Raw genomic sequence first — 56794 nt, forward strand, 5'->3', positions numbered from 1 at the left:
AAGAAAAGCGGGTGACCCGCAGGCCACCCGCTTCCCGTTTCTTTGGCGTGCACGCTAAAGAAGCTTCAGGGCCGTCGGTAACTCTCGTCACCGGCCACCGGCCTGGGTTCGGCTCGGGGGCGCCGGCCTCGACCTCGCGACTCGACGCCGCGAGGTGGAGTCTTCAGCTCTGGATCGGCCCAGCCTCGCAGGTAGCTGCATCAGCCTTGGCGCAGCCGACGGCACGGGCTTCGACCTTTTCCGCGTAGATCACGCGCGGCTTTTCGTAAGCCTTCTTCATCGAGCTTTCCTCCTCGTCGAGGTTTCTGTTACCGGGAGTCACCCCGGCGGGTAAAACGTTGCTGGTTGCCGGGCCTGTCCGGAGCAGACCCGGTGCGGGTTGAGGTCAGGTCCCCCGTCATTTACGCCTTGTCAGGGCTTTGTGCAAGGGGATCTTCGTCATCCTTTTCCGCTTCCGCGGCATCCTCACCGCGCTGGCAGGCTTCGAAGGCCTCCAGCTTGGTCAGCCCGGAGACCCGGGAGGCCTCGTAGAAGGCGTAGGGGTCGCCGGTTTCTTTCTCCGCCGCGGCAGGGCAAAACGAGGCGAAAGCTCCTTCCGGATGATGGATCAGGGTCTTCCTGGGGACCTCCTCGGCCACCTTGCGCACGTAGTCGAGCGTCTCGTTGGGTCCCGCTTGACCTTGCCAAAGGGCATTGAGGTCTTCGACTTCCAGGATATTGGCAATGGGGCGGCGCCAGGCCACGCAGGGGAACATGTCGCCGTAGGGGTCGATGGTGATGGCGGTGCGTCCCACGCCGCAGTTTTGCTTCATTTTCTCCACGGGCCGGGGCCTGAGGCCCCGACGGCCCCGCTGCACCTGGTCGACGAAAAAGCGCACCAGGAAGGTCCTGTCCGGGGCCATGCCCAGGGGGCCGAGATCGCCGTCATCGGCGGGAACGATGTTCGTATCGAAGGTGACGTGGTAGCCGAAACTCTCGCCGAGTTTCTCGATGGCGTGAAGCTGACCCTGGTTCAGACGCGTGATCGGAGTCTTGAGGGTGACCTTCACCCCCAGCGACGACAGCACCCCCAACGCTTCGAGCAGCTTGTCGAAGGAGCCCCTGATTCCCGTGAGGCGATCGTGGGTCGCGGCATCGGCCCCGTGGATGCTGATCTCGGTGTCGAAGGGGCCCAGTTCGGCGTAGCGGACCGCCCGCCGACGATCGGTGAGAAGCACTCCGTTGGTGTAGGTCTTGAGGACCATGCCCCGCTCACGAATGCCCTCGCAGATCTGGAAGAAATCGCGGTGCACGAAAGGCTCCCCACCGGTCAACGTGACGGTGAAGGTGCCCGCCGCCTTGAGCTTGTCCACGGCGGCGATCCACTGCCGGCCGTCGAGTTCCCGTTTTTCCTTGGGATTGTTGTAGCAAAAGGAGCAGAGCAGATTGCACTTGTAGGTCAGTTCGAGCTGGGCGTTGATCGGGCGCGCCTGGTCGAAGGCGCTTTCGATCATGCGCGTCAGGGGGCTCGTCAAGGGGGCCTCCGGTGGGTGCGGGCCGCTGCCGGATCAGTCGGCCGGAAGATCGACGGTTTCCACGGCCTGCTCCCGGAGCAGGTCGGTGAGCACTTCCATCACGTCCCGCTCGACGTCCTCGAGGCTGGCTCCGTCGTATTCGTCCGCCAGGCGGCGGGCCAGTTGGCGAATCGTCGCGGGGCCCTCGCCGAGGACCTCCACCAGGCGCGCCCCCGTGTCGTTGAGCACGATCTGCATCGCGCTTTCGGGCACGACCAGCAAGCCATCGTCGCCGAAGCGTGTGAACGCGGCGTTGCGCCGCCTCCGGAACGCAGTTTCGGGGGTCCATGCAGGGGATGTGGAAGTCGGATCTGGATTCATGGGTTCACCATTCGACGCAGAGTATACGGCGGCCCCCCGGGGGGGACAATTGATACTGGAAACAAAATTCCACTATGGGCGAGCCTGAAGGCGGCCCGGGAGCCGGGCTTTTTCCCCGGTTCACCTTACTGGACATAGCCCAGGCTGCGCAGGCGCTCGAGGAGTCGGGCCTCGGCATGGACATCCCCCTCCCCTGTCCGCCGCACCTCGGCCCGGGTCAGTTCTTTCCGCAGGCGTTGGCCCTCGACCCCGGCAAGATCGGCCCGGGCCCGCCCGCTCATGCGGCTGTCCACCGGATAGCCGGCGGCCGCCAGCCAGGTCGGGGCGATGTCCTCGGCGACCGCCGCCGGGCTCCGGCCGGGCTTCCCGCGGGCCAGCAGGAACCAGCCCGGCCCGGCTGCCGGATTCCGGCCCGGGGCTCCCGCCACGGCCAGCAGGTTCTCCGTCGAGGGGAGTCCGACGACCTGGGCGAGACGGGCGTCGATGCGCTCCACGTGAGACGCGACGGCTTCCAGCCGGCGGAAGGGGTCCACACCCTCCCGTCGAAGCCCCTCGCGCAGAATGTCCAGGCCCGGCAGGTAGATCGTGGCTACCGAGACCTCCGGGTCGCCGAGGGCTTCGGCCAGGGCCTCGAGCCGGAAGAGATCGACCCGCAACGCCAGGCGGGCGATTTCCCCGGGCAGGTCCGAACTGCCGCTGCGGGCGCGCTCGAGCCACCGGGCGGCCCGCGGGGCCCACCCCTCGGGGTAGATGGCCTGCTCGAGGCCCTCGCCCCCCTCGGCGGCCGGCAGGGCGCCGTCGGAGACCAGGTACCCCCCGGCGGGCCCGGGTCGGCCCGCCGGCCAGCTTCCCCACCAGCCGACGATCGCCGTTTTCTCCGCCTGGGCCGTGATTTCCCAGAAGGTCGGCAGGAGCCTGACCCCGGCCCGCACGGCCCGTGGACGGGTCGGCAGCAGTTTGACCAGCACTTCCAGGGGACCCGCCGCCAGCCCGCGGGCCACGGCGGGGGCTCGGGTTCCCCTGAGCCCCGGCACGGAGGCGCCCCGCACGCCGTGCCGGGCCGGCGGGCTGCCGGTGGCGATGGTGGTCCAGGTGGCAGCGGGATCCCCCGGCTGTTCGTCGGTGATCGGCGCCAGTCGCCCCGCGGCCCGGCAGGCGGCGAGCCAGGGGCTGCGGCCGGAGCGGGTCAGGCCGTCGAGCAGCGGCAGATCCAGGCCGTCCCAGCCGATCAGCAGCGCCCGGGCCGGTGCGTGGGGACTGCGCACCACCGGGGCGCCGGCGGTCGCGGCGGATCCTCCCGGCAGGGTCGCCGCCACGGCCGCCACGGCCACCGAGGCCAGCGCCGCGGGCAGCAGCCAGCGCCCCCCCCGGGAACGGGCCTGCCGGGGAGCGCGCCCGGCGCCCAGCGCCGCCTGCACGAGGACCGCCGCCGAAAGAACCCGCCCCGAAAGTCCGGCTCCCAGTGCCAGGGCCGCCAGGGCCGCGAGATCGGCCGCCCCCAGCCGCCGCTCGCTGCCCGCCCACCACAGGCCCAGGTAGAGCGCCACCATGACCGCCGCCCCCAGGCCCGTGACTTGGGACGCCCGCCACGGAGACAGTCCGCGCCGCCGGCGGGCCAGCAAGCGGACGACCAGGGCGACGACCACTTCGGCCGAGGCCGCCAGCAGGGTGGCGAAGGGGGCGAAGAGCGCCGCGTAGAGCACGCCGTCGGGCCAGAGGGGAACCAGGCCCCGGGATTCCACCACCAGCGCCCCGGCCAGCAGGACCCCCACGGGGACTCCGGCGAACAGGCCCGACAGGCCGGCGATGCGCAGGACGGCCCCGAAACGGTCCCGGCCGCCCCCCCCCGCATCGAGGAAGATCCTTTCGAGGGGTGTCTTCAGATAGCCACGTTCTTCGAGGGCGCGCCGCACCTGCGCGTAGTCCTCGCCGGGCCGGCCGGGGGAGGTCACTGGTCCCGCCGCCCGACGAAACGCGCGATGGCGACCAGGGGTTCGGCACGCTGCCCGAGGGCCGAGAGGCTCTCCACGGCGGTTTCCACCAGTTCCGCGGCCAGCCGCCGCGCGCCCTCGACGCCGGCGAAGGCGACGAAACTCGTGCCCGCGTGATCGTGGCCGACATCCTTGCCCGTCACCTGGGGGTCGCCGACCACGTCCAGCAGGTCGTCGGTGATCTGGAAGGCCAGACCGAGATTCTTGGCCCACGCCTCGAGGGCTGCCAGTTCCGCCGCGCCCGCACCCGATACGCGGCCCGCTTCGACCGCGCAGGCGATGAACAGGCTGCCCGTTTTCAGCGCGTGAATCCGCTCGAGTTCCGCCAGTTCCGGCGACTGGTCCCCGGCCGCCAGGTCCAGGGCCTCGCCCGCGATCATGCCGTCTTCGCCGACGGCGCCCGCCAGTGCCCGCACGGCCATCGAGCCGTCGTCGGGACCGATCCAGCGGGTGCGGGCGGCGCCGCCCAGGTGGCGATAGGCCGCGTTGAGCAGCCCCACGGCGGCGAGGATCGCCGTCGATTCTCCGAAGGCGAGATGGGCGGCCATCGCGCCTCGACGGCGTCGGGCATCGTCGAAGGAAGGCAGGTCGTCGAGAATCAGGGACGAGGCGTGAATCATCTCGGCGGCGACGGCCAGGGGCATCACGTGGCGCTGCCGGCCGCCGAGAACCTCCGAAACCGCCAGGCAGATGATGCCCCGCAGGCGCTTGGCCGGCAGCAGGAGGGTGTAGCGCATGGCCTCGACCAGTCGTCCGGGGTCGGGATGGCGCGGTGGCAGGGCTTTTTCGATGGCCTGTTCGACCCGTTGCCTGCGCTGCTCGAGATAGCTGCCGAGGTCCACGCCCATCCTCTCCCACGGGAGGTCTGCTTCCCGGGGATCTTGTACTCCGCCCGGCTTCGGCGCCACCATCGACGTGCATCGAGGCCGGCCGAAACCTACATTGGCGGATGTGAAAGGCTGGACCGTGCGGCGGAGACAAACCGCGCTGGCGGTAATCATCACGATCGTGACCGTCGGTGCCGGGGTGGTTCTCTTCGGGCCTCGCCTCTACCAGGCGATGGCCAGGCAGTCTTCGAAATCGACCGAGCAGAATCGGCCCCTGCCGGTCTCACGCGACGCCTTCCGGCGCGGCCCGGGCGCGGACATTCTCGCCACCATGGAAAAAATCGACCGCACCAGCGTGCGGATCCGCGCCGACCGGGGCGGCGCCCTGGTTTCACCGGACGGGGCGGTGCGGCTCGAACTCCCTCCCCATGCCCTGGCTCACGACATGGATGTGGAGATCATCCGTTACGCGGTGACGGGCGACGACGTGATCGATGCGTTCGCCTACGATCTTCAGCCCGATGGATTGCAGCTCAAGCGCCCGGCGCAGTTCAGCGTGGCCCTGCCGCCGGGCTTCCAGCCCGAGGAGGTCGAGGTCAGCGTCTACGACCTGGCCCGCGCCGCGTGGGTCCGCGAGCCGGACCAGGAAGTGGCCGCGGGCGGCGATCGCCTGCTGGCCCGCCTGGCGCACTTCTCCCTGCGTCGCCTGCGGATCCGCCCCGGCCTGCGCTTTCCCTTCGAACCCCATCACGGACGGGCCACCTTCTACCTCGAGTCCGATGCCGGAAACAACTTCGAACGCTATCTCGAAGGGCGCTGGGCGGCCGTGCGGCGGCGCACCGGCACCTACCGCGAACTGATGCGCATGGGGCGTCTGAGCCGGATGAGCCTGATCACCAGCGGACGACTGCGGGCCATCACCGCGGCGCGCCCGACCCCCACCGTCTTCCTAGACGAGCGGCGCACCGCCGCGATGCCCGCCGGCGCGCCGGAGGCGATCACCGGTTGGGTGCGCGTGCGTCGCCTCGATGCGCGAGGCCGGCCCACCGGCCAGGAGGTCGTCGTACGGGTCAACGACTACGGCCCCGGCCCCGCCCCCCGGCGGGCGGGGGTCATCATCGACCTCTCCCGCTCGGCCATGGAAGCCCTGGGCCTCGAGTGGGGCCGCGATTTCGGCCTGGCCGAAGACAACCCCGACCTGGCCTGGATCCGGATCGATCCGGGTTCCGGGGAGGACCCGGTGCTGCACTATCTTCCGGTGGCGGTCGAGGCCTACCAGCCTCAGCCCCGTCGGGCTCCTTCCTGCCGCCTGTGGTAGGATCCCTGCCCCTCAACCACGGGTGGCCGGATGAGCGAAATCGACCCGCGCAGATTCACCACTTCACACGGCAGCGACGAACAGGTTCCGCCGGGGAAGGTGGACGTCGACCTCCAACTCGGTCCGCTGCGGGTGCGCTTGCTGGGCCTGCCCACCAGCTACGAGCCCTTCGTCGCCGAACACTACGACCCTTTCTGCGAGCCGGCGGACCCCACCCGGGAAGCCGACCTGGAAGTGGCTTGCCGGGAAGTGCCCGAAAAGATCGTCATCCCCCTGCCGCCCCCCGGCGGCGGGACGGTGCTCGAACTGCACGACGAGGGGGACGGCCGCTACCGCATCTGTTCCCATTGGCAGGATGGTGAGGTTCGGCCCGGGGAGGGGCGTGGCGAGGTGGTGCTCTCCAGCCGGGCCTACATCCCCTTCCGCATGTCCCTCGAGAACTACCTGCGGATCGCCTCCCAGTTGATGCTGATCGACCGGGGCGGTTTCCTGATGCACACGGCGGGGATCCTCGATGCCGGCCGGTGCTATCTCTTCTTCGGGCCCTCCGGCGCGGGCAAATCCACCGCCACGGCCAATTCGGCGCCTCGTGCCGCCCTTTCGGACGACATGGTTCTGATCGACGTCTCGGGAGAGGTGCCCAAGGCCCACGCGGTGCCGTTCTTCGGCGCCTTCCCGCCCCGAAAGCGGGTGCGGGGCGCGTTTCCGATCGCGGTGGCCTGCCGCCTGCGCCAGTCCCCCGACACGCGTATCGAGCGTCTGCCGGCGGCCCGTGCGGTGGCGACCATCTCCGCCAGCGTGCCCTTCGTCCATGAACTGGGGTTGCCCCACGAGGGCCTGACCGAGCGTGTCACGCGCCTGTGCGCGGCGGTACCCGTCTGCGATCTTCATCTCACCCGCAGCCCCGACTTCTGGAACCTCCTCGGGGACTTCTAACCTTTCGAGGGTCGCCGGCGACCGGATCCCGCGTCGCCGGCGTCGAGGGCTTCCCGCAGCCGCCGGGCCCGGACCGGTCCGATGGCCCCGCTCAAGGCCTCGAGGGAAGCTTCCCGTACGGCACGGACCGAGCCGAACTGCTCGAGCAGTCGCCGCGCGGTGACCGGCCCGACTCCCGGCACTTCGGTCAGCTCACTCTTCAGGCGGCTCCGGCGGCGGGCCTTGCGGTGGTGGTGGAGGGCGAAACGGTGGGCCTCGTCGCGCACCTGCTGGAGCAGGCGCAGCGCCGGTTCCGCCCGATCGAGCAGCAGGGGGGCCGCCTGGTCGGGGAGGAAGATCTCTTCCTCCCGCTTGGCCAGTCCCGCTGCGGCCAGGGAATCGAGCCCCAGTTCGCTCAGCGCCTGGCGAGCCGCCGCGAGCTGACCGCGCCCGCCGTCGATCAGCACCAGGTCGGGCAGCCGGCGGCCTTCCCGCAGCAGCCGCCCGTAACGCCGCCGAACCACTTCCCGCAGGGCCTGGTAGTCGTCGCCTCCGACCGCGGTCCGGATTGCGTAGATGCGGTAGTCCGCCTTTTTCGGCCGGCCGCCCTCGAAGACGACCATCGAGGCCCGGGGCGCTTCTCCCTGGAAATGGCTGATGTCGAAGCCCTCGATGCGGAAGGGCGCGGCATCCAGGCCGAGCAGGTCCCGCAGGCCCTCGATCGCCTGCACGCCGTGGGCGTGGGGCGAACGGAAGCGCGCTTCGAAGAGCATCTTGGCGTTGGCCGAGACCAGGTCGAGAAAACGTCGACGCTCTCCGCTGCGCACGGCGGCCAGGCGCACCCGGTGACCGGCGCGGTGGTCCAGGAAACGCTCGATCAGCTGCCGGTCCGCCGGAAAGCGCGGCAGGACGATCTCCCGGGGCACCTCCTGGTCGGCGTAGAAGCGGGCCAGCAGCAGGTCGTAGAAGCTCTCGGGCGGAGGCGCCGGATCGAAGGTGAACTCCCGGCGTCCGATCACCCTCCCGCCCCGCATGCGGAACAGCTCCACCGCGGCCTGGTCGCGGACCCGATACTCCGACCAGAAATCGATGTCTTCGAGTCCCACCGAGGTCATCTGCGGGCGGGAAGCGAGACTCTCGATGGAGGCGATCATGTCCCGCAGTCGCGCCGCCCGTTCGAAGGCCAGCTCGGCGCTGGCCGCCTCCATCTGGCGCCGCAGAACCGCCACAAGCTCTTCGTTGCGTCCTTCGAGAAAGAGCTTGGCCTCCTCGACCCGCGCCGCGTACTCGGCCGGATCGGCCTTGCCCGCGCAGGGCGCCAGGCACTGGTCCAGGTGGTAGTAGAGGCACGGTCGCTGGCGTCCGTCGAAGGGCAGGTGGCAATTGGCGACCTGGAAGAAGCGGGGAATCAGGCGCAGGGTGCGTCGCGCGTGGGACGCGGGCAGGAAGGGCCCGTAGGTCGGATCCTTGCCGGCCCGCGGTCGTCGTACCAACTGGACCCGGGGAAAGGCTTCGCTGGTGGTCAGGCGCAGGTAGGGGAAGCTCTTGTCATCCCTCAGCAGCACGTTGTAACGCGGGCGGTGCTCCTTGATCAGGTTGTTTTCCAGGATCAGCGCCTCGACCTCGCTGGAAGTGAGGATCAGGTCCAGGTCCCTGATCTCGGCCACCAGCGCCAGGGTGCGGGGCGGATGCTGAGCGGAGGGCTGGAAGTAGGAGCGCACCCGGGCACGGAGGGACTTGGCCTTGCCGACGTAGAGCACCCTGCCCTTCCCGTCCAGAAAGCGGTAGCAGCCCGGACTGTCCGGCAGCCGTGCCAGCTTCTGCTCCAACTCGGGGGACAAGGGTTTCATCGTTTCCTGCTCGCGATTCCTCAGCGCGGCGCCAGGGCTTCTTTCTCGCGCAGTGCCCGGATCCGGTCACGCAACTCCGCGGCCTTCTCGAACTCCATCTTGGAGGCCGCCTCGAACATGTCCCGCTCCAGTTCCCCGATGGTGCGTACGATCTCCTCGAAGGTCATCGGAGCCCCGTCTTCGGTGGTGGAGGGAACCGTCAGGTAGTCCTTCTCGTAGACCGACCCCAGGACTTCATCGATGCGCTTGACGATCGAAGCCGGGGTGATGCCCATCTTCTCGTTCCAGGCCTTCTGGCGCCGGCGTCGGCGTTCGGTCTCGTCGATCGCCTGGCGCAGGGCGGGGGTGATCCGGTCGGCGTAGAGGATCACCTTGCCCTCGACGTTGCGGGCCGCGCGGCCGATGGTCTGGATCAGCGCGGTCGCCGAGCGCAGGTAGCCCTGCTTGTCCGCGTCGAGTACCGCCACCAGGGAGACCTCCGGCAGGTCCAGGCCCTCGCGCAGCAGGTTGACCCCCACCAGCACGTCGAACTCCCCCGCCCGCAGGTCCCGCAAGATCCGGATCCGGTCGAGGGTCTGCACGTCCGAGTGCAGGTACTCCACCCGAACCCTGTTGTCGCGGAAATGCTCGGTGAGTTCTTCGGCCATGCGCTTGGTCAGCGTGGTGACCAGTACCCTCTCGTTGCGTTCCGCGCGGGCGCGCGCCTCGCCCAGCAGATCGTCCACCTGCCCTTCGACCGGGCGTAGGATCAACTCCGGGTCGAGCAGGCCCGTGGGCCGCACCACCTGTTCGGCGATTTCCCCACCGGTGAGGTTCAGCTCGTACTCCGCGGGGGTGGCTGAGACGAAGATCGTCCGCGGGCGGATCGCTTCCCACTCCTCGAAGGTCAGCGGCCGGTTGTCCATCGCCGAGGGCAGGCGGAACCCCCATTCCACCAGGGTCTGCTTGCGCGAGCGATCGCCGCGGTACATGGCCCGCACCTGGGGCACCGTCTGGTGGGATTCGTCCACCACCAGCAGGGCGTCGGGAGGCAGGTAGTCCATCAGCGTGGGAGGAGGCTGCCCCGGCCGGCGGCCGGTGAGGTGCCGGGAGTAGTTCTCGATGCCGTGGCAGTAGCCGGCCTCCTGGATCATCTCCAGGTCGAATTGGGTGCGCTGGCTCAGGCGCTGGGCCTCGAGCCGCTTGCCCAGGGCGTGCAGCTCGGCCACCCGCGCGTCGAGTTCTTCGCGGATCGAGCGCATCGCTTCGACCAGCTTTTCCCGGGGTGTGACGTAGTGCGAGTTGGGATACACCGGGAAACGTTCGACTTCTTCGACGGTGACCGCCCGCAGGGGATCGATGCGCCGCACCCGGTCGATCTCGTCGCCGAAGAACTCCACCCGCAGGGCCGTGTCGTCGTAGGCCGGCCAGATGTCCACCGTATCGCCCCGCACCCGGAAGGAACCGGGTCGCAGGTCGCCCCCGCTGCGCTGGTACTGGATCTCCACCAGCCGCCGCAGCAGGTGATCCCGGCCTTCCCGCGCGCCCCGCTCGAGCAGGAGCATCATGCCGTGGTAGGCCTCGGGGGAGCCCAGTCCGTAGATGCAGGAGACCGAGGCGACGATGATCACGTCCCGGCGTTCGAAAAGCTGCCGCGTGGCCGAATGGCGCATGCGGTCGATCTCCTCGTTGATCGTCGCTTCCTTCTCGATGTAGACGTCCGACTGGGGGATGTAGGCCTCGGGCTGGTAGTAGTCGTAGTAGGAGACGAAATACTCCACGGCGTTGTGCGGGAAGAACGAGCGAAATTCCTGGTAGAGCTGGGCGGCGAGGGTCTTGTTGTGGGCCATGACCAGGGTCGGCACCTGGCAGCGCTGGATGACCTGGGCGATGGTGAAGGTCTTGCCGGAGCCGGTGACCCCCAGCAGCACCTGGTCGCGCAAGCCCTGTTCGAGTCCGCGGCAGAGCTGGTCGATGGCCGCGGGCTGATCCCCCGCGGGTTCGAAGTCGGAGACGATACGGAAACCGGCCTGCCGGCTCATCGCCAGCTCAGGATCCCGCCGCCTCGGCCAGGCGCCGGGCCACCTGGCGCGGTCCGAGGGCAGCGATGAAATGCCCCGCCCGCGGGCCCCTGTCCCGGTCGATCAGCGCCCGGTAGACGGCCTTGAAACCCTCACCCACTCCGGGGCCGTCTTCCGCCCCGCCCAGCTCGCGGATCGTCGCCTGGATGGCCTCGGGGTCGTCGAGGGATTCGAGGGCCTCGGCCAGGCGCCCGAGCAGCCGCTTCTGGCTCTCGCTGAGTTCCGCCACGGAAGCCGGCAAGGTGGCGCAGACGCTGACCTTCACTTCCTCCGGCGCGAAAGACTCGAGCCAGCGGCGGACCATTTCGAGCCGGCGGGCCAGGGCCGAGGGTTCGAGATCGCGATAGCCTCCCCGCTCGAGGATCTCCCGGGCCCGGTCCGGATCGAAATCCGCGATTTGACCGACCAGCACCAGGTGCCTCCAGGGTACGCCCAGCCGCTCCACGTCCGCGGCGGTGGAGAGTTCCAGGGCCCGGTTGGGTGGGCCGCCCTCGGCGCCCCGGTCGACCTCGTCGGCCACCCGCAGCAGCGGCAGGCCGGGGTCGAAGCGAATCGCCCGGGTCGGGCGGGCCTTGAGCACGACGTAGCGCAGCACTTCCGGGGGCACCGCTTCGAGCAGCCGGGAAGGCTCGAGCACGTTGCCCCGGCTGGCGGACATGTCCCCCTGCCCCTTGAGGGCGATCCACTCGTAGACGATGGGGAACGGCGGCTCCATGTCGAAGACCTCACGGGCCAGCCGCTTGCCGCTGTCGTAACTCCCTCCGCGGGAGGCGTGATCCTTGCCGAAGGGTTCGACGCTGACCCCCAGCGCCTTCCAGCGGGCCGGCCAGTCGACTCTCCAGGTCAGCTTGCCCCCCTCGGTGACCCGGCGGACGTGCTCGGCCCCGCTCTCCGTCACGCGGAAGCGGATCCAGCCCTCCCGGCGGTCGAAATCGAGCACTCGAGCCGCGCAGATGCGCCCGCTGTCGGGATCCCGCGGGTTCCAGGGGGACCACTCGGGGGGCACCGTCTTGCCGGTCACCTCTTCGAGGATCCGGGCGATGGTGTCCCGTTTCTCGAGAGCGGTGAAGACCACGTCGTTCATCTGCCCCGAGCCGTAGAACTCGGAGGCCGGGCGGATGTCGGCATCGACACCGAGGGTTTCGAGGGCGTCGAGGAAGGGGGCGAGGAAATGCTGGTCGTATCGTCCCTGCCCGTCGGGGCCCGGCAGGGCGACCAGGGGAAAGCCCACCTTGTCGGCGAAGATCTCGGGATCCAGGAAGGGATAGACCTTCCTCAGCGGATCGAGGTTGTCCACGATGAAGACCAGCCGCGCGTCCTGTCCCTGATCGCGGAGGGCCCGTGTCACGGCGTCGCCGGTGAGGATCTCTCTCAGGTGGCCCACGTGGAAGGGGCCGGAGGGTGAGATGCCCGTGCAGACCACGAAGGGACCGCTGCCGGTAGCGGCGATCTGGCTGGCCGCTCGATCCGCCCAGTGGCTCTCGCCGCCCGCCGAGGCCTGTTCTTTGGTGTTAGGCTCTGTCATCCTGCCCTCGACCCGCGCCGCCCTGCGCGGCTGCGGGAGACTGTCGGCAAAGATTAACCTCAAACCGGCGGCGTTGCCCCGGTGGAGTTCCCAGAGCATGCAACGACAGCCGCTGACCCTCATCGAGCACATCACCCGCGCCCAGGCCAGTTTTCCCGACGCCACCGGCGACTTCACCCAGCTGATGGAGGCCATCGCCCTGGCCTGCAAGCTGGTCGCCAGGGAGGTCAACAAGGCCGGCGTGGGCCAGCTGCTGGGCCTGGCGGGCCGGCGCAACGTCCAGGGTGAACAGGTGGCCCGGCTCGACGAGTTCGCCAACGACACCCTGGTCCACACCCTCTCGCGCACCGGTGTGGTCTGCGCCCTGGGCTCCGAGGAGTTGGCCGTTCCGATTCTGCTTCCCGGCAGCGTTTCCGAGGGCAAGTACGCCGTGCTCTTCGATCCCCTCGATGGTTCCTCCAACATCGACCTGGCGATGCCCGTGGGGACCATTTTCGGGGTCTACCGCCGCAGCAGCCAGGCGGGACGGCTCGGCGAGGTGAGCGACCTGCTGCAGCCGGCCCGGGCGCTGATCGCCGCGGGTTACGCGGTCTACGGCTCGAGCACGGTCTTCGTCTACACCACCGGCGAGGGGGTCCATGGGTTCACCCTCGATCCGAGCATCGGCGAGTTTCTGCTCTCGCATCCCGACATCCGCGTGCCGGAGCGGGGTTCGATCCTCTCGATCAACATCGCCAACCGCCCGGGCTGGGACTCGGCGACCACCCGCGCCGTCGACCGCTGGCTCGGCCGCGGTGGCGGTCTGACCTCTCGTTACGTGGGCAGCCTGGTGGCCGACGCTCACCGCGCCCTGCTCCGCGGCGGGCTCTTCGCCTACCCCGCCGATACCAGTCACCCGGAAGGCAAGCTGCGGCTGCTTTACGAGGCCGGGCCGATGGCGCTGCTTTTCGAGAAGGCCGGCGGCGCAGCCGGCGACGGTCGCCGGTCGATCCTCGACATTCAGCCCCGGGATCTGCACGACAGGACTCCGCTGATTCTCGCGGGAAAAGCCGATTACGAGCTCTGGCGGGACGCTCTGGGTGAAGACGACGAGAGCCGGTAGGCAGGCCAAACACAAAAGAACTTGAAGTCAGGCGGACCCTTGTGGTAGCTAAGGGGGCGAAGGGCCGCGACGAAGCGGCCCGGGTGTTGGGAAATGGGAGGTATTGGGTGACGGCCTCGGAACCGCGGGGAGTGGAGCATCCCTTGATGACGCTGCGACAGGCAGCCGAGAAAACAGGACTTTCAGCCACCACCTTGCGCCGCTACATCAAGGCGGGACGTTTGCGGGCGCGGCTGATTCCGGGGCGTTACGGCCCCGAGTACGTCGTCGATGACGACGACCTCCACGCAGCGGGCCTCGACGGCCGCGCTGGGGGCGACAACGAAGAGAACGGGGCCGTGGTCCGGAGTGCCGGCAACGGCGATACCGGCGTTCGCACGGTTTCGGCCCAGGACATGGTGCCGGGCCTGCTCTATCGCGAATTGATGATGAAGCACGAGCACCTGCTGGTGCAGTACGGCATGCTTCGCGTCTCCGGCCGCCAGCTCTACGAGGTGCGCCAAGCCGCCGAACAGAAGGCCGAGCAGGCCCGCCAGGCCGCCGCCGAGCTGCGCCGCACCCGGGACCGCCACGCCCGGGAGATCGGGGGGTTGAAGACCGAGTTGCGCCGCGCCGAGTTGGCGCTCGCCGAGCGGGAAGAGCGCATCCGCGAACTCGAACGGCGGGTCGCCCAGCTCGAGATGCAGCTCCGCAACCAGCTCACGGCGCGCCAGATGGACGAGCATTTCAGCCGACGGCTGAAAGACGCGCCTTCGACGGAGCACTGACGCCGCCCCGGCCCGCCCGCCGGGAGGCGCCCGGCCCCGTGACCGGTGCCGGTGCTAGTGGGCGGGTGTCGGCTTCTTTTCGAAGACCAGCAGGCGCCAGAGCTTGAGCATGTTGACCCGGCGGTCGTCGACCTTCTCGAGGTCGTCGAGGCCGAGGACCGATTCCACCGGCAGATCGAGGCGGAATCCCATGTGCTGGGTGAGGGGCGTCAACTTCTGCTCGAGCCAGTGGCCGAAGCGGTGCCGGCTGCCGAAGTGGTTGACGATGACCACCTTGCCCCCGGGCCGGCAGACGCGGCCCATCTCGGCGACCACCTCCCGCGGGTGGGGCACCACCGAGATCACGTAGGGCGCGTAGACGAAATCGAAAGCATTGTCGGGGAAGGCCATCTGCGTGGCGTCCATCAGCCCGAGATGGATCCTCGCGCCCCCCTCGGCGACCCGCCGGCGCCGGCGGGCCTCCTCGAGCATGGAACTCGACAGGTCGATCCCCACCACGCGGACCCCGCTGGGATAGAGCGGCAGATTCAGCCCCGTCCCGACCCCCACCTCGAGCACCCTGTCACCCTGGCGGAAGTCCATCGCTCCGATGGACTCGACCCTTCCCGGCTGGAAAACCTGGTTGAAGACGATGTCATACAGCCCGGCGAAACGGTCGTAGAACCTGCCGACAGCGGCCACGTCCATCACGGTCCTCCCATCGCGGAGTCCAGGAAAAGATCGTTCACTCCCCCGCCCCCGCGGCCAGCCGTGAGAGCCGGTCCAGGGCGGAAGGACGTCCCATGGCGATCAGGACGTCTCCAGCCTCGATCGGCTCGTCGGGAGAGGGGTTGAAGAGCTTCTCACCGGCCGCTTTGAGGATGGCGGTGATGATGATATCAAGTTCCCGCCGGATCGGGCTATCCCTCAGGGCGGTGCCCACCAGCGAGGACTCCCGGCCCACCTCCACCTGCTCGAGGTGGATGTCGATGCCGACCCCCTGGGAGATGGCGTCGATGAAATCCACGACCTGGGGCCGGAGCATCACCTGGGCGATCAGCAGGCCGCCCCGCTCGTAGGGGTTGAGCACCCTGTCGGCTCCCGCGGCCAGCAGTTTGCGCGCCGAGCGGTCTTCGCTGCAGCGGGCGACGATCAGCAGTTCGGGATTGAGGGAACGGGCGGCGAGGACGGTGTAAATGTTCTCGGCATCCGAGCCCAGGGCGGTGACCAGCCCGCGGGCGCGCTCGATCCCCGCCTGGCGAAGGACATCGTCGTCGGTGGCGTCGCCCACGACCCAGGGCGCCGGCTGGGGCGTCGGGGCGTCTTCCCGGTTGACCACCACGTAGGATCCGCCGTGCTCGCGGATCTGTTGGCAGACCGCCTGGCCCACGCGGCCGTAACCGCAGACGATGTAATGCTGGGACATGCGCTGGATCCTCCGCAGGGTGCGCCGGCGCCAGAACATCCGGCCCCGGACGACGGCCTCGGAAAGGCTGCCCAGGATGTAGATCACCAGGCCCGTGCCCACCAGGATCAGGACGATGGCCACCACCTGGCCTGCCGGCGTCAGGGGGTGCACCTCGGCGAAACCCACCGTGGTGACCGTGATCACCGACATGTAGAAGGCGTCCAGCAGGGTCCAGGTGGGCCCGCCGGCGATCTTGAAGGCGATGGTGCCGGCTGCGAGCAGGCTGCCCACCGCCAGGGCGGCGGCGAGCAGGGGATGCCCGAGATAGATGTGTGGCAGGCCTGTGCGTTTCACGTCGCGGGATCATAGCCTCCCGCGCCCCTCGGGAAAACCCGCGGACCCCGGGAATGTGCCCGGGACCGGGGAAGTCCCTATAATCCGGTTCTTCCAAGGAGCTAGCCATGCCGAGCGTCGAGACCCTGCGCCAGATCCTGTCCACCGTGCCCTTCCCCGGTTTTTCCCGCGACATCGTCAGCACGGGCAGCGTGACGAAGATCGATGTGGAGGGGGACGTGGTGACCGTCAGTCTCCAGGCCGACGGCAGCGACGACGAGACCCGTCGGCGACTGGCGGAGGCCGTGCGCCAGGCGCTCGCCGGCCAAGAGGGGGTGAGCGAGGTCAAGGTGCGTTTCGCCGCGGCCGGCCCCGTGCGCCTGCCCGTGGCCGGTCAGGCCGCCGAACCCACCCCCGCGCCGCCCAAGGGCCCCCAGGCGAAGAACATCATCGGGGTGGCCTCGGGCAAGGGCGGCGTGGGCAAGAGCACCGTGGCGGTGAACCTGGCCGTCACGCTGGCCCGCCAGGGACGCCGGGTCGCTTTTCTCGACGCCGACGTCCACGGCCCCTCGGCCCCGCTGATGTTCGGCCTCGAGGGCAGCCGCCCCGAGCGGGCCGACGAGCAGGGTCGCCCCCTACCCCTCGAGGCCTTCGGCGTGAAGATCATGTCGATGGGCTTTTTCGTCGAACGGGGCAACGCGGTGATCTGGCGCGGCCCCATCGTGGGCAACTTCATCCGGCAGCTGCTGACCGACGTGGCCTGGGGCGAGCTGGACGATCTGATCATCGACTTCCCCCCCGGCACGGGAGACGCCCAGTTGACCATCTCCCAGACCATCCGCATGACCGGTGCGGTGGTGGTGACGACTCCCAACGACCTGGCCCTGATCGACGCCCTCAAGGCCATCGCCATGTTCCGCAAGGTAGAGATTCCGGTGCTGGGGATCGTGGAGAACATGTCCTTTTTCGTCTGCCCGGGATGCGGAGAGAAACACGAGATCTTCGGCCGCGGCGGAGCGGATCGCGCCGTGAAAGACGAGCAGATCCCCCTGCTGGGAAGAGTGCCCATCGATCCCCAGGTGGTGCTCGAATCCGACAAGGGACGCCCGGTGGTCATCGACCGACCGGAGGCTCCCGCCGCCCTGGCCTACGGGAAGATCGCCCGGGCCGTGGTGGATGCCGCCGAGGTCCCCGAGACCGGGAAAGGGGGATTGGGGCGCTTTCTGGAACGCTTCGGAGGAAAGTGATGCCGCTTCGGCGATGGCTCGTCCCCCTTCTCCTGGGCGCCGCGGGGCTTGCTCCCACTCCCGTCACCCCGGCCGACTCCTCTCCCTCCGCGGAAGTCTCCCGGGCCCTGCGCGAGGCCCTGGCCCACGTGGAACGGGTCGATCAACGGGTCGAGATCCTGGGCCGGCTGGCCTACGACCCCCAGGTGGATCCGGCCCTGCGCAAGCATGCCGGCGAACTCTTCCGCCGCGAGGCGGTCTCCTCCGCGGTGGCTCTCGAGCGCCTGTTCCCCAAGGCTCCGCCCGAGTGGCAGGCGTGGATCCTCGATCTCTATCGCGAAAACTGGTCCGCGCTGGGACGGGGAGTGAGCACCTGGCGGCGGGAGATGGTGCGCCTGGGCCTTGAATCCGGCGACGCCGCCGTACGGCTGGCCGCGGCCCGCCTCGGTGCCACCCGGCCGATTCCACGCATCACCCACCCGATGATCGACGCCGCCGTCGAGCATCCGGAACTCCAGCAGGCGGCGATCCTCTGCCTGGGGGTCAACCGGGACCCGAAGGGGTTGCGCTGGGCCCTCGACGTGGCTGCCCGGCACGGTGGTCGCTGGCGCGAATCCCTGCTCTTCGCCGTCTCCCAGATCGGGGCAGGCGCACGCCTGCGCTTGCTCGAGGCCCTCGACGATACGGATCCCTCCCGTGTGACCGTGGCCCTCGAAGCCCTGCTCCTGGTGGCCGGCGACGACGACATTCCCCGCCTCCACGCCTGGCTGATCGACCACGGCTCGGCCGTCCCCGATCTGGCCACCCGCGTGCGGCGCACCATTGCCGAAATCGAGGCGGGAAGCCGCGAGAGAGTCCTCCTGGAGGAGCCGGAACTGCTCTTCGACCCGCCGCGCTAGCGGTCGCCCGCTTCGAGACGGAGCGCGATGCGCTCGAGGGCCTTTTCGAGTTCTTCCTCGCGCCGGGCGTAGCTGACTCGGATCCACCCGTCGCCGCCCGGGCCGAACGCTTCTCCCGGAATCACCACCACGCCGTCTTCCTCGAGCAGTTGGCGGGCCAGCTCGCGGCTCCCCGCGCCACCGGCGTGGATCCATGCGTAGAACGCGCCTTCCATCGGCGCCCGGCGACATGCGGGGGGCAGCAGGCTGGTGACTCTCTCCCGCCTTCGGCGGAAGCGCTCGACGAGTCGATCCCGCCCCCGCCGGCCCTCGGCGGTGAAGGCGGCGCGGGCCCCGATCTGGATCGGCGTGGACGCGCAGGTGAGCACCGTCTGCTGGAGCGCCACCAGCCGGGCCATGAAGGCCGGATTCCGGCACAGGGCCCAGCCCACACGCCATCCGGTCAGGGCCAGGGATTTCGAGAGTCCGCCGCAGATCACCACGTGGTCGGGTAACACCGTGGCGATGCCGGGGGCCCGCGGCGCGGTCCAGCACAGGTCCCGGTAGGTGTCGTCGAGGATCAGGGCCACGCCGGCCCGGGCGCTGAGGTCCACCAGCGCCTGGATCGTCCCGGCGCTTTCCACGGTCCCGACCGGGTTGGACGGAGAGATCACCACCACCGCGCGGGTGCGGGGCGTGATCAGCGCCTCGACCTGTTCGGGGTCCAGGTGAAAGTTCCGCTCTTCCGGCAGCGGGTAGCCGCGGGCCCGGGCGGACCAGGCGACCGCCGCCCGCTCGGCCCCCGGGAAGCCGGGATCGGGTACCAGGATTTCATCGCCAGGATCGAGCAGGCAGCCCAGGGTGACGAAAGTCGCCTGCTGACAGCCCGCCGTGACCAGCACGTCGGAGGATCCCAGGCCCAGGTCCGGGTAGTCCGCGGCGATTTCCTCCCGCAGCGCCTCGAGACCCGCGGTGGGGCCGTAGCCCCCCGGGCCGTGCTCGGCGGCCGCCGCGAGGGCGGCCCGCAGTGCCGGTGGTGCTTCGAGATCCGGCTGACCGAGGCCCAGGTTGATCGCCTCGGCCGGTGCCGATTCGAAGATTTCGCGGATCAGGGTCCGCCGCAAGGGCCGTACGTGGTCGGCGACACGAAGGCTCATCGCAGGGCCTCTTCCAGGGCGGCCCTCGCGTCGGTGCCTTCGTCCCGCCGCTTGACGATCAGCGCCGCCGAGGCCGCCAGGCCGTGTTGCCGCGCCCACCGTCCCGCCAGGGGTCGGCTGCCGGGTACGACCACCGCCCGCTCGGGAATCTCCAGCACGCCGTCTTCTCCCGCCCGCAGCACACGCTCGCCGGGCAGGTCGTAGACCGGGGTCGAGGCGGTGAGGATCACGCCGGCGCCGATCACCGCTCCCCGTCGCACGCGGACACCTTCCACCAGCGCCGCCAGCCCGCCGACGAAGGCCCCCTCTTCGACGATCACGGGCATCGCCCCGGGAGGTTCCAGCACGCCCCCCACCTGGGCACCGGCGGAAAGATGGACGCCGGCGCCGATCTGGGCACAGGAGCCCACCAGGGCATGGGAGTCGATCATCGTTCCCGGACCGACCCACGCGCCCATGTTGATGTAGCAGGGCGGCATCAGTACGGCCCCCGGGCCCACGTAGGCGCCGCGCCGGACGGCGCTGCCTCCGGGAACGATGCGCACCGAGGCCAGTCGCTCCGCGCTCTGTACCGGGTAGATCGCCTTGTCGCGGAAATGCATGGGACCCGCCGGGGGCATGGGTACCACGTCACTGTGGCGGAAGCCGAGGATCAGGCCGCTCTTGATCCAGGAAGCCACCTGCCAGCGGCCCTCCGCGTCGGGCCAGGCGGCGCGCACTTCACCGCGTTCGAGGAGGTCGAGCAGTTCTTCCACCGCCGCACGCACCGCGTCGGGGTCCGGGGAGGGCGCGGCGGCGTAGGCGGCGAGCCGCTCCCGGAGATCCTGGATCGCGGGGGAGGGTGGCGCGGGGTGTGTCTCCGATCTGTCCATCGAGATCTCCATCCGGCCCCGGCCGCGTCGCGCGTCCGAGGGCACCGAAGTCAGAGCAGGCCGGCGGCCGCCAGGCCCTCTCGCAGCAGCCGTCGGGTCGCCTCCGATGCCGCGGCCAGGGGCGGCCGCACCGCGTCCCGGCACAAGCCCAACTCCGCCAGGGCGGCCTTGGCCGGCACGGGATTGGTTTCAGCGAAGAGGGCCCGGGTCAACTTCAGCAGCCGGTAGTGGGTCCGTCGCGCCGCCGCCGCATCGCCCTCGAGAGCCGCCTCGACCATGGCCACCGTTCCGGCGGGATCCACGTTGGAGACCACCGAGATCACACCGTCGCCGCCGAGCAGGGTCATGGCACAGGTCAGCTCGTCTTCCCCGGAGAGGATCGAGAAATCTGCCCGCGGTCGGGCCGCCACCAGGCTCATCGCCTGGGAGAGCTGCCCGGAGGCCTCCTTGACCGCCGCCAGTCCCTCGATTTTCGCGATTTCCAGCACCAGTTCGGGAGCCACGTTCAACCCCGTGCGCGAGGGGACGTTGTAGAGCACCACCGGCAGGCCGACTGCGGCCACGGCGCGGTAGTGGCCGACCAGCCCCCGGGGATTGGGTTTGTTGTAGTAGGGCGAGACCACCAGGGCGGCATCGGCCCCCAAGGCCGCGGCGCGGCGGGTGCGGGCCACGCTGCGCGCCGTGTCATGGCCTCCCGTGCCGGGAACGACGGGCACCCGGCCGTCGGCCATTTCCACGCAGCAGGTGACCAGCGCCGCCCACTCGTCTTCGTCGAGGGTCGGCGTCTCGCCGGTAGTCCCGCAGGGCACCAGGCCGTGAATGCCGGCATCGAGCTGCCGGGCGACCAGCGCCCGGAAGGCATCCATGTCGACCTTGCCGGAATCGTCGAAAGGGGTGATCAGGGCGGTCAGCACGCCCTTGAGATGCAGAGCACTCATCGGGGGTCTCCATTTTCGTTTCCGAGGATTTCGTCCAACATGTCTTCGAGCCGGGCGCTGCCCCGCCGGCCCACCAGCCATTCCGCGCAGCGCAGGGCGCCGATGGCGAAGATCTCCCGGCTGCGGGCGCGGTGGATGATCTCCAGCGACTCGCCGGGGCCGTCCCAGCCCAGACGATGTTCGCCCGGAATGCTGCCGGCGCGGATCCAGGCCACCGGCAAGAGCTCGGGATCGACGGCCCCCTCGGCCGGAGCCGGGCCGTAGCGCGTTTTGCCCGGAGTCTGCTCGACGACGATCTCGGCGATGCGGCAGGCCGTGCCCGAGGGGCCATCCTGCTTGGCGTCATGGTGCGCTTCCCAGAGCCAGGGCGAGAACTCCCCCAGCTCTCCGAGGGCGCGCGCCGCGGTGGCCGCCAGGCGAAAGAGGAGATTGACGCCGAGGGAGAAATTCGGCGCCCAGAGAAAGCCCACCCCGCGGCGATCGGCTTCGGCCTGCAGGGCGCCGAGCCGATCGCTCCAACCGGTGGTTCCGGAGACGACGGGAACACCCTGCCGGATCAGGCGACCCACGTTGTCCGCGCCGGCCGCCGGTGAGGAGAATTCGAAAGCCACGTCGCAGCTTCCGGCGAGGGTATCGAGACTCGTCCCTTCGCCCTCGGGCAGCGTGGGATCGACACGGGCCACGACGCGGTGTCCCCGTTCCGGGGCCAGGGCCTCGATGGCCCGTCCCATCTTTCCGTAGCCCACCAGCGCGAGGCGAAGTGGCCTGACCTTCACAGCTCTTCCTCCACGCATGAGAGACACAAAGCATGCCACCGCTCGATCAGGGTCTGCACCTTCGATTCGGGCAGGAGCACACCCAGTGAAGAACCGAAGGGGCCTTGCACGATGCGCCGCATCCCGAGGTCGCGGGCCTGTTCGAGCCAGCGGGGCCAGAGCTGCGGGCGGGTCGCCAGCCCCTCCCCCACGGCCGCGACCAGGCCCAGGGGGGCGGCGATCTGCAACTCGCCCAACTCCGCCAGTCGCCCCTCGGCCGCAGCGGCCTGCCCGGCGGGGAGAACGAGCGCCACGCCGGCGGGGCCGGCCGCCACCTGGATCGGCGCCGCTCCCGCACCGGCGGCGACCCGCAGCAGGCGGTGGAGGAAGTCGCCCTCCATCGTGCGTCCCGGGCAGTGCAGCCGCACTTCGGCCATGGCGTCCCGCGAGGCGATGGCCCGGACGCCTCCGCGCCCCGTTCCCTGCCGGTCGATCCGCGTGCCCGGCCGCGAAGGTGCCAGGGAGTTGCGGATCAGCACCGGAACGCCCCCCTCGAGGGCCGGGTCGATGGAGGCCGGGTGCAAGACCCTGGCGCCGAAGCCCGCGAGTTCGGCGGCCTCCCGGAAGGTGGCCCGGGGCAGGACCCGCGCTCCGTTCACGCGCCGGGGATCGGCGGTCATCAGCCCGTCCACGTCGGTCCAGATCTCCACCGCTTCCGCCCCCAGGGCCAGCCCGAGTAACGACGCCGAGAGGTCCGACCCGCCGCGACCCAGGGTGGTCGGCAGCCCCCCGGGGGTGGCGCCGACGTAGCCGCCGAGCACGGGGACCACGCCCCGCTCGAGCAGGGGGGCGATCTCCCCGGCGGCCTGCCGCCGGGTGCCGTCGAGATCCGGGGTGGCGGCGCCGAAGCAGGCGTCGGTCACGACGACGCGGGTCGAGGGCACGAACTGCGCGGGGCAGCCGCGCGCCGTGAGCGCTGCGACCAGCAGTTCCTGGGCCATCAACTCACCGTGTCCGAGCACCGCATCACGGGACCGGGCGCGGGCGGTGCCCACCAGGCGCAGACCGCGCAGCAGCACGCGCAACTCCCGCAGGTGGCCTTCGAGACGCCGGCACAGGGTGTCGGCTGCCCGGTCCAGGGCGGCGGCCGCCGCCAGGTGCAGCGCGCGCAACTCTTCGAGTTCGGCGTCCAGCCGCTCCCGCTCGCCTTCCAGGGCCATCTCGAACAGGCTCGAGAGCGCGTCGGTGACGCCGGCCATGGCCGAGGTCACCACCAGGGGGCGTTCGCCGAGCCGGTCGTGAACGATGGCGGCGACCCTCTGCAGGCGCCCGGCTCCCCTGACCGAGGTCCCGCCGAACTTCATCACGATCATGGCAGCAGACCGCGGTCGGCGAGAAGCTCGGCAATCAGCAGGGTTCCCCCCGCCGCTCCCCGCACGGTGTTGTGTCCGAGGATTTCCATTTTCAGGCCCAGGACGCTGCAGCGGCGGATTTGTCCCACCGTCACGCTCATCCCCGCCCCCGCGTCACGGTCGAGGCGGGGTTGGGGCCGGTCGCGGCCGTGGACGATTTCGAGCGGGCGCGCGGGGGCCGAGGGCAGGCGCCGACGCTGGGGCTCGCCCTGGAAGCCGGCGATCAGCGCCGTCGCCTGTTCCGGCGAAAGGTCCCGACCCGGACGCAGATGCACCGTGAGCAGGTGCCCGTCGCAAACGGGAACCCGGTGGACTTGCGCCGAGATCCGCATGGCGGCGGGCTCGATCCGCCCGGCTTGCAGTCGGCCGAGGATCTTCAGCGGCTCGCGCTGGATCTTCTCTTCCTCGCCGGAGATCCAGGGGACGACGTTGTCGACCATGTCGAGGGCGGCGACCCCCGGATAGCCGGCGCCGGAGATGGCCTGGAGGGTGGTGACCACCACCTCTTCGATGCCGCAGTGCTGTGCGAAGGGGGCGAGAGCCAGGGTCAGCGCGATGGTCGAGCAGTTGGGGTTGGTGACGATGAAGCCCCCCTCCCGTCGACCGCCGGACGGGTTGTCGAGCAGGGCCAGGTGGGAAGGGTTGACTTCCGGGATCAGCAGTGGGACAGGAGCCGCCATGCGGTGGGTCCGCGCGTTGCTGATCACCGCCCGCCCCGCCTGGGCGAAGAGGGCCTCGGCGCTCTCCGCGGCCCGCGCGTCGAGGGCCGAGAACACCACCTTCGAGGCCACGTGGTCGGGGTGGGCGGGAAGCACGGTCATCGAGGCGACGCGCCCGGGGGGCGGTCCGGGCAGGCGCCAGCGCACCGCCTGCTCGTAGGGCTTGCCGGCGCTGCGCTCGGAGGCGGCGACTTCGGCGATTTCGAACCACGGGTGCTCGACCAGCAGCGTGACCAGGCGCTGGCCGACGAGTCCGGTCGCTCCCAGGACGGCGACAGGAATCTTTTGCTCTTTTTCGGCCATTTCACGTTTTCGCAGGGTGCCGCCCCGGTGCGGGACCGTTTGGCGGGATGATAGCACCGGCAGCCGCCCAAGCCGCCTGGAGGTGTTCTTTTACAGGCGGGGGGGTTGACAGCGCGCCGGAATCCCGGTCAACTTTCAGTGAATCTCGTGGTAGGCCGTGTGCTGCTGACTTGGGAGGCGACGATGAGACAGGGACACTCGAGACTTCCGAAAATCCTGCTGCCGGCTTCGGTGCTGCTGGCGTTCACCCTCCTGGTCGGGAGCGCCTTCGCCCAGGCCCCCCCCGACCCTTCGCAGCCCCGGCTGGACCTGGTCGATGGCAGCGACTTCGCCACGGGGGCGATGTGGGCCATCTTCCAGCCCATCGAGCTGGACATCAACGAAAACCTGCTGCCTCCCGTGACCATCCAGTTGCCCCAGGGCGCTGGCGTGGGCGATGTCTCCCCGAGAACCTCGGGCAGCGGGAGCATCGGCTACGTCGGCAAGGGGGCCGGCACCGGGGCCATCGATGCCGGGGCCTCGCTGATCCTGCCTTCTTCGGGCGCCGATCCCCTGCCCCGGATCCTCACCCCCGCCGATGTGCTCGGTGAGCTCGAGCGCTTGCGCGACGAGCTGCTGGCGCGCTGAACCCGCCATCGGCACCTTGCGGCGCGACCCCCGAGGGGGTCGCGTTCGTGCGTCGAGGCGGACCCGGCAGCCCGCTTGCCAATCCTTGTTTTCTGGCCTGCCGGGCCCTCGCGTCGGAAAACCCCGGCAACCCCGGCGGGCGGCTAGCGCCGGGGTTGCCGGCGCCGGAAACGCACGGCCCGGGCCAGCCGGCAGGCGGCCTTCCACTCGGGGTCGGCGGCCTCGGCGCCCCGGATCAGTTCCAGCAGGTAGGCGGCACGCTCCGAGGGCTGTCGGGCCAGCAGCAGGGTCAGGCAGCGCTGGGGCGATGCTTCCCGGCCGGATCGCGCCGGGTAGTCTGCCAGCAACGTCTCGCCACCACGGACCTTGCGTCCCGCCCTCCAGCCATCGGGAGGGGGCCCTCCCGCCTGGTTCTCGGCGCGCACCCTGAGCAGCTCGGGGGCACCGCCCTTGGCCGGCCAGCGGTGGATGCGCATCAGCGTGCCGTCTTCCTCGTGCCGCAGGGTCAAGGGAAAGCCGTCGGCGCTGCGCCGGTTGAGGCTGACCCGGAATCCCCGGGGGACGGGCAGTTGAATCTCCGCCGCGTAGAGCAGCCCGGCCCGAGGGTCCGCGCGGCGTTCCGGATCGCGGAAGCGGTCGAAGCGCACCTCGTAACGGCTGGCCAGGTCGACGAGCGGAGGGGGTTCGTCCCCTCGATCGGTGTGTACGGTCAGGGGCATGTAGAGCAGGGACAGGGATTCGGCGCCCTCCCCGACCGGAAGGAATCCCTCCACCACCTGGCCGGCCAGGCTGCGCCGGAAGAGGATCCAGGTGCCCTCGAAGGCGCGGCCGGTGGCCCTGCGCACGCTCCCGCTTCCCGGTAGCCGCAGGCGGGTCAGGGCCCGGTCGAGAGAGACCGCCGGGCCCAGCCGCGCTTCCGGGTCCAGTTCCGGCGGACCGGGACCCTCCCCGGCCGCCGGGGATGCCGCCGTGACCCGGACCCATCCGTACCAGTTCTCGTCGCCGATCCGCACCTTCCGGCCCTGCTGGTCGACGAAGGTGCCGCGCAACCACAACCGGGCCCCGGAGGGGGGCGTGAAGTCCAGCGGCATCGAACCCAGTTCCGCGGCCACCACACCGGGGGGGACTTCGACCCGCATCGCCCCCCCGAGACGGTAGGTGCGCCAGGGCCTCTCCCGCTCGTCGTGGGGCTGCGGCCCGTTCCACGCAAGCGGCTGGGGAAGATCCAGCGTCGTGCCTGCGGGCACGTTGCGGGGCGGGCCGGGGGCGGGCCGAAAACTCCCCATCACGGTGCGGAGTTCTTCCCGCGCCGATTCGCGGCACGCCGCACCGCACCCGGCGTCCGAAGGCAGAGCCACCAGCAGCAGACCGGTGGGCCATCCGGGCCGAAGGAAAAGTCTCGTCTCGAGCAGGCCGGTTCCCTCGGCGGCGAAGTCGACCCGTCCGCGGGCCTCGAGGCAGGTGCCGTCCCGCGCCCCGCCCGGGCAGGGACGGAAGGGGCCCTCGAGTCGAATCGGGGGATCGCGGAAGGCGTCTTCCACCGCGGCCCGCGCCTGGTCCGGGTTCGGCACCGGCAGAAGATGAACACTCAGCTGCGTGTCGCCGGGAAAACGCCGGGCGACCAGCAGAGGCGCACGGGGACCGCGGGGAAGCGGCACCACCTGCCAACCGGCGGGTAGATCCAGCGCGCCCCATGGATGGCGCACCGCCAGCGGTTGGCCGACTCCCAGCAGTTCCTGCAGTTCCGCCAGCGCCGCGGTGGAGGCCACGCCCCGCGCCAGCAGGACCTCGGCGAGTTGGGCCAGTCCCCGGCGCCGGGTCGGTTCGGTCCAGCCGACGATCAGCGCCGCCCGTTCGGCCAGGGACCCGGCTCGCGGCAGGATCCCGCCCAGTGCCTCCCGCAAGCGGGCGGCCAGGGCTTCTTCCCGGGGGGTCGGTGGCGCCTCCCCCCGCCCCAGCGCGGCGAGGGCCGCCCGGTACAGCCCGGCCCGCTCCAGGTCGCGGGCCAGTCGCCGGCGGCCGTCGACGTCCGCCCGGCCCTCGGCCAGCGCCAGTTCTTCGAAGAAGGCCGCCAGGAGCCAGGCTTGGCGATTCCGCCAGTAGGCCGCTGCGCGCTCCCACTCCGGCGCCTGGCCGGGAGTGCCGATCCAGCTCCAGGCGGCGATGGAAGCTTCCGGTTCGACGGGACAGTCCAGGTCCAGCGCCGAACGGTAGGTGCGTGCGGCCGGCTCGAGGGTGGGGTCCAGGCGCCGGGCGACGGCAGCCGCCCCGCGGGCCGCAGTGGGCCGGCAGCGCTGCACCTCCGCCGCGGCCAGGTTGGCCCAGGCTCCGGCCAGCAGGGGGTCGAGGCCGACGGCCCGGGTCAGCAGGGCGGCGGCCCGCTCGACCTGGCCGCCGTGAAGGATCTCGGTGCCCTCGAGCGCCAGCCGGCGGGCACGCAAGCGCCCGGGGTGGGGCGCTTGCAGCACGGACTCCTCCCCGGTCGCCCCTCCGACGGCCCCCGCGGCCAGGCAGAGCACGGTGAGCCAGGTCCTCAGGCGGGGCGTCACGGTGCTCCTTGCCGGTGCTCCGGCACGCCGGGCTCGAAAGAGGATGTCGCGGCCTCGAGGATCGTCGACGCGAGTCCGGGCCGCGCGGCGAGAAGGCCCTGGCGATTGCGAACGTCTGCCAGGTTGTAGCGAAAGGGGCGACCGTCGGCCTGCAGAAAGACGCCGCCGGCCTCGCGGACGATGATCTCCGGGGCGCAGGCGTCCCAGTGGGACGAGCGCCGTCCCAGCGAGAAGTAGGCGTCGGCCCGGCCCAGGGCCACCAGGCAGGCCTTGCGCCCCACCGATCCCGAACGCAGCACGCGGGATGGCTGCAGCCGGTCCAGCACCTGCCGGGTCCGGGGCCCGGCGTGGGAACGGGAGACGGTCACCCGGGGAGCCCCCAGGGCGGGCGACCAGGGCTCGAGTTCGAGGAAGCGACGGTGGCCCGATGCCTCCACGACGAACGCGCCGGCCCCTTCGAGGGCGGCGAGGGTGAGCTGCTCTTCCGGCAGGTGGACCACTCCCAGCACGCTGCGTCCTTCGAGGGCCAGCCCGATCATCACCGCGAATTCGCCGATGCGATCGACGAACTGGTGAGTGCCGTCGAGGGGGTCGATGAGCCACAGCCGGCTTCGCCCCATGCGGGCCGGATCGTCGGGGCGCTCCTCGCTGAGTTGAGCGTCGTCGGGAAAGGCCGACCCGAGAATCTGGCGGATGACCTCGTCGGCACGCAGGTCGGCGGTGGTCACGGGGCCCTCCGCCCCTTTCTGACGCACGTCGAAACCCTCGCGATAGATCCTCGAGACCTCGCGTCCGGCTGCCATGGCCGCCTCGAGAGCGACTTCCAGTTCACGCTTCACGGGTGGATTCTAACCCGCTGCCGCCCGGGATTCCCCCCGGTGAGCTGTCGGCGGCGGGTTCAGGAAACAGTGACGGGCGCGTCCAGCCCGACCACCCGACTGCCCTGGGGCAGCGTTTGCTCGAGCAGCAGGTCCACCGCCTCCGCATCCAGGCGCAGGTCGCGCAGCCGGGACATCAACCGCCGAGCCTCCGGTTCTTCCACGGCGGGGCGGAAGGTGCGGGGCGTCCGGAGGGCCGCGTAGACGTCGGCCGCCTGGATCAGCAGGGCTGCGGGACCCGGATCCAGGGCGGAACCGACCTGCGGGTAACCGCGGCCTCCCGGCCGGCGGTGATGGTCGAAGGCCACCACCGCCGCCAGCAACGGCGCGTCCGGAGTCGTCAACAGGAGGCGCGCGCCATGGATCGGGTGCTTGCGGATCAGGCGGAACTCGGCGGCGGAGAGCTTGCGCTCGCTGCCCCACACCGAGAAGGGAATCTCCAGCATGCCCACATCGCACCACAGCGCGGCGTTGAGCATGCCGGAGAGGTCTTCCCCCCGCCATCCCCGCTGGCGCCCGGCGAGGTAGGCCAGGCGCGCCATGTTCAGGGCATGGCAGGCGAGGGCCTCGAGGGGATCCCGCGCGCTGTAGAGCAGCGCCGGCTCCACCAGGCCATCGCCCCGCTGCCTGACGACGGCCATGGCGATGGCTTCGATCTCTTCCCCGGGGTATGCCCGTTTCTCCCGCAGCACGTTCCAGGTCGAAAGCAGCCGACCGGGCAAGGCGGGGTCGAGGGGGCTTTCCTCGGTCCTGGCTTCCCGGCGGGGGGGCGGCTCCGGTGCCTCCGCCTGAGGGTCTCGCCCGGGACTCAGCGGTCTCCCCTCGATCAGCGCCTCGACCAGGGTTCGCGCGTCGGTGCCGAGATGTTCCCGTCGCAAGAGGGCCGTCCGGTTTCCGCTTTCGATGCCACGCTCGATCCACTCGCGGGCGCCGGGGTGCTGGATCTTGATCCGGCCGGCCGCTCCGACGTGCAGGGTGGCGTCGGCCAAGGAGAGTTCCACGTCGTCATCGATGACGGCGGCCAGGGCGCGGGCACTTTCCTCGAGAGCGCGCAGCTGGGTCCGGGTTGCGGGATGCCGGCCCGGGTAGAGGCGGGCGCTGTGGTAGGCGCGGGAGAGAGCTCCGAGGAAAGCCTCGGCAGCGTGATGGACGCCGCTCAACTTTCCTTCTCCTCCGGCTCCGACGGAGTCGGTCGCTCCTGATCGATGGTCGATTGCAGCGCTTCGAGTTGACCGCGCAGGCGACCTTCGACCGGGCAGGGCCCCTTCTCGCTCAGCGCCAGGGCGACCAGTCGCTCGTTGGTCGGCCGGATGTTGATCAGCGCCGCACGAGCCACGTTGGCCATCTGTGGATCGGGATGGACCAGTGCCCATTCGAGCAACTGGGACCAGCAGGCGTCCTTGGGCGAGGCGTTGATCAGGAAGGCCAGAACGCGAGTGCGCACCCGGCTGTCGGGATGCTCGAGCAGCGCGTAGCCCAGGCCGCGGGCATTTTCCACCGGCAGGCGACCGAGCAGCGGGAGCAAGGCGGAGACATCTTCGAAAGGCCATTCCTGCGCGCGGGCGATGACCTGCTGCCAGCAACCGTCGCCCAGGCGCACGGTCAGGGCCGCCAACTCCTCGGCGACGGCGTCTCCCCGGCGGCCCCGGATCGCCCGGGCGATGGCCAGGATCGAATCCGCGCCACCCGCTGCCAGCAGGGCCTCGAGTTCGGGGGTCAGGGAACCGAGAGCCCGGGCCGACTCCACCAGCGCTGCGATCGAGTCCTGCTGTTCGAGGCGTGCGATCAAATCCAGCGCCGACCGGCGCAGCTCTTCCGGTGTTTCGTCGGCCAGGGCCAGCCGCCGGGCGACCAGGATCACGTCGCGCAGAGAATCCCACGGCCCGGTGCGCACCACCTGCGGCAGGAGCCCCCTCGCCCGCCGGAGCAGGGCCAGACGGTCGTCATCCTGCAGGGGCTCGCCCACCAGCAGCGCAGCGATGGCGGATGTCGCGGCACCGGCGGCCGCGGTCTCCAGGGACATGGGCCCTCCTCACCAGGCAAAAATTGGTTGCCCGGCTCTCCGGCGCAACCCTCCGCCCCGGATCGCAGGCCATCGTCCCGGCCGCCCCCCCGTCCGGCCTGGGCCGACGACGGCAGGCCCGATGTCGCCGGCGGAACGTGCTTGCCGGGCGGGGCGCTAGGGCGATTTGACGGCGGCGCTGACGCGGATCTGCGCTTCCGGGTACTCGGGATCGGTCGTGCGCACGATGATTTCCGCCCGGTGAATACCTTCCGGCGTCTCGGGTCCCAGCGTCACCGTGATCCAGACGTCTCCTTCCCGGGGGAGCAGCACGTTGGCCAGACGCCCCGTACCGTCGTCGGACTCGGCGGCCACCTCGGCCGGCTCGAAACGCACGCTGATGTTGGGATTGTTCGACTCCACGCCGGTGATCTTCATGCCCTTGCGGTGAGGCCGTGCCAGGACTTTCTCCTCCTTGCTCTGGCCCTTGACCGATCGCAGGTAGACCATCGGGCGGGGCAGGAACTCGAGGGGCGTGAAGAGTTGCATCTTGACTTGCAGGATCACCCGTTCGGATCCCGGGGCGTTGGTCAGCACCGTGGTCGTCTTGGAGTTCTTGCCGCTGTGAAGGGTCTTGGTGTCGATGCGCAGTTTCACCGCTGCGGTCTCTCCCGGCGCGACGACCTTCGGATATTCGGGGACCGTGCAGCCGCACTGGGGCAGCACGTCCTTGATCTTCACCGGCTCGTCACCGACGTTGGTGAACAGGAAGTCGTGCTCGAGTACAGCGCCGAGTTCGACCTCGCCCGCGTTCCAGGCCTTTTCCTCGATCACCAGGCGTCCGGCGGCCAGGGCCGGAGCGGAAGCCATCGCCAGCACCACCAGTAAGACTGCAAGTGCGCCCGAAACAACCCGATGCATCACGTCGACCTCCGTGCAGGAACAGATCCGGGAAAGCCCCGCATCCCGCCACCGCGGGGCCTCGTGGCCCGCGGGAGCGGCGCCGCCGGGCGGCGGCGCCCTCCGAATATAACTTCGCCCCGTACGGAGGGCACGTTCGTGCTCAAACCCGGAAGCGCAGGTGGGCGATCATGCCCCCGGCCTGCTTGAGCAAACGCCCGCCGTCTATCACGGCCACGTAGCCGCCTTCGGCCAGCACCTTCTCGGCCAGCCTGGCCGTCAGGTCGCAGCGAACCAGCTTCGATGAGCAGGCGGGGCAGGATCCCGGCGACCGGCCCGGGTCCAGCAGCCCGCAATCCCGGCAACGCCAGCCGAGCCGTTCCAGCCTGTCCTGTATCAGCAGCTCCTCGATCGCCCCTGCGTTGGCGGCCCGGCAACAGGCTTCGACCCCGATGTCGGTGCCCGATTTTGTGGCCTCCGCGAAAATGCGAATCCGCCGGACCTCGTTGTCTTTGGCGGCCAGCCTCTCGAGCAGCCACAGCATCACCTGCGAAATCGCGGACAGATCCACACCCGGTTTCAGGTGGATGTCCACCGGATTCCGTTCGAGGATTCGCCGGGGCAGCACGGCGCGCAGCAGTGCCAGGGGTTCGGGCGGGGCGGAAATGATGAGCCGAGCCGCGGGTCGCTGGTCGGCCAGCTGGACGAAGGTCTCGGCCACCTCCCTGAGATGACGCTCACGCTGCCAGTCGATGCGCCGCTGGTAGCGCGTCTGCGACCATCCTCCCTGGGCATGGCGACCGGGGATTTCCGGGTGGCTGATGGTGAATTCTCCCTCGAGAGTGCCGAAATCGAACTCCAGGATCCGTGCCGAGCGCGAATCGGCCTGGCAGAGCAAGGCCTCGCGGAAGATGCCGGTCATGCGGACGAGCTGCAGGAGATGCGGGACTTGCCGGATGATCAACCGGTTGGCGAACGGTCGAGGCGCCTCGATCCGGGTCCACAGTCCACGACCGGAGGAGGAAAACAGGACCAGTCCCTGCCCCTCAGCCGTCCGTCCCGGTGCCAGTCGCGCATCCAGCGCGTCCCGGATCTTCGCTGCATCCTCGGCCAGGGAATTCGCATGGGCCGGGTAGCGCCGCTGCGCGTCCTGGATGTCTTTCAGCCGATGGCGGACGAAGATCTGCGTCACTTTCCGGCGAGTCGGGTCGTCCTTGCGCGCATCGAGGTAGAGCGAGACGACCGGCGGACCGGTGTCGGGGCAGCCGGCCAGACCCCGGAGGGTTTCCCGCAACGCCGTAGTCGGCATCGGACCCAGCATGTGACCTCCCCGCCGGAAATCCAGTGCCCGCCGAGGCGCGCACCACCCGGCGGGCACAGGATATCAGAGTCAGGTTCCGGAAAGGTCGTCCCCCAGGGCCAGGATCGCTTTCCCGAGCACCCCCACCTGCCACTGCCGCATGCCGCGGGCGAGCAAATCCGCCGGGCTCCCGGCCGGCTCCCGTGCGACCTCCCGCAGGACGGCCGTGGGAAGGACCGTGCCCTCCTCGAGCCCCAGCTCTTCGGCCTTGCGTCGGCGCAGCGCCTTGAGCGCCTCGAGCCTGGGGGCGGGTATCTCGGGGCGCGGGGCGCGGGCGGGCCGGGGAAGGCGCGGGGGCGGAGGGGGCGGGTCGCGGATCAACTCGAGCAGGCGAGACCCCCAGCGGCGGCAGGCCTGGGGCGGCAGTCCGGCCCGGGACAGGGCTTCGAAGGACCGGGGGCGCTGCCGGGCCAGGTTCAGCAGGGTGCGGGGCTCGACCAGGAAATGGGCCGGACGGTCGATGGCCCGGGCCTGCTCCTCGCGCCAGGCGACCAGCGCCAGCAGGACACGCCGCGCCTGGCCGTCGAGCGCCCCCGCCCCCTTCAAGCGCGAGGCGAGCTGGTAGGGGTCGACGGGCTTCTCCGGCCCCATTCGCACCTTCTCCAGCAGCCGGCATTCCTCCTCGGCCCATGCCCAGCGTCCCATGGCCCGGAGTCGGCTGACCAGGGCTTCCCGCAGGGGAAGCAACAGCATCGCGTCGGAAGCGGCGTAGTCCATCGCCCGCCGGTCGAGGGGTCTTCGGGCCCAGTCCAGCCGTTGGCCGGCCTTGCTCAACCGCGCGTCCAGCAATGCGGCGGCCAGGGGCACCAGCCCCGTGCGGGCGAAGCCGGCCAGCCGGGCGCAGATCTGGGTGTCCACCAGCCCTCTCAGGCTCACATCGCAGTCCCGGGCCAACAAACGCACGTCGTTGTCCGCCCCGTGGAGAATCTTCTCCTGGCCGGGATCCTCGAGACGCTCGGCCAGCGGGCCCAGGCGCCCGCCCAGAGCGAGGGGGTCGACCAGCACGCATCGGGCCCCGCCGGCCTCCTCCCAGGCCACCTGGATCAGGCAGGTCCGGGGCCGATAGGCGTGAAATCCGTTGGCTTCCGTATCCACCGCCAGGCGCCGGGCGGCCTTCCAGCGCGGCGCGAGGGCCTCGAGAGAGGCCGTCGTCTCGATCCACGCGACCGGTGGTGTGGCAGGCTTCTGGTTCACCCCTCGGCTCCCTTCTCGTTCCGGGCCCTCCGCGCCCCGGCTTGCTCCGACCGCGCGCATCAGGATACCTTCGGCCCATTCTTCCCGGAGACAGCGATGAGCCGCAACGACCACGAGGGACCGGTCAAGGCCTACCGGAACCTGGACTTTCTCAGCAGCGCCCCCGCACGCACCCTCAGGCTGCTCGCCGAATACCTCGAGCCCGAGGCCCGCTTCGAACGCTTCAACGTGGACGACACGATCGTCTTCTTCGGCTCGGCCCGGGCCCGGCAGCCCCCGGACGGCGCCCCCCCCCGGCCCCTCGACCGCTACTACGAGGCCGCCGAAGAACTGGCCTATCGCCTGACACTGTGGTCCAAGGGACTGCACAAGACCCGTCGGCGCTTCATCGTCTGCTCGGGGGGCGGTCCGGGAATCATGGAAGCAGCCAACAAGGGTGCGTCCCGCGCTCGCGGGCTGAGCGTCGGGCTGGGTATCAGCCTGCCCTTCGAGCAGGGCATCAACCCCTTTGTTTCGAGGGAGCTGGGCTTCGAATTCCACTATTTCTTCATGCGCAAGTTCTGGTTCGTCTACCTGGCTCGAGCCCTGGTGGTCTTCCCCGGCGGATTCGGCACCATGGATGAACTCTTCGAGCTTCTCACCCTGGTGCAGACCGGCAAGGCCAGCCGCCCCCGGCGGGTCGTCCTCTTCGGGCGGGAGTTCTGGGAGAAGGTGATCGACTGGGATCTGCTCACCCGGTGGGGGGTGATCGATGCGGAGGACCTCTCCCTGTTCCGTATCTGCGACAGCGTGGACGAGGCCGAGTCCTACCTGACCGGGGAACTCTCAGCCCTCTACGACCTGGAAGACGGCACGGAGCGCTAGCCACGGTGCAGCGGCGGGGTCGAGTCCCGCCGGGGCCCGCAAAAGCGGGTCTGCCGAGACGGCCCGAGGTGAGACACCCCGGCTCCTTCCGGGAAAGGAGGGCATCCCGACGGAGCCGGGCCGGGGGCGCCCCCCGGCCCGGCGGTTGCCGAGGGGACGCCTTTCGTGGAGAATGCCGCGTCTTCGACTCCCGGGGATCCGGGAACTGCCGCGGCCCGAGTCAAGGGTGCGGGCCAAGGAGTATGGGGCATGACTGGTAGATCCAAGGTCTGGCTGATGGTCATTCTGGCGGTGCTGGGAACCTGGGCGGCGGCAGGGGCCCAGGAAGGCACCGGGCTCGAGATCAACGCGGGCATCGGCTACGCGCTGAACTCCCGCCTCTTCGAAGTCGAGCAGGGCACGACCTACGGCCTGGAGGTGGGCTACCGCTTTTCACCGCGGTTCTCCCTCGGCCTGGTCTATGACAGCCTGAGCACGACCTCCGATGTCAACGACTTCTCCTGCGGTCCCGTCACCCCCGCGAAAGCCATCCCCGAAGGCTTCGTCCGCTGTCAGGGTGATGTCAAGATGACCCTCTACGGCATATCCGGCATTTTCGTGTTTTCCGGTGAACCGGATTTCCAGGTTCTGGGGGTCGTCTCCGCCGGCCAGGGCAAACTCGACTACACGCCGCCCGCGGACCCCATCTTCGAGATCGCCGACACTGACATCTCCCTCTGGTACGAGATCGGAGCGGGCGCCCGCTGGGCCCTTGGAGACCACTGGAGCCTGCGTTTCCTGTTTTCCCTCCGGCGTGTCAAGCCGAAGGATCCCAACGAGATTCTCTCCACCGCCCGGACCTACGTCTCCCCCACCCTGCGGTTCGGGTATCGGTTCTGAGGTCCGGCGCGGCAGGGCGGAGCGCTCGCCATGGGGCCTCCCGGTAGCAAGGTCTTCCGCTCCCCCGAGGGCCTGGATTTGCGGTTGGGCGGGCGGCTTGCGGCCTTCGAACTGGTCTACGAGACCTGGGGGCGGCTGACCCCCTCCGCCGACAATGCCTTGCTGCTTTGCTGCGGCCTGTCGGCATCGTCCCACGCGGCTTCCACCCCGTCCCACCCCGAGCCGGGATGGTGGGAGCCGATGATCGGCCCCGGCAAGGCCATCGACACCGACCGCTACTTCGTCATTTGCAGCAATGTGCTCGGCGGTTGCTTCGGCAGCACCGGCCCCTCGTCGCCGCATCCTGCCACGGGTCGCCCCTGGGCCACCGACTTTCCCCTGATCACCATCTGGGACATGGTCGAGGCCCAAGCGCGGCTGCTCACCGCCCTGGGCATCGACAGGTTGCAGGCGGTCATCGGAGCCTCCATGGGCGGCATGCAGGCGATGGCCCTGGCGGCGGCCTTCCCGGCCAAGGTCCGCCGGATGATCGCCATCTCGGCCCCGGGCCGCTCCTATCCCCTTTCCATCTCCCTGCGCTTCACCCAGCGCCAGGCCGTCATCAGGGATCCGGCGTGGCGGGGAGGGCGCTACTACCCGGGGCCCGGTCCCCGCTCGGGTCTGCACCTGGCCCGGCAGATCGGCACGATCACCTACCGCTCGGGCCCGGAATGGGATCGGCGCTTTGCCCGCGAGCGCCGTCCGCGCCCAGCGGGAAGTGCGGACCCCTTCGCGGTGGATTACGAGGTGGAGTCCTACCTGGTCCACCAGGGCGACCGTTTCGTCGATCGCTTCGACGCCAATTCCTACCTGTATCTCTCCAAGGCGATGGACGATTTCGACCTGGGTGACGGCTGCCCTTCCTACGAGGAGGGCGTGGGCCGCATCGCCTGCCCCTGCCTGCTGATCGGTGTCACCACGGATCTGCTCTTTCCCGTCGGGCAGCAGGAGGAAGTCGCCCGCATCCTGCGGGAATGGGGACGCGAGTGCCGCTTCGTCCGCCTCGATTCGGTCTATGGTCACGACGCTTTCCTGATCGAGATCGATCGCTTCGGCCGGCTCATCTCGAGTTTCCTCGCCCCGGACGCCGGGCGGGGGGACGACGGCCCGATGGGAGGCCTCGAGGCCATCTCCGGGGGATGACACGGGGCCCCCGCTCCGCTGCGGTCAGCTTGGCGGCTCTTCCCCTCTTTGGGCCTGGATACCGAGCTGCTGCAGCCGGCCCTCGAGTTCCTCCCTGCTGATCCCCAGCCGGGCCGCCGTGCGCCCCAGGTCGCCATCGGCCTCGGCCAGGTGGCGTCGCAGCCAGTTGCGCTCGAAACGCCGCAGGGTGGCCTCGACCCCCTCCCCCTCCCCGGAAGCGCCGGTGACGCCTCGGGGGAGGTCCGCCGCGGTGAAGGACGGCCCTTCGGCGAGCAGCACGACCCGCTCGAGGGCGCGCTTGAGTTCGCGAACATTGCCCGGCCAGGAGTAGGCCAGCATCGCCTCGAGGGCCGAGGGCGACAGGCGAAGCTCCTCGCGGGCATATTCGCGGCAGATTTCCCGCAGAAAGCGTTCGGCCAGTTCGGGAATGTCCTCGCGACGTCGGCGCAGGGGTGGGATCTCGATCACGTGGGGGAAGCTGGCGAGAAAGGTTTCGCCCAGCCGCCCCTTGTCGAGCAGCGTGTTGGGATCTTCCAGCAGAGCCACGACCAGTCGGGCGCCCGAGCGGACCCGGCGTCGCTGGCCCGGCACCGGATAGCTGCCCTCCCGACAGCCCGCGCTCAGCGAGGCCTGCACCGAGGGAGGCAGATCGTCCGCGTTCTCGAGGTAGAGGGTCCCCTCGTCCGCCAGGGCGATGTGCCCGGGATCGTCGTAGTGGTGGGCCTGGCCGTAGAGGGTGGCGATCAGCCGCTCCCGGGAGAACGCCGAGGCCTGCACATCGAGAAAGGGGCCGTCCGGCCGCAGGCCGTGCAGGGACAACCAGCGGGCGGCCAGTCGGCGACCGCTGCCCTTTTCACCGTAGAGCAGGACGCATCCGGCGTCCGCCGCCGCCGCCAGTTCGAGACGCAGCGCCTCCACCGCCTCCGAGCGCCCGAGAAATTCGGCTTCCCGGCGCAACTCGGCCCGCAGGGCCCGGTTGCGGCGCTCGAGACGGACATGCCGCAGGGCGTGCGAAGCGACCAGCAGCACACGCTCGAGAGAAACCGGTTTCTCGACGAAGTCGTAGGCGCCGAGCTTGGTGGCCTTGACCGCGGTTTCGATGGTGCCATGGCCGGAAATCATGATCACCGGTGCGGTGGCGCCCCGTTCGCGCAGCATGCGCAAGGCCTCGAGACCGTCGATACCCGGCAGCCAGATGTCGAGGAAGATCACGTCCGGATGCTCGGCCAGCGCCCGCGATACGCCATCCTCGCCGCTGGCGGCGGTGATCACCTCGTATCCTTCGTCTTCCAGGATCTCCCCCAGGGCTTCCCTCACCGGGGCTTCGTCGTCGATGACGAGAATCCTGGCCTTCCGCCGCTGCTCAGCCGTCATGGTTGGTCTCCCGCTCCGTCGTCGGACCCGCCGGCAGTTCGATCACCATCCGCGTACCCCGGGGCTCCGCGCTTTCGGCGCGTATCGTACCCCCGTGTTCGCTGACGATCCGGTGGACGATGGCGAGCCCCAGCCCGGTGCCCCCCGGCCGCCGGGTAAAGGAGGGCAGGAAGAGCTTGTCCCGATCTTCTTCGGACAGGCCGACGCCGTCGTCCTCGACTTCCAGTGCCACCGCCTGGTGGGCCGGCACGCTGCGGGCCCGTACCACGACCGTGCCCTGTCGGCCCACCGCCGCGATGGCGTTCTCGATCAGGTTGATCAGGCAACGTCGCATGGCCTGTTCGTCGAGACGGTGAGGCGGCAGCTTCTCTTCCACCTCGACGAGAATCTTCACGCCGGGATGGGGGCCCTGGTAGAGTTCCACGCCCTCGCGCACCACCGCGCCGAGGTCCCCCGGCTGCATGCGCAGGCGCGGCAGGCGGGAAAAACGGGAGAACTCGTCGATCAGCGCCTTGAGGCTCTCCACCTCGCGCACGATGGTCGCCACCCCCTTCTCCACCACGGCGCCCGCACGGGCCGGATCTTTCCTGTAGTGCCGGAGCATCCTCTCCGCCGCCAGGCGGATCGGTGTCAGGGGATTCTTGATCTCGTGGGCCACGCGGCGCGCCACTTCCCCCCACGCGGCCAGCCGTTCCGCCCGGCGCAGATCGGTCAGGTCCTCGAGCACCACCAGCAAGCCTTCCCCGCCCTCCGCCAGAGGCAGGCGCTGGCCGCGGAGCTGGACACTGACCACCCCCTCCTCGACGGTGATGGCGACTTCCTCGGCCAGCAGTTCGCGCTCGCCGCGGACCAGGGGCTCGAGGCTCGCCGCGACGCCGGCCCGCCCCCGGTCGAGCACCTCGTGCAGCGGGCGCCCCACGACCAGCGACTCGACGCGCAGCACCTCCAGCGCCCGACGGTTGGCGGTGCGGATGGCCCCGGAGGCGTCCAGGCTCAACACACCCACGGGCACCGCTTCGAGCAGGGCCTCGATGTAGCGGCGACGGGCCTGCAGATCCCACCGGTGTCGCTGGATCTCCTCGGCCATGCGGTTGAACGAGGCTGCGAGTTGCGCGATTTCGTCGTCTCCCGCTTCATCGACCCGGTAGTCCAGGTCGCCTCCCGCCAGGGCCTCGGTACCCCGCGCCAGCTCCAGAATCGGATCGGTGATTTCTCGCGCCAGGTGGAGGCCGGTCCAGACACCGGCAAAAACCACCAGCAGGGCGAGAAGCGCGAAGAGAGCCACGTAGAGCCGTTGCATGGCCGGGCGGGTGCGGCGGAAATCCACCACCCTCTGCTCGGTGCGCTGGAGGCGTTCGAGCCGGACGGCCAGTCGATCCGGGACGTAGATCTGGGCCCAGACCAGCGCTCCCCGGCCTCGCGCCCCGTCGAGGGGCGCGAGGGCCACCGCTCGCCATCCGAAGGTGGCCAGGCTCCCCTCGGCGTGACTCATCCGGCCCTCGCGGCGCGCCCGCTCCATCAGCCCGGCAGGCAGGTGGCAGAGTTCGTCGGGACCGGCCGAACGTTCGGAAGAACCCAGGCGGGTCAGGCAAAGCGGCTCTCCTTCCGGCGGGACGTAGCCGACCGCCTGCAGATCGAAGCCGTAGAGGGCCGCTTCGAGCTTCGCCCGGATCGCCTCGGTCTCGGCGCCGGCAAGCCCCCGGGCCAGCTGGCCCGTGGCGTGGGCCGCCCGTCGGCGGGCCGAGCCGAAGACGGCTTCCGCCACGGTGCCCGCGTCCCGCAGGGTCTGTTCCAGTTCCGGAGTGGCCACCGCGCGGAGGGTGCGTGAGACGATGGAGACCGCCCCGGCGAAGAGGAAGAGCGAGGGGGCGAGAACCAGGGCCAGGAAGGCGAAGACCACCCGCGCGCGCAAGCGTGAGCCGAACGCGCCCTCCCGCCGCTGGGCCAGGGTGCGGGCGAGGTGCCCGATCAGGACCCAGAGCAGGGAAATGGTCAGCAGCACCAGAGTGGCGGCCAGCCCCACCAGGAGAGTCTTGTCCGTCGCCAGGCGGAGATCTCCCACCTTTCCCCGCTGAATGACGAAGTAGAGCACGCTGGCCAGCACCAGCAGCAGCGCGATGGCGACCAGCTTGAGCCTTTCGGTGCGCAGCCGGAATCCGCTCACGGTTCAACGGGACTCGTCACCGGGAGGCGCGGGACTGGAGGGCGGGGTCGCCATCGGGGCATCGGCCGCCATCGACCAGCAATGGCGATGGGTCAGGATGGCATCCACCAGGCGGCCATGGAGTCCGTGTCCGGCCCTCCAGGCCACGATGCGCCCTTCGAGGGAACAGCCGAGCAGAGCCAGGTCGCCCACCAGGTCCAGCACCTTGTGCCGGACGAATTCGTCGGGAAAGCGCAGCGCGCCGCCCTGGATGCCGTCCTCGTCGACGAGGATCGCGTTGTCCAGCGAACCGCCGCGGATCAGTCCCGCCTCTTGCAGCCGCTCGATGTCCCGTCGCAGGGCGAAGGTCCGGGCCGGAGCCAGCTTGGCCAGGAAGTCCGCCTGCTGATCGAGACGCACGGTCAGTTCCTGGTATCCCAGGTGCCGGTGTTCGAAATCGATGGCCGCCGTCAGCTGCAGGCCCCGCCCGGGGTGAATTTCGAGTCCCCGGTCTTCTTCCTCGATGCTCAACGAGCTGTGGATCACCAGGGTCGGCCGGGAAACGTCCTGCTCCTTCAGGCCCGCGCCCACGAGCGCCCAGGCGAAAGGCAGGGACGAGCCGTCGAGTATCGGCACCTCACCGCTGTCCATGTGCAGCCGCGCATTGTCGATCCCCAGGCAGAAGAGGGCCGCGAGCAGGTGCTCGGGGGTCTCCACCGTGGCCTCTCCCCGTCGCAGCCGCGAGGCGTTGACCATCGGCACCCGGTACTGCTGGAGAGCCGGAATCTCGAGGCCGCCCAGGTCGTCGCGGACGAAGACCAGGCCGGTGTCCGGGGGGGCGGGGGCGATCCGCAGTCGCGTGCTCACACCGCGGTGCAAGCCCACACCCGCCAGCTCCACCTCCCGCGCGACGGTTCGTTGCAAGCGCATGAGGTATTCTACCCTTCGCGGTGGGCAGACAGCCTTCCGCATTTGTGGGAACATAGAACCGGCCGATGGGGCCTTCGAGCTAGCGGGAGGAGCGTGCATGTCCGAGGTGACCACCGTATCCAGACCTATCCCCCCTGCCCGGATCGACGAAGTGGTGCAGGCGCTCAGCGCCATGCTGGGCGAGCAGGTCGAAAGTGCGGCCACCGAGTTGCGCAGCCGCCTGGCGTCCCTCGATGTGGAGTGCCAGGTGCCGGCTCCCCGTGAGCAGACCCCTCGAGAACTGCCTCGGTACGCGGCGAGCATCGCGGCCGCCACGGGGCAGGTCGACGCGCTGCGGGCGCTGCTCGCCGGCGCCGAGAGCCTCGGTGCCCGGGCCGCCGTCATCGTGGTCGACCCGGCTGCCGGCCGGGTCTGGAACAGCGTTGGTTTTCCCGAGGGGGAGGCCCTGGCCGGCCGGCAGGTCGACCTCCAGCAGAGTGCCATCGCCGCGGCCCTCGAAGGCGAGCGGGTGCTCTGCGGTGAGGACAGCGGCTTCCCGCCGCCGACGCTGGGCGAGCAGACCCCGGTCGAAGCTCTGCTCGTGCCGATCCGCGTTCAGGACAGGGTCGTCGGCCTGTTCCATGCCGAGCGCCCCGACCGGGATACCGACTGGGATCCCGCCGGCCTCGAGATGCTGGCCACCACCACGGGGCTGGTGGTCGAACGCCTGGCGCTGGCCAAGGCGCTGGCCCGCTCCACCGGTCAGGCGGTGGAAACCACGGGGCCCGTGCCGAGCGCCGTCTCCGCTCCGGCTGCCCCCGGTGCTTCCGCCCCCGTCGAACCGGCCCCGGCCGCCGCTCCCGAGGCGGAGGTCTCCGGCGGCGTGGTGGAGCCGACCGGCGACGGCGAATCCCCCGAAGTGGAAGACGCCCGCCGGTTCGCACGGCTGCTGATGGAAGAGATCTGCCTGTACAACGCCGACCGGGTCGAGGCCGGTCGCCAGTCCTGCGACCTGCTCGAGCGCCTCGGTGACGAGATCTCCCAGGCCCGCCAGATGTACGCCCAGCGCATCAGCCCGGACCTGGCCGACAAGGATGCCTATTTCCGGCAGGCGGTCGTGGACGTCCTGGGCGCGGGCGACCCCAAGACTCTCGGCGCGGAACAGGGGCAACCGGGCTGAGCCCAAACGGGGAGTTCGGCTCAGTCGCGCAGGTAGTGGCAGGTGTAGCCGCCGGGATGCTTCACCAGGTAGTCCTGGTGATAGGCCTCCGCGGGATAGAACGGCCCCGCGGGGACGATTTCGGTCACCACGGGAGCGGGCCATTTCCCCGAGGCCTCCACCTCGGCCCGTACTTTCTCGGCCGTTCGCCGTTGCGCTTCATCGTGGACGAAGATCGCCGAGCGGTACTGGCTGCCCCGATCGTTGCCCTGGCGGTTGGGGGTGGTCGGATCGTGGAGGCGGAAAAAATAACGCAGGATCTCCTCGTAGCGGATCCGTGAAGGGTCGAAGACCACCTGCACGGCCTCGGCGTGGCCTGTCGTGCCGCTCTTGACGTCCTCGTAGCGGGGATTTTCGAACTCTCCCCCGGTGTAGCCGACTTCCGTGGTGATCACGCCGTCGAGTTTTCGCAGCAGATCCTCGACGCCCCAGAAACATCCCCCGGCCAGGGTCGCCACCTCGTGAGGCGTTTCCGGGGCGGCGGCCGAAGACCCCGCCGCGAAGAGCGCCGCGAACTCGCCGTAACCCTCCGCTTCCAGCCGTCGGGCGGGAATGAAACGCAGGGCCGCCGAGTTGACGCAGTAACGCAGACCCGTCGGGGCGGGACCGTCGTCGAAGACATGTCCCAGGTGCGAGTCGGCCACCCGGGATCGGACCTCGGTCCGCACCGAGAAGAGGCGTCGATCCTCCTTCAGGGCGACGGCGTCCTTCGCGATGGGCCGGGTGAAGGAAGGCCAGCCGGTGCCGGAATCGAACTTGTCCAGGGAGCTGAAGAGTGGCTCCCCGGAAATCACGTCGACGTAGATGCCGGGCTCGTGATGGTCCCAGTAGGCGTTGTGGAAAGCTCTTTCCGTGGCCTCTTCCTGGGTCACCGCGTACTGTTCGGCGGTCAGCCTGGCCTTGATCTCCGCATCGCTCGGCTTGCTGTATTTCCCCATGTCTTTTCCCGTCTCGTCTCGCCCGGGTGTGCTGCCGGCCGGGCTGGTGGCCCCGGCGGGGACGCAGGCTCCCGTGGTGACGAAGAGCGCCGCCAGCAGGGCTGCACGCCGCCAGTTCATCGTCGGGCGTTTCCTCCTCAGAGCCATCGGAACTCCTTGCCGGCCGCATGCTCCCGGTGCCGGGGGTCCTTCTTCCGATGCTCGTCACGCCGCCGGGGTTTCACGGCCCTTCAGCCGATGCGTCCCCGGAACACCTCCCGCACTTCCCCCTCCAGGGCGACGCGTCCCTCCCCTCGATGCTGGACGGTCAAGGTCATCCCGGAGGGGGGCAGGATCGTCCAGCTCCCGGCCTCGCCCAGGGTTTCCCGGGCCCAGGTGGCCGCCGCCAGGGCGGCGCTCCCGCAGGCCAGGGTCTCGCCGCAGCCGCGTTCCCAGGTGCGTACGCCCAGGTGGCCGTCGCGGGTCACTTCAACCAGGGTCAGGTTGGCGTCGAGGGGCTGTCCGCCGGCCGTGACACGTTCGAAGAGCGTCGCCAGATCGGCCTGGGCCACCGCCGGAACACGCAGGACCACGTGGGGAACACCGGCCTGGATGTGCATTCCCTCGAGGATTCCCAGTCCGCCACCATCGATGCCGCGCACCGGAGGACCGGGTTCCACCCCCTCCAGGATCACCCGGACCCGCCGCCCCCGCTCGAGGATCTCCGCTTCGATGGTCAGGGTCTCGAACCGCAGATGGTCGTGCTCGGCCGCCAGGCCCCGGGACCAGGCGAAGTGCGCCGCGCAGCGTGCCCCGTTGCCGCAGAAGGCGGCGGGCGAGCCGTCGGCGTTGCGATAGAGCACCTCGATCCCCTCTTCACCTCGACCGATCACCAGCAGGCCGTCGGCTCCCACCGCCAGGCGGCGTGGACAGAGGCTGCGGGCCAGCGCGGAAGGATCCTCTCCCGCCAGCTGGTCCCTTCCAAGGATGATGAAGTCGTTGCCGGTGGCGCTGTACTTGGCGAATTCCCGCGTTTTCATGGGGTCTTGTCCGTGGGCCGTGGGGTCACGTACCGGGTCGGCCCGGCGGGAGGCGCGGAGTTGCCGGAATGGTCGAGGGCAATCACCCGGTACCGGTAACGACGGCCCGGCTCGACGCCGCGATCTTCGAAATCGGTATCCGGAACCGCCACCGTGCCCAGGGTCTCCCAGGCCTCGCTGCCCTCCGCTTGCCTTTCGACCCGTGCCCGCGCCTCGTCCTTCGATCCTCCCGGAAACCACAGCACCCGCACGCCGCCCCGCTCGGAGACGGCGTCCACGTCCCGCACGGCGGCGGGTGGAAAGGTGTCCCGGTAATCGAGAGCAGGCGGCCGGAAGAGAGGGGATTCCACCGCGATCTCTCCGCCGCGCGCCGCGGAGGCCAGGGCGTAGTGCAGCCGCTGGCCGTAGGAAGCTTCGTGGTCCACGAGGGTTCCCTCGCCGGCGTCGGCCTTCTTCCACGGTACGAAGCCTCCCGCCTCGGCTCCCACCGCCCGGTAGACGTGCACCGCCTCGACGCGCGGGTCCGGCGGGGGTTCCCAGTACAGCGCCACGCCGTCTTCGAGGGGTTCGACTCTCACCCCGCGCAGGACCGGCAGGGGCTCGCGGGCGGGAAACAGCACGCGCCGTCTCGAGGGCAGCGAGACCCCTCGCCGGTCCGCCACCCCCAGGGCCAGCACCACCGCCTCCCCCGGGCCCAGGCGGGACACCGGCACACGGCGCTCGAAGCGCAGGCGTTGATCTTCCGCCGGGAGATCCACGGCTTCGAGGTCGAAACGCCGGGCCAGGCGCAGGAACTCCCGGTCGCGGGACGGGGTGTCCCAGCCCATGGCCAGGCTCCGGTCGGGAGCGGAGAAGAAGAAAAGCACCGGCCTCAGGGGTGCCTTCAGACGTCGCCCGGTGAGACTCTCGCCCAGGATTTCCCCGGCAACCCAGAGCTGGTCTCCGCGCTGGACCCAGGCCACGTCCACGGGCATCCGGGGTATGCGCGGCAGGGGGGGGCGTGGCGGCCCGCGATGTCCGCAGCCGACGGCGATCAGTGCTACCGCCGCCGCGGCCAGGGCTCCTGCACCTCGCAGCAGGTTCCTCATCATGGTCAGAGGACGTAGCGGGCGAAGTCGTCCCTCCCGCCCAACCGCTCCATGGTGCGCCGGACTTCCTCGGCATCGACGCGCCAGCGGCCCGAACGCTGGTCGGGGGCGTCGAAGAGCGCCGGTTCGAGAATCCGTTCGAGCAACGTGGCCAGGCGGCGGGCACCGATGTCCTCGGTGTTGCGGTTGACCTCTTCGGCGGCGCGGGCGATTTCCCGCACGGCATCGTCGGTGATCTCCAGCTCGATGCCGTCGACCTGGAGCAGGGCCCGGTACTGGCGAACCAGGGAATTCTCCGGCTCGGTGAGGATGCGCCGGAAATCGTCCTCTCCCAGGGAGTCCAGCTCGACCCGGATCGGCAGTCGGCCCTGCAGCTCGGGAATCAGGTCGGAAGGCCGGGCGAGGTGGAAAGCACCGGCAGCGATGAAGAGGATATGGTCGGTGCGTACCGCGCCGTGCTTGGTTTGCACGATGGTGCCTTCGATGATCGGCAGCAGGTCGCGCTGCACACCCTGGCGGCTGACGTCCGGCCCCTGTCCCGCAGAGCCCACGGCGACCTTGTCCAGCTCGTCGATGAAAATGATGCCACTGTCTTCCACGGCTCTCAGGGCTTCCTGGTTCAGCTCTTCCTGTTCGAGATGACGCTCCTCCTCCTCCCGCGTGAGAATTCCGCGGGCCTGGCTGATCTTCATCGTCTTGCGCTGGGTCCGCCGGCCCAGCATCCCGGGCATCATCTCCCCCAGGCGGATGTCGATTTCGTCCATGCCCGGAGCCCCGGCGATGCGGAAGGCCGGGCCGGGAGCGTCCTCGACCTCGATGCTGATGGTCTCGTCCTCCAGCTCGCCGGCTCTCAACCGGGCCCGGATCGCCTCACGCGCCTCGATGCGATCCACCTTGCCCCCGGGAGGCTGCTCGCACAGGGCCTGGAGCAGGCGATCTTCGACGGCTCGGCTGACCCGCGCGCCGATGTCCTGGCGATGGCGGTTGCGGGCCATCTCCAGCGCCACCTCCACCAGGTCCCGAACCATCGACTCGCAGTCGCGGCCCACGTAGCCCACCTCGGTGTACTTGGTGGCCTCGACCTTGATGAACGGGGAGCCGGTCAGCCGTGCCAGCCGGCGGGCGATTTCGGTCTTGCCGACTCCTGTCGGCCCGATCATCAGGATGTTCTTCGGCTGGACTTCCTCGGCCAGCGCCGGCGGCAGCTGGCGTCGCCGCCAGCGATTGCGGAGGGCGACCGCCACCGCCCGCTTGGCCGCCGCCTGCCCGACGATGTAGCGATCGAGTTCGGCGACGACCTGGGTCGGTGTCAGGCTGTCGGCCCCGGGGAGCGGCGTGCCGGCGCCCAGCGGAGAGTCCTGCCGCCGGTCGCCCATGTAGAACACCATCACTTCCCTTTCTCGTCCCGTGACAGCACTTCACAAGTGATGGTGCCGCCGGTGTAGATGTCGATCTCTCCCGCGATGGCCAGGGCCCGGCGGGCGATGGCCTCGGCCTCGAGTCCGGTATGTTCCACCAGGGCGCGCGCCGCGGCCAGGGCCACGCTGCCGCCCGAGCCGATGGCCATCACCGCGCCATCGGGTTCGATCAGGTCCCCCGTGCCGGAAAGGAGCAGCGTACGCTCGGTATCGGCGACGAGGAGCATCGCCTCGAGGCGGCGCAGCATGCGATCGGTACGCCATTCCCGCACGAGTTCCACCGCCGCCCGCTCCAGGCGCCCGCCCGCCTCCTCGAGGCGCGCCTCGAAACGGGTGAAGAGGGTGAAGGCGTCGGCCGCCCCCCCTGCGAAGCCGGCGATCACCCCGCCGTCGCCCAGTGGCCGGACCTTCTGCGCGCCGCTCTTGACGATGGTGCGGTCCAGGGTGACCTGGCCGTCGCCGGCCACCGCCACCTGTTCCGCTGTACGCACCGCGAGGATCGTCGTCGAACGGATCCGGCGATTCACGAGCTTTGCTCCTCGCCCTCGGCGAGGCGGGCGATGATTTCGTCTTTCAGAGCCAGGGCCTGCCCGCGATACTTTCCCGTGGGGTATTCCGCCAGCAGGCGGTCGAGGTTCAAACGCGCTTGCTCGAGATCGCCGCGATCTTCGAGTCCCTTGGCCAGTTCGAAAAACGCCTGCTCGCGAAAGCGGGAGTTGGGGTAGCCGTCGACCAGCCGTTGCAGGCGATGGATCATTCCCAGGGGATATCCTCGCCGCCGGTAGAATTGGGCCACGTGCCATTCGTGGGCGGCCAGCTTGTCCTGGCACTTGTGCACCATCACGGTCGCGGCCGTGCGCCAGGGGCTGTCGGGGGGCAGGTCGCGGGTCATGGCCTCGAAGTGGCGCAGGGCCCGGTAGGTGAACTCCTGGTCGTTCTCCGGGTCTTCCGACTGGAGATACAGGCACATGCCCACCTGGTAGCGCGCGTAGGCGGCCCGCGGATGGAGCGGGTAGAAGCTGAGGAATTGCTCGTAGCGACTCTGGGCCTCGACCACGTTGACGACACCGGACTGGAAGAAGTAGGCATCGGCCAGCAGCAGCTTGATCTGCGGGTCGAGTTCCGACTCGATGGGACGGATCAGGCCGATGTCCCCCAGGCGTCGAATCGCGCTCTGGTAGTTGCGGTCGGCAAGCTCCTGCCGGGCCTCCTCGAACAGGCGGTAGTTGTCGTCGCTCAGCTTCTTGTCGCCGCGGTGGCACCCGGTGGCGACCAGGGCCAGGATCAGCACGGCCGGCTTGAGCAGAAGGAAAAAGCAGCGTTCACGCACGTCGGGAATCCTCGCTGGGGGCCCCATCGCCCCGCTGCAACCGATCGAAAAGATGGGGCGGCAAGCGTCGCGGCCGGCCGCGGTCATCCGCCGCCACGTGGGCGGTCATACCTTCCGCCAGCAGCCGTCCGTCCCCCGGACGGACGATCCGGTAGTCGAAACGCACTCTCAGCCGTGACAGGGAGTCGAGTCGGGTGATCACCTGCAGTTCTTCGTCGTAGCGGGCCGGCGCGCGGAAACGGGAACGCGCCTCGACCAGCGGGAAGAACACGCCCTCACGCTCTTCGAGCTGCCGGTAACTCATGCCGCGGCGCCGCATCCACTCCGTGCGGCCCAGTTCGAACCACACGAAGTAATGGGAATGATGGGCGATGCCCATGCGGTCGATCTCGGGATAGCGTACTCGAAAGCCGGTGATCTCGTCACTCACGCCGCATTCTCCCCCGCCGCGCGCAGTGCCGCGACGGCCGCCGCGGGGTCGTCGGCGCCGAAGACCGCCTGTCCGGCAACGAAACTGCGCGCACCGGCCCCTACAAGGGCCGCGATGTTGTCGGCATTCACGCCTCCGTCCACCTGGATCCGCAGCGAAGTTTCCCGCCGGCGGGCCATCGCCGCCAGGGTCCCGACCCGCCCCACAGCCCCTTCGATGAAGCGTTGCCCGGAAAAGCCGGGATTGACCGACATCACCAGCACCGTGTCCACCATCTCGAGGACCTCCTCGATCGCTCCGAGGGGTGTGGCCGGGTTGAGCGCCACGCCCGCCTCGACGCCCGCCTGGGCGATGCGGCCGAGTGTGCGGTGGAGATGGGGACAGGTCTCCTGGTGCACCGTCAGGCGGCGCGCACCTGCCTCGGCGTAGGTTTCGATCCAGCGATCCGGATCTTCGATCATCAGGTGCACATCGAGCGGCAAACGCCCCAGGCCGGCCAGAGCCTCGACGATCGGCGGGCCGAGGGTGAGGTTGGGCACGAAGTGTCCGTCCATCACGTCCACGTGCAGCAGGTCGGCCCCCGCCCGCGCGACCTTTTCCACCTCGTCGGCCAGGCGGAGGAAGTTCGCTGAAAGCACCGAAGGACAGATTTCGATCATCGCGATTCTCCTCCGGCAAGAACCACCGGGCCCGCGATCAGGGTCACGCGGGCCGAGGGATCGAGCCGGCTGCCGGGAGGCGGCACCTGGTCGGTGACGCGGTCACCGGCCGCCGCCTCGCGCTCACCGCGCAGGCCGTTGATCCGCGAGATGCCGGCGGCCGCAAGGCGCCGGCGGGCCGCGGCGACACTCCATCCCGTCAGGGAGGGCATCACCACGCTGGCGGGCGGCGGACCGGCGCTGACCAGCAGGCTGACCCCGTCGCCGGGATAACCGGTACTGCCCGCCTGGGGTGACTGGGCGATCACCCGTCCCAGGGGAATGCTGGGGTGGTAGGCGCTGGCGGTGTTCTCCAGGCGGAGTTCCGCCGCCCGCAGGGCCAGTTGCGCCCGCCGCAGGCTGCTGCCGGCCAGATCCGGCACCTCGGAACGCTCGGGGCCCAGGCTGACGATCAGTCGGACGGGTCTCCCCGGCTTGGTGCGGGAGCCCGGCGGCGGAAACTGGTCGAGAACATTGCCCGCCGGCTGCTGGGGGTCGAAACGCCGGCCGCTGATTTCCGGCACGAGTCCCAGGGAGCGCAACCGCTGTTCGGCCAGCACCGCGTCGAGGCCGGCGAGTTCCGGCAAGGTGACCTCCGGGCGGCGCACGCTGTAGCTGAGGGTCAGCCAGGTCGAGAGGGCGAGGACCCCCCCCGTGGTCGCCAGGAGCAGGCCGGCGAGCAGCAGCCGCACCAGGAGCCGGCGACCGCGTCGCGCACCTTTCCCCCCCTTGCGGGAAACCGGCTCCCGCGCGGCCGCCGGATCCTGGGCATGTGGCTCACCGGGCATGGCGCGGATGATACCCGATGGACTCCCGACGTGCGCGACCCGTTCCGGCGGCGCCGGTCAGCGGCGGCGCAGGAGGGCCGCCTGGAAGCCGTCGCCCTCGTCCAGCGGGAGGATCTCGAGCCGGGGGGGATCCCGGCGGGCCAGGGATCTCGCCTCTTCGGGCAGCCAGGGGCGGGGGTCGAGGGCCTCGAAGTCGGGATGGCGATCGAGGAAGGCCCGAATCCGCTCGACCCCCTCTTCGGCCTCGATGCTGCACACCGCGTAGAGCAGCACGCCCCCGGGGGCCGCCAGGCGGGCCGCCGCGTCGAGCAGGCGGGCCTGCAACTCCGCCGCCCGCCGGATCGCCCCCTCGCTCAGCCGCCACCGTCGATCCGGGTGCCGGCGCAGGGTGCCGGTGCCGCTGCAGGGGGCGTCGAGCAGGAGGAGGGCGAAGGAGCCTTCGGCCAGGGGCGGGGCCAGGGCGTCGGCGCGGACCACGGCGTATGGCTCGGGGGGGAAGCGTCGGGCCAGGTTGGCCGCCAGGTTGCGCAGGCGGCTGGCCACGGGCTCGAGGGCGATCAGGGGCCCGGCGCGCTGGTCGATCAGCAACGAGGCCTTGCCCCCCGGTGCGGCGGCGAGATCGGCGGTCGGGCCCGGAGGCGCCGCCGCCGCCAGGCGGGCCACCAGCGCGGCGGATGGATCGAGGATCACGCACGCGCCCCGGCGGCAGGCCGTGCTGAGCTGGGGAGCCCCGGCACCCACCTCCAGTCCGCCGGGGACGAGGGAGGAGAAAACGGTGTCGACTCCGTCTTCCGCCAGGCTCTCCGCCAGGGCGGCGGCGCCTCCCGCGGACTTCAGGGGGACCACGAAGGGCCTTGCCGGGCGATTGAGGGCCGCACACAGGGCGTCCACGCGCTCCGCGCCCCAGCGGCGCCGCCAGCGTTCGAGCAACCACGGGGGGAAGCACAGGCGAGGATCGAGAGCCGCCTCCCGCGACCGGCAGCAGCGCCGCAGCACCGCGTTGACCAGGCCTGCGGCCCGTGCGGCCCCACCGCTGCGGGCCGCGTCCACCGCGGTACTGACGGCCACCGCCGCCGGCAGCTCCAGGACTCGCGCCTGGCACAACCCCAGCCGCAGCAAGGCCCGCGCGCGGGGAGCCAGTCGCTCGAGAGGATGCTTGAGGAAAGGAGCCAGGCAGTGGTCGAGGGCGCCCTGCCAGCGCAGGGTGTCGAGTACCAGGCGGGAGAGCAGCGCCCGGTCCCGGCTGTCGGGCAGGTCGCCGGCCCGGGCCGCCAGCAGACGGCCGGCCCAGGCCCCCTTCTCCACGCGCTCGAGAATCTCCGCCGCCAGGAGGCGGCTGCGCACCCCCGCCGGCAGGTCCTTGCCGGTGGTCACGGGGCCGGCACCGACAGTCGCCCCCCGGAAGCCAGGTACCCCCCGGCCAGGGCGGCCGCCCCGTCCATCTCCCGCCGGCCCTCCGGCTGCAGGCGCTGGATCCAAAGCACGCTGCCCGCGCCGCAGACCACCGCCACCGCCTCCCCGCGGGCACCGAGCACGGTACCCGGCAGGGCTTCTTTCGGCGGCGTCTCGTCGGCCGGACGCACCCGGCGCAACAGAAGCACCCCCCGCGCCCCCCGGGCCCGCACCTTGGGCCATTGGCCGAGGGCCCGCACCCGACGGGCGATGGCCTCGGCGGATTCCTCCCAGTCGAAACGGCCCGCGTTCTTGTCGAGCAGGGGGGCGAGAGTCGCCCGGTCCTCGTCCTGGCTGCGCGGGGTGATGCGGCCGGCGGCCAGGCCGTCGAGAGTCTCGAGCAGGAGGCGGGCACCGATGTCGGCCAGTCGCGAGCCCAGTTCGGCGGTGGTCTCCTCCGGGCCGATGGGAGTGGAGACCTGCAGCAGGATCGGCCCGGTGTCCAGGCCCCGATCCATCTTCATCGTGGTGACGCCGGTTTCCCCGTCGCCGCGGAGAATGGCGTGCTGGACGGGACTGGCTCCCCGGTGCCGGGGCAGCAGGGAGAAGTGGAGGTTGACCGCCCCGTGGGGAGGAGCGTCGATCAGCCTTCCCGGGAGAATGCGGCCGTAGGCCACCACGACGAAGACGTCGGCTTCCAGGGCGAGGATCGCCCGGCGCGCGGCGGTGGGGCGCAGAGTCGCGGGCTGCAGGATCGGGGCCAGCCCCAGTTCCCGGGATCGGGCCTTGACCGGGCAGGGCACGGGACTGCCGCGGCGTCCCGCCGGGCGATCGGGGTTGCAGACCACCCCCGCGACCTGGTGTTCCGAGGCCGCCAGCGCCTCGAGGGGGGGAACCGCCCAGAGGGGAGTGCCGAAGTAGACCAGTCTCATCGCCGCCTCCCCGCCGGGGGGTTCAGCCCTGCGCCGGCTCCGTCGCTTCGGGCAGCACGGTCTCGGGCCACTCCCCCGACTCCCGCAGCCGTCGGATCTGGCGCTGGACCAGGCGCCTTTTGAGAGGCGACATGCGCTGGAGGAAAACCACGCCGTCGAGATGATCGAGTTCGTGGAGCAGGGCCCGGGCGAAGAAGTCTTCGGCCTCGACCTGGACGGTCTCGCCGTCGAGGGTCATACCCTCGATGACAGCCTTGGCCGGACGGGTGATCACCTCGAAGATGCCGGGAAACGACAGGCAGCCCTCGTCGCCGCTCTGGCGGCCGGAGGTTTTCAGCAGCCGCGGATTGATCAGTACCGTCAGCGCTTCCGGATCTTCTCCCGCACTGACGTCGACCACCATCAGCCGGCGGCTCTCGCCGACCTGGTTGGCCGCCAGGCCCACGCCCCGTTCCGCCCGCATGGTGTCCACCATGTCGGCCACCAGGGTGCGCACCTCCTCGTCGACGGCTTCCACCGGGCGGGTGGGGGTCGTCAGAACGGGATGGGGATAGACCACGATCGCTCGCACCGCCATGGGCAACCTCCGCCGCCGGCAGCCGGCCGGCGGCCCGATGCATGTTGACATGTTCCCCGCCGCCGTGGCCACCGGGCGGCCTCGCCCGAGGACGGCCGTCCCCTGGGGTGGACGGCCCGGGTCCCGGGAGCGCCCACCGCCCCGTACTCCGCCGCGGCTCCTAAATCCATTCAAACCAGTCACTTGGTGTCGTCATGCCCGAGCCGGCCCGCTCGTTCCGTCCGGGGGGGCGGAAGCGGTATGGGTTTTGCTTCTACCGGGGTGGGATCCACCCAGGAAGGACTTGCGACCATGTTCGAGGCCCACTTTCCCGTGAGCGGCTTTCACCCCCGGCGGCGCCTGCTGGTGCTGCTGACCGTCCTGACCCTCTCGCTCGGCCTGCCCGTTCCGGCGGACGAAGAGCCGGCCTTCGACGGCCAGGTGGTGGTCGAACCCGAAACCCCCTACGTGTTCGCCCGCGTGCGCTTCGTGGACGACAGCCTGGTGGTGCGCCGGGATGCGGGCTACGAGGAACCCCTCAAGTTCAATGATCCGGTCTACGAGGGCGACCGCGTGCAGAGTCGAGACCGGCAGCGGGGCGAACTCCAACTCCCCGACGGTTCCCTCCTGCGCCTCGACTCCAACACCTCGGTGCAGATCTACGACCTTTTCGACCCCACGCGCAGGGACACCGATCGCACGGTGCTCGGCCTGGAATGGGGCCGCCTGCAAGCGGATGTCCCCCACCCCGACGGTGGCGAGAACTTCCGCGTCGACACACCCGCCGCGTCGATCTATCCCCTCGAGCGTTCCTCGGTGCGGATCGATATCGAGCCGGGAGAAGTGACCCGGGTCACCGTGGAGCGGGGGCGGGTGGAAGTCGCCGGGCAGGGCGGATCGGTGATCGTCCGTTCCGGAGAGCGGACGCGGGTGGTGGCGGGCCGCTCTCCACGGCGCCCCTGGGACGTGATCATCGGATTGCGGGATGGTTTCGGGCAGTGGGTCTCCCGCCGTGACGACGTCTATCGCCTGCGTGCCGTTCCGGGCGACGAATACGCGGCGCTGCCCGAGCCGGTGCGCCCCTACTACGGCGAGCTGTCACGCAACGGCGAGTGGGAATGGACCGCCGAGTACGGCTGGGTCTGGAATCCGGACGTGGACGACGATTGGGCGCCCTACCGCGATGGCTACTGGTCCGCGGGGCCCTACGGCCCGGTGTGGGTCGGCGCGGAGGCCTGGGGCTGGCCGGTCTATCGCTACGGCCGTTGGGATTGGCGCGTGGGTTTCGGCTGGTGCTGGATCCCCGGCGGGGTGTTCCGCGTCGCCCACGTGGACTGGTACTACGGGCCGAGCTACGTGGGCTGGGTCCCCCTGGGCTACTACGACCTGCCCGTGACGATCTCCATCGGCTTCACCTGGGGGCATCCTTACTTCGATCACCACCCCTGGATCTTCGCCCACTACGGCGACGTCTACTTCTACGGCCATGATCACGGCTACTACGGCCGCTACTACGACTACGGGTACTTCGGCGGGCACCGCCGGCCGGGCAGCGCCCGCCTGACCCGGCCCGACCTGGGCCGGGGCGTCGTCAGCCGCCGGGCCCTCCAGCCCCGCGCGGCGCTGACCCGGCGAGGCGCCGGGGTGCGAGCCGAGGTGGTCGCTCCCCGGGTCTACGACCAGGCTCGCCATCTGGCCCGCCGGCGGGCCTCCGGCGTGCGCCTGGCCGATCGCGCCGTGCGCGAGAGTCGCGCCGGCCAGCGCCGGGCCTTCCGGGAGCGGGAGCGTCGACCGGCCGACCCCGGTGGGGTTCGCGCCCGGCTTCCCCGCTCCGGCGCCGAGCGGGCGCGGGACGCGGCCGTGGGCCGTGTTCGGCCGGGCGGCGACCCGCCGGCCGCCGGTGCCACCCCTCGCCGCCGGGTGACGCCGCGGACGCCCGGCGCCGCCGGACCGGATCGTCAACGGGAAGCCGCGCGTCAGGGCGGTGCCGCCGTCGAGCGCAAGGCCCGCGACAAGCGGCGTGCGGTCACGGGAAGAGGCGCTGCCGAGGGTTCCCCCCCGGCCGCTCCCGGCCGGCGTTCGGCCCCCGCGACCGCCCGCCCGCTCCCCCCCGACTCCCGACGTGGCGCGAGTCGCCGGGCGGCCCCCGCTCCCACCGCTCCCCGCCGCCACGGGGATCCGGAGGCCTCCCGCCGCGGCACCTCCCGGCGGAACCCCTCCTCCCCAGCGACCCGCGGCCCCGCGGGCCGCTCCTCGGGCGAGGAGAGCGTCCGCCGCTTCTTCGACCGCATCGGCGGTCGCAGGGAAAGCGCCCCCGGCGCCCTCCCCCAGGCGCCCAGGGCTCCCTCCTCGCGGGACGGCGTCCGCACGCCGCGTCCGGCACCCGCCCCGCGCAAGAAGGCCCCCGGGACTTCCCGCTCTTCCGGCGCCTCCCGACGTTCGGCGCCGGCGGCCGGCCGGTCCCGGGCCGAGGGCGGGAGTTCCGGCAAGAGTGCGACCCGCTCCCGGGGCGGCGCGTCCAGGTCTTCGCGGGGCGGCCACGCCAGCGGCAGCCGGGGCTCTTCGGGCCGTTCTTCCGGGAGCCGGAAGGGCGTGCGGCGCCGCTGAGTCGGCCGGGGCGCGGGCCGGGGGCTTGATTTCAGCGGGAGGCGAAGACCGAGAAGCCGCCCACGGCGCGGCGGTAGACTTCCCGGTTGAGCCGATAGCCCGGCCCGGGGCCGAGTCCCGAGCCCCGGTTCTCGAGCCAGCGGGCCCGGTCCGCCGCCAGCAGGAAACGTCCACCGGTTCCGGCTATCGAAGCGGCTTCCACCAGGCGCAGGGCCCGGGAGCCGGCGGTAGGGTCGTAGCCGGCCCGCACCAGCGCGGCGAGGGCCTCCCGATCGGCGGCGCGCTCGGCGCGGTCCGGAAAGCCGAGCTTGAGCCCCAGCTCGATGGTCGTGCCGGCGGCCGCCTCCTCGATGCCGGCGGAGAAGAGCCGTCCCTCCCGTTCCCGCGCATGGGCCCAGGCCAGGCGTCTTCCGGGCCATCCCGCCTGCTCGAGGGCCTCTTCCCGGGCCAGGAGAAAGGCGAGCTGGGCCTCGTCGTCGAGGCCGGCCATCAGCCCCAGGCTCAAGACCAGCCGGGAGCCCGGCCAGATCGCCAGGGCGGGTTCCCCCAGGTCGATCAGCAGCAGGGGGCCGGGGGAGGCGGCTCCCACCTTCCGCCGGAGTGCGGTGACGTAGGCCTCCAGACGGGGATCGGAAACCCGGCGGAAGCGCCGCAGCACCCAGCGCTCGACGGCCTGGTCCAGGCGCGGAGAAGGTGGCCGCCAGGCGGGGGCCGGGAGGTCATCCCGCCGCCGGTCTCCCGCGAAGCTGAGCAGGGTGGTCCGTTCCGACAGTTCGAGGGCCTCGCCCCGGGGCGAGACCAGTCCTCCGCAGCCGGTGCAGATCAGAACCCCCGGCGAACCCTCGAGACCCGACGGCCAGCGCTCTCCGACCCGGCTGCAGTGGGGACAGGGTCCGCGACCGCCCTCGGCGCCGACGCCACGGGGGCGGCGGATCCAGCGGGCGAGAGGCTCGAGCAGGGCGTGGGACATCGTCGGGATGGACTCTCCTCACCGCCAATCTAGTCTCCCGGTGCCCGGACGGCGAGCCGCGGGCTTGACGGGGTGCCCGCGCTGCCTCTAGAGTTCCGTGTTCGCCGCCGGGTTTCACCCCGGGCAGGGGTTTTTCGCCCGCCCTGTATCGGACTTCAGCTCGAGGCCTGCCGGGCTGGATCGGCGCGGCGCTCCCTGGTTCCCAGGGGACGGCGCGGCGATGCGCCCGGGGCCTTTCGTGGAGCCGGAAAGGGGCCCCCACCAGCCGGTCGGCGCCAGGAGTCGACGACGATGAAGGTCTACGATAGCGCGCACATCAGGAACGTTGCCCTGCTCGGT

General features: G+C 70.5%; 51 protein-coding genes (1 of these 51 cut by a window edge). 13 read left to right on the forward strand and 38 right to left on the reverse strand.

Annotated elements, in window-relative coordinates; translation table 11 throughout:
• Positions 1 to 401 precede the first annotated feature (401 nt).
• From Q9Q40_05790 to Q9Q40_05805, 4 genes are all read right to left on the reverse strand, one after another.
• Positions 402 to 1514 (reverse strand): radical SAM protein, encoded by a 1113-nt coding sequence (locus Q9Q40_05790; GenBank protein ID MDQ7006723.1) that lies wholly within the window; start codon positions 1512 to 1514, stop codon positions 402 to 404.
• Between the two features lie 33 nt (positions 1515 to 1547).
• On the reverse strand, positions 1548 to 1874 hold the full coding sequence (locus Q9Q40_05795; GenBank protein MDQ7006724.1) for a PqqD family protein: 327 nt from the start codon (positions 1872 to 1874) through the stop codon (positions 1548 to 1550).
• A gap of 125 nt (positions 1875 to 1999) precedes the next feature.
• Positions 2000 to 3826: an alkaline phosphatase family protein gene (locus Q9Q40_05800; protein ID MDQ7006725.1), complete on the reverse strand. Its 1827-nt coding sequence runs from the start codon at positions 3824 to 3826 to the stop codon at positions 2000 to 2002.
• A complete protein-coding gene (locus Q9Q40_05805; protein ID MDQ7006726.1) occupies positions 3823 to 4707 on the reverse strand; it encodes a polyprenyl synthetase family protein in 885 nt (294 codons plus the stop codon). Before Q9Q40_05805 ends, Q9Q40_05800 begins: the two co-directional genes overlap by 4 nt.
• Before the next feature lie 124 nt (positions 4708 to 4831).
• Between Q9Q40_05805 and Q9Q40_05810 the strand changes: the two genes are divergently transcribed.
• A complete protein-coding gene (locus Q9Q40_05810) occupies positions 4832 to 6010 on the forward strand; it encodes a hypothetical protein (protein MDQ7006727.1) in 1179 nt (392 codons plus the stop codon).
• Positions 6011 to 6040: 30 nt separating this feature from the next.
• Positions 6041 to 6946 (forward strand): hypothetical protein, encoded by a 906-nt coding sequence (locus Q9Q40_05815; protein ID MDQ7006728.1) that lies wholly within the window; start codon positions 6041 to 6043, stop codon positions 6944 to 6946.
• Here the strand turns inward: Q9Q40_05815 and uvrC are convergent.
• Genes uvrC through lysS form a run of 3 tightly spaced genes read right to left on the reverse strand, consistent with a single transcriptional unit; the run spans position 6943 to position 12360 of the window.
• The gene (gene uvrC / locus Q9Q40_05820; GenBank protein ID MDQ7006729.1) at positions 6943 to 8775 is read right to left on the reverse strand and encodes an excinuclease ABC subunit UvrC; all 1833 of its coding nucleotides are present in this window, start codon (positions 8773 to 8775) and stop codon (positions 6943 to 6945) included. The genes Q9Q40_05815 and uvrC overlap by 4 nt on opposite strands.
• Before the next feature lie 20 nt (positions 8776 to 8795).
• Positions 8796 to 10796: an excinuclease ABC subunit UvrB gene (gene uvrB, locus Q9Q40_05825; protein MDQ7006730.1), complete on the reverse strand. Its 2001-nt coding sequence runs from the start codon at positions 10794 to 10796 to the stop codon at positions 8796 to 8798.
• 7 nt (positions 10797 to 10803) lie between these two features.
• Entirely contained in the window at positions 10804 to 12360 is a 1557-nt protein-coding gene (gene lysS, locus Q9Q40_05830; protein ID MDQ7006731.1) for a lysine--tRNA ligase, read from the reverse strand.
• Between the two features lie 97 nt (positions 12361 to 12457).
• Here lysS and fbp point away from each other — a divergent pair, with 97 nt between their 5' ends.
• The gene (fbp, locus tag Q9Q40_05835; GenBank protein MDQ7006732.1) at positions 12458 to 13462 is read left to right on the forward strand and encodes a class 1 fructose-bisphosphatase; all 1005 of its coding nucleotides are present in this window, start codon (positions 12458 to 12460) and stop codon (positions 13460 to 13462) included.
• A gap of 146 nt (positions 13463 to 13608) precedes the next feature.
• A complete protein-coding gene (locus Q9Q40_05840; GenBank protein ID MDQ7006733.1) occupies positions 13609 to 14229 on the forward strand; it encodes a hypothetical protein in 621 nt (206 codons plus the stop codon).
• A 54-nt stretch (positions 14230 to 14283) separates the two neighbouring features.
• On the opposite strand, the gene Q9Q40_05845 is transcribed toward Q9Q40_05840, so the two are convergent.
• Positions 14284 to 14916: a methyltransferase domain-containing protein gene (locus Q9Q40_05845; protein MDQ7006734.1), complete on the reverse strand. Its 633-nt coding sequence runs from the start codon at positions 14914 to 14916 to the stop codon at positions 14284 to 14286.
• A 37-nt stretch (positions 14917 to 14953) separates the two neighbouring features.
• Positions 14954 to 15970, reverse strand: a complete 1017-nt coding sequence (locus Q9Q40_05850) for an NAD-binding protein (protein MDQ7006735.1) — start codon at positions 15968 to 15970, stop codon at positions 14954 to 14956.
• Between the two features lie 107 nt (positions 15971 to 16077).
• On the opposite strand from Q9Q40_05850, the gene Q9Q40_05855 reads away from it, so the two are divergent.
• A complete protein-coding gene (locus tag Q9Q40_05855) occupies positions 16078 to 17196 on the forward strand; it encodes an Mrp/NBP35 family ATP-binding protein (protein ID MDQ7006736.1) in 1119 nt (372 codons plus the stop codon).
• Complete coding sequence (locus Q9Q40_05860; GenBank protein ID MDQ7006737.1) at positions 17196 to 18074, forward strand: hypothetical protein; 879 nt, start codon at positions 17196 to 17198, stop codon at positions 18072 to 18074. The genes Q9Q40_05855 and Q9Q40_05860 overlap by 1 nt, the downstream gene beginning before the upstream one ends.
• On the opposite strand, the gene Q9Q40_05865 is transcribed toward Q9Q40_05860, so the two are convergent.
• Genes Q9Q40_05865 through asd form a run of 6 tightly spaced genes read right to left on the reverse strand, consistent with a single transcriptional unit; the run spans position 18071 to position 24209 of the window.
• A complete protein-coding gene (locus tag Q9Q40_05865) occupies positions 18071 to 19210 on the reverse strand; it encodes a pyridoxal phosphate-dependent aminotransferase (protein MDQ7006738.1) in 1140 nt (379 codons plus the stop codon). The two genes, Q9Q40_05860 and Q9Q40_05865, sit on opposite strands and share 4 nt — an antisense overlap.
• Positions 19207 to 20082: a 2,3,4,5-tetrahydropyridine-2,6-dicarboxylate N-succinyltransferase gene (locus Q9Q40_05870; GenBank protein MDQ7006739.1), complete on the reverse strand. Its 876-nt coding sequence runs from the start codon at positions 20080 to 20082 to the stop codon at positions 19207 to 19209. The genes Q9Q40_05865 and Q9Q40_05870 overlap by 4 nt, the downstream gene beginning before the upstream one ends.
• A 50-nt stretch (positions 20083 to 20132) precedes the next feature.
• Entirely contained in the window at positions 20133 to 21020 is an 888-nt protein-coding gene (gene dapA / locus Q9Q40_05875; GenBank protein MDQ7006740.1) for a 4-hydroxy-tetrahydrodipicolinate synthase, read from the reverse strand.
• A complete protein-coding gene (dapB, locus tag Q9Q40_05880; GenBank protein ID MDQ7006741.1) occupies positions 21017 to 21796 on the reverse strand; it encodes a 4-hydroxy-tetrahydrodipicolinate reductase in 780 nt (259 codons plus the stop codon). The genes dapA and dapB overlap by 4 nt, the downstream gene beginning before the upstream one ends.
• Positions 21793 to 23148, reverse strand: a complete 1356-nt coding sequence (locus tag Q9Q40_05885) for an aspartate kinase (protein MDQ7006742.1) — start codon at positions 23146 to 23148, stop codon at positions 21793 to 21795. The genes dapB and Q9Q40_05885 overlap by 4 nt, the downstream gene beginning before the upstream one ends.
• Positions 23145 to 24209 carry an aspartate-semialdehyde dehydrogenase gene (asd, locus tag Q9Q40_05890; GenBank protein ID MDQ7006743.1) on the reverse strand — a complete coding sequence of 355 codons (1065 nt, stop codon included), beginning with the start codon at positions 24207 to 24209 and terminating at the stop codon, positions 23145 to 23147. Before asd ends, Q9Q40_05885 begins: the two co-directional genes overlap by 4 nt.
• Positions 24210 to 24392: 183 nt before the next feature.
• Between asd and Q9Q40_05895 the strand changes: the two genes are divergently transcribed.
• A complete protein-coding gene (locus tag Q9Q40_05895; GenBank protein ID MDQ7006744.1) occupies positions 24393 to 24836 on the forward strand; it encodes a hypothetical protein in 444 nt (147 codons plus the stop codon).
• 143 nt (positions 24837 to 24979) lie between these two features.
• Here Q9Q40_05895 and Q9Q40_05900 read toward each other — a convergent pair whose 3' ends face one another.
• The 7 genes from Q9Q40_05900 to Q9Q40_05930 form a co-directional block, all read right to left on the reverse strand.
• Entirely contained in the window at positions 24980 to 27385 is a 2406-nt protein-coding gene (locus Q9Q40_05900) for a hypothetical protein (protein ID MDQ7006745.1), read from the reverse strand.
• Positions 27382 to 28224 carry a 3'(2'),5'-bisphosphate nucleotidase CysQ gene (locus Q9Q40_05905; GenBank protein MDQ7006746.1) on the reverse strand — a complete coding sequence of 281 codons (843 nt, stop codon included), beginning with the start codon at positions 28222 to 28224 and terminating at the stop codon, positions 27382 to 27384. The genes Q9Q40_05900 and Q9Q40_05905 overlap by 4 nt, the downstream gene beginning before the upstream one ends.
• Before the next feature lie 59 nt (positions 28225 to 28283).
• The gene (locus Q9Q40_05910; GenBank protein MDQ7006747.1) at positions 28284 to 29423 is read right to left on the reverse strand and encodes an HD domain-containing phosphohydrolase; all 1140 of its coding nucleotides are present in this window, start codon (positions 29421 to 29423) and stop codon (positions 28284 to 28286) included.
• A complete protein-coding gene (locus tag Q9Q40_05915; GenBank protein ID MDQ7006748.1) occupies positions 29420 to 30286 on the reverse strand; it encodes a hypothetical protein in 867 nt (288 codons plus the stop codon). The genes Q9Q40_05910 and Q9Q40_05915 overlap by 4 nt, the downstream gene beginning before the upstream one ends.
• A gap of 156 nt (positions 30287 to 30442) precedes the next feature.
• The gene (locus Q9Q40_05920) at positions 30443 to 31186 is read right to left on the reverse strand and encodes a DUF1573 domain-containing protein (GenBank protein MDQ7006749.1); all 744 of its coding nucleotides are present in this window, start codon (positions 31184 to 31186) and stop codon (positions 30443 to 30445) included.
• Positions 31187 to 31328: 142 nt separating this feature from the next.
• On the reverse strand, positions 31329 to 32486 hold the full coding sequence (locus Q9Q40_05925) for a Vms1/Ankzf1 family peptidyl-tRNA hydrolase (GenBank protein ID MDQ7006750.1): 1158 nt from the start codon (positions 32484 to 32486) through the stop codon (positions 31329 to 31331).
• Between the two features lie 69 nt (positions 32487 to 32555).
• Positions 32556 to 33719: an HRDC domain-containing protein gene (locus Q9Q40_05930; GenBank protein ID MDQ7006751.1), complete on the reverse strand. Its 1164-nt coding sequence runs from the start codon at positions 33717 to 33719 to the stop codon at positions 32556 to 32558.
• Positions 33720 to 33815: 96 nt separating this feature from the next.
• Here Q9Q40_05930 and Q9Q40_05935 point away from each other — a divergent pair, with 96 nt between their 5' ends.
• The 3 genes from Q9Q40_05935 (at position 33816) to Q9Q40_05945 (ending at position 36644) form a co-directional block, all read left to right on the forward strand.
• Positions 33816 to 34583: an LOG family protein gene (locus Q9Q40_05935; protein MDQ7006752.1), complete on the forward strand. Its 768-nt coding sequence runs from the start codon at positions 33816 to 33818 to the stop codon at positions 34581 to 34583.
• A gap of 249 nt (positions 34584 to 34832) precedes the next feature.
• Positions 34833 to 35462, forward strand: a complete 630-nt coding sequence (locus tag Q9Q40_05940; GenBank protein ID MDQ7006753.1) for an outer membrane beta-barrel protein — start codon at positions 34833 to 34835, stop codon at positions 35460 to 35462.
• A gap of 30 nt (positions 35463 to 35492) precedes the next feature.
• Complete coding sequence (locus tag Q9Q40_05945) at positions 35493 to 36644, forward strand: homoserine O-acetyltransferase (protein ID MDQ7006754.1); 1152 nt, start codon at positions 35493 to 35495, stop codon at positions 36642 to 36644.
• Between the two features lie 24 nt (positions 36645 to 36668).
• Here the strand turns inward: Q9Q40_05945 and Q9Q40_05950 are convergent, their stop codons facing one another.
• The 3 genes from Q9Q40_05950 to lpxC are packed head-to-tail and all read right to left on the reverse strand — an operon-like array spanning position 36669 to position 41091.
• On the reverse strand, positions 36669 to 38018 hold the full coding sequence (locus Q9Q40_05950) for a sigma-54 dependent transcriptional regulator (GenBank protein ID MDQ7006755.1): 1350 nt from the start codon (positions 38016 to 38018) through the stop codon (positions 36669 to 36671).
• A complete protein-coding gene (locus tag Q9Q40_05955; GenBank protein MDQ7006756.1) occupies positions 38008 to 40182 on the reverse strand; it encodes an ATP-binding protein in 2175 nt (724 codons plus the stop codon). Before Q9Q40_05955 ends, Q9Q40_05950 begins: the two co-directional genes overlap by 11 nt.
• Before the next feature lie 3 nt (positions 40183 to 40185).
• Positions 40186 to 41091: a UDP-3-O-acyl-N-acetylglucosamine deacetylase gene (gene lpxC, locus Q9Q40_05960; GenBank protein MDQ7006757.1), complete on the reverse strand. Its 906-nt coding sequence runs from the start codon at positions 41089 to 41091 to the stop codon at positions 40186 to 40188.
• A 97-nt stretch (positions 41092 to 41188) separates the two neighbouring features.
• Here lpxC and Q9Q40_05965 point away from each other — a divergent pair, with 97 nt between their 5' ends.
• Positions 41189 to 42250 carry a hypothetical protein gene (locus Q9Q40_05965; protein MDQ7006758.1) on the forward strand — a complete coding sequence of 354 codons (1062 nt, stop codon included), beginning with the start codon at positions 41189 to 41191 and terminating at the stop codon, positions 42248 to 42250.
• A gap of 20 nt (positions 42251 to 42270) precedes the next feature.
• Here the strand turns inward: Q9Q40_05965 and Q9Q40_05970 are convergent, their stop codons facing one another.
• The 12 genes from Q9Q40_05970 to def form a co-directional block, all read right to left on the reverse strand.
• Positions 42271 to 43227 carry a bifunctional methionine sulfoxide reductase B/A protein gene (locus Q9Q40_05970; protein ID MDQ7006759.1) on the reverse strand — a complete coding sequence of 319 codons (957 nt, stop codon included), beginning with the start codon at positions 43225 to 43227 and terminating at the stop codon, positions 42271 to 42273.
• A 230-nt stretch (positions 43228 to 43457) separates the two neighbouring features.
• Entirely contained in the window at positions 43458 to 44246 is a 789-nt protein-coding gene (gene dapF / locus Q9Q40_05975) for a diaminopimelate epimerase (GenBank protein ID MDQ7006760.1), read from the reverse strand.
• A complete protein-coding gene (locus tag Q9Q40_05980; protein MDQ7006761.1) occupies positions 44243 to 45337 on the reverse strand; it encodes a fibronectin type III domain-containing protein in 1095 nt (364 codons plus the stop codon). The genes dapF and Q9Q40_05980 overlap by 4 nt, the downstream gene beginning before the upstream one ends.
• Before the next feature lie 2 nt (positions 45338 to 45339).
• Positions 45340 to 46722, reverse strand: coding sequence for an ATP-dependent protease ATPase subunit HslU (gene hslU, locus Q9Q40_05985; GenBank protein MDQ7006762.1), 1383 nt, complete (start codon positions 46720 to 46722; stop codon positions 45340 to 45342).
• Entirely contained in the window at positions 46722 to 47279 is a 558-nt protein-coding gene (gene hslV, locus Q9Q40_05990) for an ATP-dependent protease subunit HslV (GenBank protein ID MDQ7006763.1), read from the reverse strand. The genes hslU and hslV overlap by 1 nt, the downstream gene beginning before the upstream one ends.
• Positions 47276 to 48082, reverse strand: a complete 807-nt coding sequence (bamD, locus tag Q9Q40_05995; GenBank protein MDQ7006764.1) for an outer membrane protein assembly factor BamD — start codon at positions 48080 to 48082, stop codon at positions 47276 to 47278. Before bamD ends, hslV begins: the two co-directional genes overlap by 4 nt.
• Positions 48075 to 48512 (reverse strand): thioesterase family protein, encoded by a 438-nt coding sequence (locus Q9Q40_06000; protein ID MDQ7006765.1) that lies wholly within the window; start codon positions 48510 to 48512, stop codon positions 48075 to 48077. The genes bamD and Q9Q40_06000 overlap by 8 nt, the downstream gene beginning before the upstream one ends.
• Positions 48509 to 49171 (reverse strand): ribulose-phosphate 3-epimerase, encoded by a 663-nt coding sequence (gene rpe, locus Q9Q40_06005; protein MDQ7006766.1) that lies wholly within the window; start codon positions 49169 to 49171, stop codon positions 48509 to 48511. The genes Q9Q40_06000 and rpe overlap by 4 nt, the downstream gene beginning before the upstream one ends.
• Positions 49168 to 49998 (reverse strand): PASTA domain-containing protein, encoded by an 831-nt coding sequence (locus Q9Q40_06010; GenBank protein ID MDQ7006767.1) that lies wholly within the window; start codon positions 49996 to 49998, stop codon positions 49168 to 49170. The genes rpe and Q9Q40_06010 overlap by 4 nt, the downstream gene beginning before the upstream one ends.
• A gap of 57 nt (positions 49999 to 50055) precedes the next feature.
• On the reverse strand, positions 50056 to 51372 hold the full coding sequence (locus Q9Q40_06015) for a transcription antitermination factor NusB (GenBank protein MDQ7006768.1): 1317 nt from the start codon (positions 51370 to 51372) through the stop codon (positions 50056 to 50058).
• Positions 51369 to 52322, reverse strand: a complete 954-nt coding sequence (gene fmt, locus Q9Q40_06020) for a methionyl-tRNA formyltransferase (GenBank protein ID MDQ7006769.1) — start codon at positions 52320 to 52322, stop codon at positions 51369 to 51371. The genes Q9Q40_06015 and fmt overlap by 4 nt, the downstream gene beginning before the upstream one ends.
• A gap of 22 nt (positions 52323 to 52344) precedes the next feature.
• Positions 52345 to 52899, reverse strand: a complete 555-nt coding sequence (gene def, locus Q9Q40_06025; GenBank protein MDQ7006770.1) for a peptide deformylase — start codon at positions 52897 to 52899, stop codon at positions 52345 to 52347.
• Positions 52900 to 53139: 240 nt separating this feature from the next.
• Between def and Q9Q40_06030 the strand changes: the two genes are divergently transcribed.
• A complete protein-coding gene (locus Q9Q40_06030) occupies positions 53140 to 55485 on the forward strand; it encodes a FecR domain-containing protein (protein MDQ7006771.1) in 2346 nt (781 codons plus the stop codon).
• Positions 55486 to 55516: 31 nt separating this feature from the next.
• Here Q9Q40_06030 and Q9Q40_06035 read toward each other — a convergent pair whose 3' ends face one another.
• The gene (locus tag Q9Q40_06035; protein ID MDQ7006772.1) at positions 55517 to 56455 is read right to left on the reverse strand and encodes a hypothetical protein; all 939 of its coding nucleotides are present in this window, start codon (positions 56453 to 56455) and stop codon (positions 55517 to 55519) included.
• A 291-nt stretch (positions 56456 to 56746) separates the two neighbouring features.
• Here Q9Q40_06035 and fusA point away from each other — a divergent pair, with 291 nt between their 5' ends.
• On the forward strand, positions 56747 to 56794 hold the 5' portion of the coding sequence (gene fusA, locus Q9Q40_06040) for an elongation factor G (GenBank protein ID MDQ7006773.1). The gene runs 2037 nt beyond the window's last position; only the first 48 of its 2085 coding nucleotides appear in the window; it begins with the start codon at positions 56747 to 56749; its stop codon lies off the right edge, out of view.

The organism is Acidobacteriota bacterium (genome assembly GCA_030949985.1).
GTDB lineage: Bacteria > Acidobacteriota > Polarisedimenticolia > J045 > J045 > JALTMS01.

Bases quoted from the DNA above. Each gene is read 5' to 3' on its own strand.
- Q9Q40_05915 (MDQ7006748.1), bottom strand. From the start codon at position 30,286: ATGTCCCTGGAGACCGCGGCCGCCGGTGCCGCGACATCCGCCATCGCT.
- Q9Q40_05860 (MDQ7006737.1), top strand. From the start codon at position 17,196: ATGCCGCTTCGGCGATGGCTCGTCCCCCTTCTCCTGGGCGCCGCGGGG.
- asd (MDQ7006743.1), bottom strand. From the start codon at position 24,209: ATGGCCGAAAAAGAGCAAAAGATTCCTGTCGCCGTCCTGGGAGCGACC.
- Q9Q40_06035 (MDQ7006772.1), bottom strand. From the start codon at position 56,455: ATGTCCCACGCCCTGCTCGAGCCTCTCGCCCGCTGGATCCGCCGCCCC.
- rpe (MDQ7006766.1), bottom strand. From the start codon at position 49,171: ATGATCGAAATCTGTCCTTCGGTGCTTTCAGCGAACTTCCTCCGCCTG.
- Q9Q40_06030 (MDQ7006771.1), top strand. From the start codon at position 53,140: ATGGGTTTTGCTTCTACCGGGGTGGGATCCACCCAGGAAGGACTTGCG.
- fmt (MDQ7006769.1), bottom strand. From the start codon at position 52,322: ATGAGACTGGTCTACTTCGGCACTCCCCTCTGGGCGGTTCCCCCCCTC.
- Q9Q40_05815 (MDQ7006728.1), top strand. From the start codon at position 6,041: ATGAGCGAAATCGACCCGCGCAGATTCACCACTTCACACGGCAGCGAC.
- Q9Q40_05840 (MDQ7006733.1), top strand. From the start codon at position 13,609: ATGACGCTGCGACAGGCAGCCGAGAAAACAGGACTTTCAGCCACCACC.
- uvrC (MDQ7006729.1), bottom strand. From the start codon at position 8,775: ATGAAACCCTTGTCCCCCGAGTTGGAGCAGAAGCTGGCACGGCTGCCG.
- fbp (MDQ7006732.1), top strand. From the start codon at position 12,458: ATGCAACGACAGCCGCTGACCCTCATCGAGCACATCACCCGCGCCCAG.
- Q9Q40_05970 (MDQ7006759.1), bottom strand. From the start codon at position 43,227: ATGGGGAAATACAGCAAGCCGAGCGATGCGGAGATCAAGGCCAGGCTG.
- dapA (MDQ7006740.1), bottom strand. From the start codon at position 21,020: ATGAGTGCTCTGCATCTCAAGGGCGTGCTGACCGCCCTGATCACCCCT.
- Q9Q40_05895 (MDQ7006744.1), top strand. From the start codon at position 24,393: ATGAGACAGGGACACTCGAGACTTCCGAAAATCCTGCTGCCGGCTTCG.
- Q9Q40_05925 (MDQ7006750.1), bottom strand. From the start codon at position 32,486: ATGCTGGGTCCGATGCCGACTACGGCGTTGCGGGAAACCCTCCGGGGT.
- lysS (MDQ7006731.1), bottom strand. From the start codon at position 12,360: ATGACAGAGCCTAACACCAAAGAACAGGCCTCGGCGGGCGGCGAGAGC.
- Q9Q40_05885 (MDQ7006742.1), bottom strand. From the start codon at position 23,148: ATGATCGTGATGAAGTTCGGCGGGACCTCGGTCAGGGGAGCCGGGCGC.
- Q9Q40_05845 (MDQ7006734.1), bottom strand. From the start codon at position 14,916: ATGGACGTGGCCGCTGTCGGCAGGTTCTACGACCGTTTCGCCGGGCTG.
- Q9Q40_05870 (MDQ7006739.1), bottom strand. From the start codon at position 20,082: ATGGACAGATCGGAGACACACCCCGCGCCACCCTCCCCCGCGATCCAG.
- Q9Q40_05865 (MDQ7006738.1), bottom strand. From the start codon at position 19,210: ATGAGCCTTCGTGTCGCCGACCACGTACGGCCCTTGCGGCGGACCCTG.
- Q9Q40_05940 (MDQ7006753.1), top strand. From the start codon at position 34,833: ATGACTGGTAGATCCAAGGTCTGGCTGATGGTCATTCTGGCGGTGCTG.
- Q9Q40_05980 (MDQ7006761.1), bottom strand. From the start codon at position 45,337: ATGATGAGGAACCTGCTGCGAGGTGCAGGAGCCCTGGCCGCGGCGGCG.
- lpxC (MDQ7006757.1), bottom strand. From the start codon at position 41,091: ATGCGCTTGCAACGAACCGTCGCGCGGGAGGTGGAGCTGGCGGGTGTG.
- Q9Q40_05965 (MDQ7006758.1), top strand. From the start codon at position 41,189: ATGTCCGAGGTGACCACCGTATCCAGACCTATCCCCCCTGCCCGGATC.
- hslU (MDQ7006762.1), bottom strand. From the start codon at position 46,722: ATGGTGTTCTACATGGGCGACCGGCGGCAGGACTCTCCGCTGGGCGCC.
- def (MDQ7006770.1), bottom strand. From the start codon at position 52,899: ATGGCGGTGCGAGCGATCGTGGTCTATCCCCATCCCGTTCTGACGACC.
- uvrB (MDQ7006730.1), bottom strand. From the start codon at position 10,796: ATGAGCCGGCAGGCCGGTTTCCGTATCGTCTCCGACTTCGAACCCGCG.
- Q9Q40_05920 (MDQ7006749.1), bottom strand. From the start codon at position 31,186: ATGCATCGGGTTGTTTCGGGCGCACTTGCAGTCTTACTGGTGGTGCTG.
- dapF (MDQ7006760.1), bottom strand. From the start codon at position 44,246: ATGAAAACGCGGGAATTCGCCAAGTACAGCGCCACCGGCAACGACTTC.
- Q9Q40_06010 (MDQ7006767.1), bottom strand. From the start codon at position 49,998: ATGCCCGGTGAGCCACATGCCCAGGATCCGGCGGCCGCGCGGGAGCCG.
- Q9Q40_05935 (MDQ7006752.1), top strand. From the start codon at position 33,816: ATGAGCCGCAACGACCACGAGGGACCGGTCAAGGCCTACCGGAACCTG.
- Q9Q40_05945 (MDQ7006754.1), top strand. From the start codon at position 35,493: ATGGGGCCTCCCGGTAGCAAGGTCTTCCGCTCCCCCGAGGGCCTGGAT.
- Q9Q40_05855 (MDQ7006736.1), top strand. From the start codon at position 16,078: ATGCCGAGCGTCGAGACCCTGCGCCAGATCCTGTCCACCGTGCCCTTC.
- Q9Q40_05795 (MDQ7006724.1), bottom strand. From the start codon at position 1,874: ATGAATCCAGATCCGACTTCCACATCCCCTGCATGGACCCCCGAAACT.
- Q9Q40_05950 (MDQ7006755.1), bottom strand. From the start codon at position 38,018: ATGACGGCTGAGCAGCGGCGGAAGGCCAGGATTCTCGTCATCGACGAC.